Annotated in this window: 49 protein-coding genes and 1 tRNA gene (2 of these 50 only partly in view); 27 read left to right on the top strand and 23 right to left on the bottom strand. The window is 53.7% G+C overall.

Annotated elements, in window-relative coordinates:
• Positions 1 to 426, top strand: the 3' end of a protein-coding gene (gene pbpG / locus HV832_RS05100) for a D-alanyl-D-alanine endopeptidase (RefSeq protein ID WP_176802457.1). Its footprint begins 624 nt before the window's first position; 426 of the gene's 1,050 nt are visible here — the last part of the coding sequence; its start codon lies beyond the left edge, outside the window; the stop codon is at positions 424 to 426.
• 166 nt (positions 427 to 592) lie between these two features.
• Here pbpG and glnE read toward each other — a convergent pair whose 3' ends face one another.
• The gene (gene glnE, locus HV832_RS05095) at positions 593 to 3,310 is read right to left on the bottom strand and encodes a bifunctional [glutamate--ammonia ligase]-adenylyl-L-tyrosine phosphorylase/[glutamate--ammonia-ligase] adenylyltransferase (RefSeq protein WP_176802456.1); all 2,718 of its coding nucleotides are present in this window, start codon (positions 3,308 to 3,310) and stop codon (positions 593 to 595) included.
• A gap of 261 nt (positions 3,311 to 3,571) precedes the next feature.
• On the opposite strand from glnE, the gene HV832_RS05090 reads away from it, so the two are divergent.
• From HV832_RS05090 to aroG, 11 genes are all read left to right on the top strand, one after another.
• On the top strand, positions 3,572 to 7,765 hold the full coding sequence (locus HV832_RS05090; protein ID WP_176802455.1) for a YhdP family protein: 4,194 nt from the start codon (positions 3,572 to 3,574) through the stop codon (positions 7,763 to 7,765).
• On the top strand, positions 7,762 to 8,559 hold the full coding sequence (locus HV832_RS05085) for a carbon-nitrogen hydrolase family protein (RefSeq protein WP_176802454.1): 798 nt from the start codon (positions 7,762 to 7,764) through the stop codon (positions 8,557 to 8,559). The genes HV832_RS05090 and HV832_RS05085 overlap by 4 nt, the downstream gene beginning before the upstream one ends.
• Positions 8,560 to 8,661: 102 nt before the next feature.
• Positions 8,662 to 10,122 (top strand): metalloprotease TldD, encoded by a 1,461-nt coding sequence (gene tldD / locus HV832_RS05080; protein ID WP_176802453.1) that lies wholly within the window; start codon positions 8,662 to 8,664, stop codon positions 10,120 to 10,122.
• Positions 10,123 to 10,155: 33 nt separating this feature from the next.
• Complete coding sequence (gene bcsQ / locus HV832_RS05075) at positions 10,156 to 10,923, top strand: cellulose biosynthesis protein BcsQ (protein WP_176802452.1); 768 nt, start codon at positions 10,156 to 10,158, stop codon at positions 10,921 to 10,923.
• A 511-nt stretch (positions 10,924 to 11,434) separates the two neighbouring features.
• Positions 11,435 to 11,926, top strand: coding sequence for a cellulose biosynthesis protein BcsD (gene bcsD, locus HV832_RS05070; protein ID WP_176802451.1), 492 nt, complete (start codon positions 11,435 to 11,437; stop codon positions 11,924 to 11,926).
• Positions 11,898 to 12,506, top strand: coding sequence for a cellulose biosynthesis protein BcsP (gene bcsP, locus HV832_RS05065; RefSeq protein ID WP_176802450.1), 609 nt, complete (start codon positions 11,898 to 11,900; stop codon positions 12,504 to 12,506). The genes bcsD and bcsP overlap by 29 nt, the downstream gene beginning before the upstream one ends.
• Entirely contained in the window at positions 12,503 to 13,270 is a 768-nt protein-coding gene (gene bcsQ / locus HV832_RS05060; RefSeq protein ID WP_176802449.1) for a cellulose biosynthesis protein BcsQ, read from the top strand. The genes bcsP and bcsQ (HV832_RS05060) overlap by 4 nt, the downstream gene beginning before the upstream one ends.
• Positions 13,270 to 17,796, top strand: coding sequence for a UDP-forming cellulose synthase catalytic subunit (bcsA, locus tag HV832_RS17575; RefSeq protein ID WP_176802448.1), 4,527 nt, complete (start codon positions 13,270 to 13,272; stop codon positions 17,794 to 17,796). The genes bcsQ (HV832_RS05060) and bcsA overlap by 1 nt, the downstream gene beginning before the upstream one ends.
• A gap of 143 nt (positions 17,797 to 17,939) precedes the next feature.
• The gene (locus HV832_RS05050; protein ID WP_176802447.1) at positions 17,940 to 22,244 is read left to right on the top strand and encodes a cellulose biosynthesis protein BcsC; all 4,305 of its coding nucleotides are present in this window, start codon (positions 17,940 to 17,942) and stop codon (positions 22,242 to 22,244) included.
• 3 nt (positions 22,245 to 22,247) lie between these two features.
• Entirely contained in the window at positions 22,248 to 22,661 is a 414-nt protein-coding gene (locus tag HV832_RS05045; RefSeq protein ID WP_176802446.1) for a tetratricopeptide repeat protein, read from the top strand.
• Positions 22,662 to 23,034: 373 nt separating this feature from the next.
• The gene (gene aroG, locus HV832_RS05040; RefSeq protein WP_176802445.1) at positions 23,035 to 24,102 is read left to right on the top strand and encodes a 3-deoxy-7-phosphoheptulonate synthase AroG; all 1,068 of its coding nucleotides are present in this window, start codon (positions 23,035 to 23,037) and stop codon (positions 24,100 to 24,102) included.
• Between the two features lie 33 nt (positions 24,103 to 24,135).
• On the opposite strand, the gene HV832_RS05035 is transcribed toward aroG, so the two are convergent.
• Together HV832_RS05035 and HV832_RS05030 are read right to left on the bottom strand one after the other, a co-directional pair.
• Positions 24,136 to 24,786, bottom strand: a complete 651-nt coding sequence (locus HV832_RS05035) for a retropepsin-like aspartic protease family protein (protein WP_176802444.1) — start codon at positions 24,784 to 24,786, stop codon at positions 24,136 to 24,138.
• Positions 24,787 to 24,798: 12 nt separating this feature from the next.
• Positions 24,799 to 25,290, bottom strand: coding sequence for a YajQ family cyclic di-GMP-binding protein (locus HV832_RS05030; protein ID WP_176802443.1), 492 nt, complete (start codon positions 25,288 to 25,290; stop codon positions 24,799 to 24,801).
• Between the two features lie 84 nt (positions 25,291 to 25,374).
• Between HV832_RS05030 and murB the strand changes: the two genes are divergently transcribed.
• Positions 25,375 to 26,400, top strand: coding sequence for a UDP-N-acetylmuramate dehydrogenase (murB, locus tag HV832_RS05025; RefSeq protein ID WP_176802442.1), 1,026 nt, complete (start codon positions 25,375 to 25,377; stop codon positions 26,398 to 26,400).
• A 56-nt stretch (positions 26,401 to 26,456) separates the two neighbouring features.
• Here the strand turns inward: murB and HV832_RS05020 are convergent, their stop codons facing one another.
• From HV832_RS05020 to kynB, 10 genes are all read right to left on the bottom strand, one after another.
• The gene (locus HV832_RS05020) at positions 26,457 to 27,140 is read right to left on the bottom strand and encodes a DUF4124 domain-containing protein (protein WP_176802441.1); all 684 of its coding nucleotides are present in this window, start codon (positions 27,138 to 27,140) and stop codon (positions 26,457 to 26,459) included.
• Positions 27,141 to 27,183: 43 nt separating this feature from the next.
• Entirely contained in the window at positions 27,184 to 29,118 is a 1,935-nt protein-coding gene (locus tag HV832_RS05015) for an ATP-binding cassette domain-containing protein (RefSeq protein WP_176802440.1), read from the bottom strand.
• 122 nt (positions 29,119 to 29,240) lie between these two features.
• Positions 29,241 to 29,978, bottom strand: a complete 738-nt coding sequence (locus tag HV832_RS05010; RefSeq protein ID WP_176802439.1) for a substrate-binding periplasmic protein — start codon at positions 29,976 to 29,978, stop codon at positions 29,241 to 29,243.
• 246 nt (positions 29,979 to 30,224) lie between these two features.
• Positions 30,225 to 30,299: transfer RNA gene (locus tag HV832_RS05005), tRNA-Arg, on the bottom strand.
• A 119-nt stretch (positions 30,300 to 30,418) separates the two neighbouring features.
• A complete protein-coding gene (locus HV832_RS05000; RefSeq protein WP_176802438.1) occupies positions 30,419 to 30,610 on the bottom strand; it encodes a YgaP family membrane protein in 192 nt (63 codons plus the stop codon).
• 151 nt (positions 30,611 to 30,761) lie between these two features.
• A complete protein-coding gene (locus HV832_RS04995) occupies positions 30,762 to 31,391 on the bottom strand; it encodes a LysE family translocator (RefSeq protein WP_176802437.1) in 630 nt (209 codons plus the stop codon).
• Between the two features lie 105 nt (positions 31,392 to 31,496).
• Positions 31,497 to 31,718 carry a hypothetical protein gene (locus HV832_RS04990; protein ID WP_176802436.1) on the bottom strand — a complete coding sequence of 74 codons (222 nt, stop codon included), beginning with the start codon at positions 31,716 to 31,718 and terminating at the stop codon, positions 31,497 to 31,499.
• A 355-nt stretch (positions 31,719 to 32,073) separates the two neighbouring features.
• Complete coding sequence (gene kynA / locus HV832_RS04985; protein ID WP_176802531.1) at positions 32,074 to 32,925, bottom strand: tryptophan 2,3-dioxygenase; 852 nt, start codon at positions 32,923 to 32,925, stop codon at positions 32,074 to 32,076.
• A gap of 62 nt (positions 32,926 to 32,987) precedes the next feature.
• A complete protein-coding gene (kynU, locus tag HV832_RS04980; RefSeq protein WP_176802435.1) occupies positions 32,988 to 34,244 on the bottom strand; it encodes a kynureninase in 1,257 nt (418 codons plus the stop codon).
• A 60-nt stretch (positions 34,245 to 34,304) separates the two neighbouring features.
• Positions 34,305 to 34,964 carry an arylformamidase gene (kynB, locus tag HV832_RS04975; RefSeq protein ID WP_176802434.1) on the bottom strand — a complete coding sequence of 220 codons (660 nt, stop codon included), beginning with the start codon at positions 34,962 to 34,964 and terminating at the stop codon, positions 34,305 to 34,307.
• A 196-nt stretch (positions 34,965 to 35,160) separates the two neighbouring features.
• Between kynB and HV832_RS04970 the strand changes: the two genes are divergently transcribed.
• Positions 35,161 to 35,643, top strand: a complete 483-nt coding sequence (locus tag HV832_RS04970) for an Lrp/AsnC family transcriptional regulator (protein WP_176802433.1) — start codon at positions 35,161 to 35,163, stop codon at positions 35,641 to 35,643.
• Positions 35,644 to 35,786: 143 nt separating this feature from the next.
• Here the strand turns inward: HV832_RS04970 and HV832_RS04965 are convergent, their stop codons facing one another.
• The gene (locus HV832_RS04965) at positions 35,787 to 36,938 is read right to left on the bottom strand and encodes a serine hydrolase domain-containing protein (RefSeq protein ID WP_176802432.1); all 1,152 of its coding nucleotides are present in this window, start codon (positions 36,936 to 36,938) and stop codon (positions 35,787 to 35,789) included.
• A gap of 177 nt (positions 36,939 to 37,115) precedes the next feature.
• Between HV832_RS04965 and murJ the strand changes: the two genes are divergently transcribed.
• Positions 37,116 to 38,669, top strand: coding sequence for a murein biosynthesis integral membrane protein MurJ (murJ, locus tag HV832_RS04960; protein WP_176802431.1), 1,554 nt, complete (start codon positions 37,116 to 37,118; stop codon positions 38,667 to 38,669).
• A 142-nt stretch (positions 38,670 to 38,811) separates the two neighbouring features.
• Here murJ and ppnP read toward each other — a convergent pair whose 3' ends face one another.
• The 4 genes from ppnP to argF form a co-directional block, all read right to left on the bottom strand.
• Positions 38,812 to 39,129 (bottom strand): pyrimidine/purine nucleoside phosphorylase, encoded by a 318-nt coding sequence (gene ppnP, locus HV832_RS04955; RefSeq protein ID WP_176802430.1) that lies wholly within the window; start codon positions 39,127 to 39,129, stop codon positions 38,812 to 38,814.
• A gap of 79 nt (positions 39,130 to 39,208) precedes the next feature.
• Positions 39,209 to 40,441 (bottom strand): argininosuccinate synthase, encoded by a 1,233-nt coding sequence (locus HV832_RS04950; RefSeq protein ID WP_176802429.1) that lies wholly within the window; start codon positions 40,439 to 40,441, stop codon positions 39,209 to 39,211.
• Positions 40,442 to 40,513: 72 nt separating this feature from the next.
• Complete coding sequence (locus HV832_RS04945; RefSeq protein WP_176802428.1) at positions 40,514 to 40,912, bottom strand: VOC family protein; 399 nt, start codon at positions 40,910 to 40,912, stop codon at positions 40,514 to 40,516.
• A complete protein-coding gene (gene argF / locus HV832_RS04940; RefSeq protein WP_176802427.1) occupies positions 40,909 to 41,823 on the bottom strand; it encodes an ornithine carbamoyltransferase in 915 nt (304 codons plus the stop codon). The genes HV832_RS04945 and argF overlap by 4 nt, the downstream gene beginning before the upstream one ends.
• Before the next feature lie 402 nt (positions 41,824 to 42,225).
• Between argF and HV832_RS04935 the strand changes: the two genes are divergently transcribed.
• The 4 genes from HV832_RS04935 to HV832_RS04920 all read left to right on the top strand — a co-directional run bounded on the left by HV832_RS04935 (position 42,226) and on the right by HV832_RS04920 (position 46,212).
• Complete coding sequence (locus tag HV832_RS04935; RefSeq protein ID WP_176802426.1) at positions 42,226 to 42,885, top strand: SGNH/GDSL hydrolase family protein; 660 nt, start codon at positions 42,226 to 42,228, stop codon at positions 42,883 to 42,885.
• 97 nt (positions 42,886 to 42,982) lie between these two features.
• Positions 42,983 to 43,639 carry an alginate O-acetyltransferase AlgF gene (locus tag HV832_RS04930; protein ID WP_176802425.1) on the top strand — a complete coding sequence of 219 codons (657 nt, stop codon included), beginning with the start codon at positions 42,983 to 42,985 and terminating at the stop codon, positions 43,637 to 43,639.
• 20 nt (positions 43,640 to 43,659) lie between these two features.
• Positions 43,660 to 45,057 carry an MBOAT family O-acyltransferase gene (locus tag HV832_RS04925; RefSeq protein WP_176802424.1) on the top strand — a complete coding sequence of 466 codons (1,398 nt, stop codon included), beginning with the start codon at positions 43,660 to 43,662 and terminating at the stop codon, positions 45,055 to 45,057.
• A 9-nt stretch (positions 45,058 to 45,066) separates the two neighbouring features.
• Positions 45,067 to 46,212 (top strand): alginate O-acetyltransferase AlgX-related protein, encoded by a 1,146-nt coding sequence (locus HV832_RS04920; protein ID WP_176802423.1) that lies wholly within the window; start codon positions 45,067 to 45,069, stop codon positions 46,210 to 46,212.
• 17 nt (positions 46,213 to 46,229) lie between these two features.
• On the opposite strand, the gene rsgA is transcribed toward HV832_RS04920, so the two are convergent.
• From rsgA to HV832_RS04905, 3 genes are read right to left on the bottom strand one after another with little or no spacing between them, the layout of a single operon-like run.
• Entirely contained in the window at positions 46,230 to 47,135 is a 906-nt protein-coding gene (gene rsgA / locus HV832_RS04915) for a ribosome small subunit-dependent GTPase A (RefSeq protein WP_176802422.1), read from the bottom strand.
• Positions 47,135 to 47,485, bottom strand: a complete 351-nt coding sequence (locus HV832_RS04910) for a 4a-hydroxytetrahydrobiopterin dehydratase (protein ID WP_176802421.1) — start codon at positions 47,483 to 47,485, stop codon at positions 47,135 to 47,137. Before HV832_RS04910 ends, rsgA begins: the two co-directional genes overlap by 1 nt.
• Positions 47,486 to 47,509: 24 nt before the next feature.
• Complete coding sequence (locus tag HV832_RS04905) at positions 47,510 to 48,775, bottom strand: M48 family metallopeptidase (RefSeq protein WP_176802420.1); 1,266 nt, start codon at positions 48,773 to 48,775, stop codon at positions 47,510 to 47,512.
• A 39-nt stretch (positions 48,776 to 48,814) separates the two neighbouring features.
• On the opposite strand from HV832_RS04905, the gene orn reads away from it, so the two are divergent.
• On the top strand, positions 48,815 to 49,402 hold the full coding sequence (orn, locus tag HV832_RS04900) for an oligoribonuclease (protein ID WP_176802419.1): 588 nt from the start codon (positions 48,815 to 48,817) through the stop codon (positions 49,400 to 49,402).
• Positions 49,403 to 49,538: 136 nt separating this feature from the next.
• Here orn and HV832_RS04895 read toward each other — a convergent pair whose 3' ends face one another.
• The gene (locus tag HV832_RS04895; RefSeq protein ID WP_176802418.1) at positions 49,539 to 49,895 is read right to left on the bottom strand and encodes an FKBP-type peptidyl-prolyl cis-trans isomerase; all 357 of its coding nucleotides are present in this window, start codon (positions 49,893 to 49,895) and stop codon (positions 49,539 to 49,541) included.
• A 265-nt stretch (positions 49,896 to 50,160) separates the two neighbouring features.
• Between HV832_RS04895 and HV832_RS04890 the strand changes: the two genes are divergently transcribed.
• Genes HV832_RS04890 through HV832_RS04865 form a run of 6 tightly spaced genes read left to right on the top strand, consistent with a single transcriptional unit; the run spans position 50,161 to position 55,910 of the window.
• Complete coding sequence (locus HV832_RS04890) at positions 50,161 to 51,135, top strand: YVTN family beta-propeller repeat protein (protein ID WP_176802417.1); 975 nt, start codon at positions 50,161 to 50,163, stop codon at positions 51,133 to 51,135.
• Positions 51,098 to 51,919 (top strand): polysaccharide deacetylase family protein, encoded by an 822-nt coding sequence (locus HV832_RS04885; RefSeq protein WP_176802416.1) that lies wholly within the window; start codon positions 51,098 to 51,100, stop codon positions 51,917 to 51,919. Before HV832_RS04890 ends, HV832_RS04885 begins: the two co-directional genes overlap by 38 nt.
• Entirely contained in the window at positions 51,916 to 52,908 is a 993-nt protein-coding gene (locus tag HV832_RS04880; protein ID WP_176802415.1) for a sterol desaturase family protein, read from the top strand. Before HV832_RS04885 ends, HV832_RS04880 begins: the two co-directional genes overlap by 4 nt.
• Entirely contained in the window at positions 52,905 to 53,729 is an 825-nt protein-coding gene (locus HV832_RS04875) for an EI24 domain-containing protein (RefSeq protein ID WP_176802414.1), read from the top strand. The genes HV832_RS04880 and HV832_RS04875 overlap by 4 nt, the downstream gene beginning before the upstream one ends.
• Before the next feature lie 34 nt (positions 53,730 to 53,763).
• Complete coding sequence (locus HV832_RS04870; RefSeq protein ID WP_176802413.1) at positions 53,764 to 54,567, top strand: competence/damage-inducible protein A; 804 nt, start codon at positions 53,764 to 53,766, stop codon at positions 54,565 to 54,567.
• Positions 54,567 to 55,910: a TAXI family TRAP transporter solute-binding subunit gene (locus HV832_RS04865; protein WP_176802412.1), complete on the top strand. Its 1,344-nt coding sequence runs from the start codon at positions 54,567 to 54,569 to the stop codon at positions 55,908 to 55,910. The genes HV832_RS04870 and HV832_RS04865 overlap by 1 nt, the downstream gene beginning before the upstream one ends.
• Before the next feature lie 69 nt (positions 55,911 to 55,979).
• On the opposite strand, the gene HV832_RS04860 is transcribed toward HV832_RS04865, so the two are convergent.
• Positions 55,980 to 57,095, bottom strand: a complete 1,116-nt coding sequence (locus HV832_RS04860; RefSeq protein ID WP_244954593.1) for a threonine aldolase family protein — start codon at positions 57,093 to 57,095, stop codon at positions 55,980 to 55,982.
• Between the two features lie 74 nt (positions 57,096 to 57,169).
• On the opposite strand from HV832_RS04860, the gene HV832_RS04855 reads away from it, so the two are divergent.
• A protein-coding gene (locus tag HV832_RS04855; RefSeq protein WP_176802411.1) for a M14 family zinc carboxypeptidase crosses the window boundary here: on the top strand, positions 57,170 to 57,671 show its start. The gene runs 1,214 nt beyond the window's last position; 502 of the gene's 1,716 nt are visible here — the first part of the coding sequence; it begins with the start codon at positions 57,170 to 57,172; the stop codon falls past the right edge of the window.

The following is a 57,671-nucleotide window of genomic DNA, read 5'->3' as shown; positions in this document are numbered from 1 at the left end:
GCCAAGGCCAAACAGCTCGGTATGACGGAGACGCATTACGTTGATTCCAGTGGATTGTCCAGCCAGAACCGCGCCAGCGCTAAAGACCTGGTGCGGCTGGTGAATGCGGCTTATCAGCATCCCGTGATTCGTGAGTATTCGACTGATTCGCGGTATACGGTCAATACGGGTGGCCATCAGCTCGAATATGGAACATCGAATAAACTGGTCTCGAATCCAGCCTGGGAAATCGGCTTGCAGAAAACGGGTTACATTACTGAGGCGGGTCGTTGCCTGGTGATGCAGGCGATGATCGAGGGGCGTGCGATTGTCATGGTGTTCCTGGATTCAAAAGGCAAATATTCGCGGCTGGCCGATGCAGGTCGCATTAAGAAATGGCTGGAAACAACGACGACAGCAACGGCGAAAACGCCACCGCAAATTTAAGCATAATTATCAGTCTGTTGTGGGGGACGTGATTTCCTCTTTGCAAAACAAAAGCCGGATGATGAAATCCGGCTTTTGTTTTGGTACGCCCTTGTGCTGTCATGACTCATGTTGAAAATCCCGGTAGCTGTTGACCGGTCTTGATTGTCGTTGTTGGGCCAGCATGTCATCCAGATGGAAACAGACTGGCCCATAATTGCCGGGTTGCTCCGACCTCGTGTGTCACCCGGGTGGCAACTACCCGCGCACGGTCTGCTCCCTGTAGCCGGATGCCGTGCTGTAACTTGCGAAACCAGCGGTAAGCACGGGCAGTTTTTTCTGCCAGTTCCGGATCAATCAATTGTAGTTCGCCACATCGTTTCAGCAGAGCTATATTGCCAATATTGGCTGTCAGTTGCGGGTATTGATACGCATATTTGAGCACCAGATATTGCACGATGAATTCAATATCAATCATGCCGCCGGCATCATGTTTCAGATCGAATAAATCACTGCGGTTCAGATGAGCATCGTGCATTTTCTTCCGCATGCTGATGACTTCCTGCGTCAGCGTCGCCGGATCGCGCTGCTGGCACAATACATCGGTGCGGATTGCTTCAAATGCGGCGCCGATTGTGCTGTCTCCTGCGCAGAAACGTGCCCGGGTCAGCGCCTGATGCTCCCATAACCAGGCGGATTTTTCCTGATAGCGGGAAAAAGACTGAACCGACGACACCAGCAAACCGCTTGCACCGTCAGGCCGCAGTGCGATGTCGATATCAAACAGGATGCCCGCCGGCGTGTGACTGGTCATCCAGGTAATGAAGCGTTGCGCCAGTTTTGCGTAATTGGCCGGCGCTTCCTGATCGTCGTCGTCGTAGAGGAAAATAACATCCAGATCGGAGGCATAACCCAGCTCTTTGCCACCCAGTTTTCCATAGGCGATGACCGCAAAACGGGGCACGTCGCGGTGACGGCTGGCGATGGTTTGCCAGACAGCCTGGATGGTGGCGGCAACGATCAGATCCGCCAGCTGAGACAGACCGTCGGCCAGGTGTTCCACGGTCAGCTCGCCTTCCAGATCCTGCGCCAGTAAGCGGAATTGCATGGCATGGTGCATTTCGCGCAGGGTCTCCATTTGTCTTTCGGTATCGCCCTGATGATGTTGCAACTGGCGTTGCAGCTCCTGCTCGAAGTGGCGCCAGTCGGGGTGCTGATGCAGGACGGATTCATCCAGCAGTTCATCGAGCAGGATAGGGTGACGGGTCAGAAACTTGGCGGCCCAGTCGCTGGCTTCCATCATCCGGATCACCCGGGCCAGGGTATGCGGGTATTCCGTCAGCAGTGACAGGTAGGCGGAACGGCGTGCGATGGTTTCCATAAAGTCGAGCAGGCGATTCCAGCAGGTCAGCTGATTTTCCTGCAGTTTTCCGACCAGTCCGGATGCCTGATTCAGCAAGGCGACCAGCTTGTTGCGGTTACTTTCTGACAAGGCCTGTATGCGCGGTGACTGCCAGCTTGCCAGCAGGCGTCGGGCTGCATCTTGCGCTTCCTGGAAGCCGGCGCCGGCGAATTGCCCTGCCAGCGCATCGGCATTTTCTGCGGCATCCAGATGATTGCTGAGCAGGCCGGAAGTCTGATCGGCGGCAGAGCCGGATTTTTCTTTGAAAATGGCATCAAACTGTTCGGCCACAAACTGGCGGTGGCAGCCCAGTTCATCCAGCAGTTGCTGCACATTCTGATAGCGCATCATGACTGCAATGCGCTGCTGATCTTCCGCCGCAACCGGAAAAGTGTGGGTCTGGGCATCATCCAGATATTGCAGGCGGTGTTCCAGGTTGCGCAGAAAGGTATAGGAATTCAGCAGTCCCTGTACTATCTGTTTGTCCAGAATGCCTTTAGTGGCGAGGGTTTCCAGCGTGTGACGGGTTGAGCGGTCGCGCAGCTGCAGGTCGCGTCCGCCGCGGATCAACTGGAATACCTGCGCCAGAAACTCGATTTCACGGATGCCGCCACGCCCCAGTTTGACATTGTTGCTGCGTTCCGGATGGCGGGTTTCCTGGCGTACAACTTCGGCCCGGATTTGTGCATGCATGGAGCGCAATGCGTCGATCGCGCCGTAATCGAGATAACGCCGGTAGACGAAAGGCCGGATAATTTTTTCCAATGCTGTAATATCATCCGCCTTGCCGGTCATGGCGCGTGCCTTGATCCAGGCATAGCGCTCCCATTCACGCCCCTGAATCAGGAAATATTCTTCCACCATCGCAAAGCTGGCGACCAGCGGGCCGGACGCGCCGTTCGGACGCAAGGCCATGTCGACCCGGAAACTGAAGCCGTCTTCGGTGATTTCAGAAATAGCTGCAATCAGTTTCCTGCCAAGACGGCTAAAATATTCATGATTGGATAAACTGCGCTGGGAGTCATCGGTGGCGCGGGTTTCACCATCTTCGGCATAGCAGAAAATCAGGTCGATATCGGAAGAGACATTGAGTTCATAACCTCCCAGCTTGCCCATGCCCAGCACGACCAGTTCCTGTGCTGTACCGCTGTCCTGCCCGATCGGGATGCCGTACAGTGCCTGACACTCGGCATCGAGCGCCGCCAGATGCTGTTGCACGACAAAGTCGGCGAATTCGCTGATAGTCGTCACCACTTCATGGAAATTTACCGCTCCGGACAGATCGCGCCGTATCAGGGTGCAGATCACCAGATTGCGCAGCCGGCGCATGGCTTTGTTCAGACTGGCGCCACCGGAAATTTCTTTTTGTAAAATCTGAGCAAAAATCGCCGGGCTCAAGGATAATTCAGAGGCTGTGTGCAGTACCGATGGGCGTTCGTCCGAGGCTTGCAGCCAGCGTTGTAAAAAACGGGAAGTCAGAAAAATATCGGTGGTTGATGTCATGTCAGAGCAGGCCGGCAGTTGCAGAATAAGATGAAAACTGATTCTAAGGCATCTGCGCGTTGCCGGCAGGATTTTACCTTGGGTTTTCTGACGGAACGGTAAGATGAGTGAAATATACTCTAGGGGAGTATGTTTTTTGGTCCTTCATTGGTGCTGACAAGCGGCTGAAATTTTAAAAAATACAGGGGAGTATGTTGAAAGCAGTGGTTTACCCAGCAATGGCAGATGCCGGATTGTTGCTGTCTGATGTGCCGCGATAGCATGACAGAAGACGCATCTTCCCCGCATAGCGCAGAACAGGCCGCCCGCCCGCCGGTATGGCAGCGGGCAGGCACGCACCTGTGGTTTGCCTGCGGTGGCTGCCTGCGCTGGTTCTTGCGTCTGGCGCTGGTGTTGTATTTTTTATTTGTCGCGCTGATTCTGGTATCACGCTATGTTCTGCTCCCCCAGGTCGCAAATTACAAGCCGCAGGTAGAACAGCTGGTCAGCCGCAGCATTGGACGCGTCGTCACCATTCAGGCATTGCAGGCTTCCTGGCAGGGAATGAATCCGCAACTGGTGCTGGAAAACGTGGTGCTGCACGATCAGAACGGTCAGGCCGCGCTGGCCCTGCCGGAAATCCGGACGACCTTGTCCTGGTGGTCGCTGATGGTCGCCAACCTGCGATTCAATCGCATAGAGTTAAATCGACCTGTCCTGAACATGCAAAGGGATGCCGGCGGGCAGATTTACATCGGCGGTTTCCTGATCGATCCCCGGCAAAGCGGCGATGGCAAAGGACTGGACTGGGTGCTGGAGCAGCATCAGATCGTGATCCACGATGGCTTGTTGCGCTGGAACGACCAATACCGTCAGGCTCCTGAACTGCAACTGAGGCAAGTAAATCTGCTGTTGCAGAATCAGTGGCGGCATCATCGCTTTGCATTGCGTGCCACGCCGGCGGCGGGACTGTCTGCACCGCTGGACATCCGGGGGGATATGCTGCATCCGGCGTTTACCCGCAAAATTTCCGATTTTAATATCTGGGCCGGGGATCTGTATGTCGATCTGCATCAGACGGATCTGAATCAGCTGAGCGCGTATGTGGATTACCCGGTTCTGATCCAGCGCGGTTTTGGCTCGGTCCGTTCCTGGCTGCGCTGGGAACGCGGGCGGGTGGCTGATCTCACGGCAGATCTGAAACTCAGCAACGTGCAGGGAAAGCTGGGGCGCGATCTGCCCGAACTGGACATGAGCGAAATCAGTGGGCGGGTGATTGCCAGCGAAAAAATCGATCTTGGCAAAAAATACCTGCCGTCGATTTTCGGCAAGGCAGGCCACACCATTGCGCTGGAAAATTTTTCCATGAAAGGCCGTGACGGCATGACTATGCCCGCCACCACCATCAGGGAAAGTTTTACCCCCGGCAGCAATGGGCAGCCGGAACGGGTTGAGCTGTATGCTAAATTCCTTGATCTGGAGATGCTCGCCAATTTTGCAGAACACCTGCCGCTTCCTGCAGACCAGCGCCAGATGCTGGCGGACTTTGCACCGAAAGGCCAGTTAAAGGAGTTTTCCGCCAACTGGCAGGGAAGTTACCCGGAAATCGCTGCCTATAAAGTCAAGGGGGAATTTATCCAGCTCTCCATGGCGCCGCAGGCAGCACAGCTGGCCCGCCCTAAGACGGCGCGCAACCCGGCCAAGGCGGCGGTGCCCGCCATTCCCGGATTTGAAAATCTGTCCGGCACGATTGATGCCAATGATCAGGACGGGCATTTCGCACTGGATTCACGCGATCTGTCGCTGCGGCTGTCGAGCTATTTTGTTGACCCCCTGATGCCGTTTAACCGGCTGCAGATGCAGGCCAGCTGGAAATTTGACAAGGACGACAAACTGCTGTTCCAGATCGCAAAAATGGACATGGTACAAGACAGTATGCATGCCAGTCTGAGCGGCCGGCATGTGCTGCCGATGCGGCAGTCAGCGCAGCCGCAGCCAGGAGAGGTTGATCTGAATGTGCATATTCAGGGCTTCGATCTGAAACAACTGGATCGCTATATTCCGACGGTGGCCGAAGAGGATTTGCGGCACTGGCTGACCCGGGGCATTCTGGATGGCCGCGCCGATGATGTCAGTGTCAGGATTAAAGGCGATCTGGCCTATTTTCCGTTTTCTGCCAGCGATGCGCATGCCCGCGGCAAAGGTGAATTTCTGGTGAAGGGCAACCTCAGCGGTGGCAAACTCGATTTCACTGCCGGCGCGTTATCCGACAACGGAAAAACGGCGCTCTGGCCAGTGATTGACGATATCAATGGCAGTTTTATTTTCGATCGCGCCCGCATGGAAATTCATGGCGATACCGCGAAATCACAGGGCGTTGAATTGCGCAAGGTGAAGGCAGTAATTCCCGATCTGCTGACCAGCGGCTCGGTGCTGAATATTGAAGGCAATGTCGGCGGCAGCCTGCAGAACATGCTCGGATATGTGGCAGCCAGTCCGGTCAGCGGCTGGCTGGGGCATTTTCTGGATGAAACAAAAGCTGGTTCTGCCGCCGCGCTGAATCTGAAACTGCAATTACCTTTGCAGCATTTGATCGATGCCAAAGTCCAGGGGGCGTTGCAACTGATGAACAATGAAGTCGCGCTGCAGCCTGGCATTCCTGTGGTCAGCGCTGCCAGTGGCAGGCTGGAGTTTAATGAGCGCGGTGTGAATCTGGGAACGCTGAAGGGCTATGCGCTGGGCGGCCCGGTCGCGATCAGCGGCGGATCGCAAAAAGATAGCAGTATCCGCATCCGGCTTGATGGCAGCGCCACGGGTGAAGGCTTGTCGCAGTTCCTGCCTGCAACTTACCGCGAGCAGCTCAGTGGTCGGGTCAGCGGCACGACAAGGTATACCGCCAGTATCAATGTGAAAAAACAATTACCGGAAATCGTGATTGAATCCGGTTTGCAGGGACTGGCGCTGAATTTTCCTGCACCGTTAAAAAAGAACAGTGCCGAATTGCTGCCCTTGCGCATCGATATCCAGCCACAGGTTTCTGCAGACAGCACCATCTGGCAGGACGAGCTACGGGTGAATCTGGGGAACTTGCTGCATGCCCGTTACTGGCGGAAAAAGGCTGCCGACAAAGCTGCCACTTGGCAGGTGGTGCGTGGCGGGATCGGCGTGAATGCCGCGGCACCCGAACCGGCTGCCGGTCTGGTCGTGAATATTGACACGCCGGTTCTGCAGGCCGATGAATGGCGGGCGCTGACTGGTCTGTCGGCGGGCAGCAATTCCGCTGGTGACAACCGCAGTACCGGCGCTGTCAGTCTGGATATCCGTCCATACCTCGATGCCAGCGTGATGGCGGTGCGTACCGGGCAACTTCACATTCTGGGTAAACAGCTCGATCAGGTGGTACTCGGCGTCTCACATCTGAATGATACCTGGCAGGCCAACATTGATGCCCGGCAGGTTTCCGGCCACTTCAGCTGGACTGATAATCCGGCGCGGCCTGGTCCCGGCAATATTTCAGCCCGGCTCAGCAAACTGATCATTCCGCATTCTGCAGCATCGGAAGTCAGTGACCTGCTGGAAGGAAAAAACGCCGGAACGCAAATTCCCGGATTGGATATCGTAGCCGAACAGTTTGAATTGCTGGATAGGAAGCTGGGACGACTGGAGCTGCAGGCCGGCAATCAGACAAATGCCGGCGCCAGTGAATGGCTGTTGAACAAAGTCTGGCTGAAGAATCCCGATGCGGAATTACGCGCCAGCGGCAAATGGAGCAGCCGCAATGACGATGGCAATACCCAGCTTGATTATGTGCTCGATATTGCCAATAGTGGCCAGTTGCTGGAACGGTTGGGTTTCCCGCATGTACTGAGCGGTGGCCGCGGTCGTCTGGAAGGAGATATCCGCTGGGCCGGATTGCCATTCGAGATGGATATTCCCAGCATGAACGGCAAGGTGAAGCTGGATCTCTCGGCAGGGCAATTTTTGAAAGTCGACCCGGGTGCTGCCAAACTACTCGGCGTGCTCAGTATGCAGTCGTTGCCACGTCGTCTGACGCTCGACTTCAGGGACATTTTTTCAGAAGGGTTTGCTTTTGATGCCATCACTGGCACAGCCCGGATTCAGCAGGGAATTGCAAAAACGGATAATCTGAAGATGCGGGGTGTGAATGCCACCGTCGTGATGAGCGGGCAAGCCGATATTGTGCGCGAATCGCAGCAACTGCACGTAGTCGTGATTCCTGTCATTAATGCCGGTGCGGCTTCGGTAGTGTATGGGCTGGCAGTTAATCCGGTGATTGGACTCGGAACCTTTCTGGCACAGCTGTTTTTGCGCGAACCGCTGGCGAAAGCATTTACTTTCGAATATCTGATTAGCGGTCCGTGGAAGGATCCGGTGGTCAAAAAGCTGGAGCGGTTTGATAGTGGTGAGCTTGCCGCCACGCATGGGCAGCCGGCTATAAATAAGGGGGACGAATGAAAATTGCAGCGATCCAGATGATTTCCGGTGCCGATCTGGAGCACAACATCGCCACTGCCCGCTGCTTGTTGATTGAGGCAGCAGAAGACGGTGCGCAATTATTGCTGTTGCCGGAATACTGGCCATTAATGGGATTGCGTGACACCGATAAGCTCGATATTGCCGAACCTGCCGGAACGGGGCCCATGCAATCATTTCTGGCGGAGATGGCGCGAACTCTGAAGGTCTGGCTGATCGGTGGCACGATTCCCATGCAATCGCCGGAGCCGGGGAAAGTATTGAACACCACGCTGGTCTGGAATCCGGAAGGCACAGTCTGTGCCCGTTACGACAAAATGCATTTATTCGGTTTTACCAAAGGCGAAGAATCATACGAAGAGTCGCGCACCATTACCCCCGGCCATCAGGTCGCCGCATTTGATCTGGAGCTGGGACAAGTTGGATTATCCATTTGTTACGACCTGCGTTTTCCCGAGTTGTACCGCGCCATGCGGCCGTGTGCGCTGATCGTCGTTCCGGCTGCGTTTACCTATACCACCGGGCAGGCCCACTGGGAGATTCTGCTACGTGCCAGAGCCATCGAAAACCAGTGTTATGTACTGGCTTCCGGTCAGGGTGGGGTGCATCAGAACGGGCGCCGTACATGGGGGCATAGTATGCTGATCGATCCGTGGGGCAAGGTACTTGCGGTGTTGCCGGAAGGCGAAGGGTTTGTCAGCGGTGAGCTTGATACGGAAGTGATCCGGAATATCCGGCAGAGCCTGCCGGCGCTTAAACATCGTCAAATATGGTAAGGAACCATGTCCTGGATTGCAGGGTATTCCGTATCGACGGCCAGCGTTTTCCAAGTTGCTTTACAATACAAGTCTTGAATCATTTTGTGTGAACTATTGACTATGTTTTCCGTTGACCCCGCCCTGAATCATCTTGCCATCGCCAGAGAAATTTTATTGACGCCGTTTGGTCTGGATGAGAACCGGTTGTTGAAAGTATTTGGCTCCATGCTGACCCATCGTGTCGACTATGCAGACTTGTATTTTCAGTTTACCCGCAGCGAAGGCTGGAGTCTGGAAGAAGGCATCGTCAAGACCGGCAGTTTTTCTATTGATCAGGGCGTGGGGGTACGTGCTGTATCGAAGGACAAAACTGCATTTGCCTATTCAGACGAAATCTCTGAAAAAGCGTTGAACGATGCCGCCATGGCTACCAGAACGATTGCTGCACAGGGGGCAGGCAGAATCAAGGTGGCATCCTCCATACGCGATGTTCAGGGACATCAGCTCTATTTGCCGGATGATCCCTTGAACTCACTCGACGCCAATCAGAAAGTCCGCTTGCTGGAACGCATAGAAAAAATCGCCAGGGCCAAAGATCCCCGTATCGTGCAGGTGATGGCTGGACTGGCCGGAGAATATGATGTGGTGCTGGTCGCGCGCAGCGACGGTGTGATTGCGGCTGATATCCGCCCTCTGGTCCGGATCTCGCTGACGGTCATTGCTGAACAGAATGGCCGACGCGAAATGGGTTCCAGCGGTGGCGGCGGCCGTTACGATTATGCGTACTTCACCGATGTATTGCTGGAGCAGTATGCGGAAGAAGCCGTGAAGTCGGCGCTGGTCAATCTGGAAGCTCGTCCTGCGCCGGCAGGCCCGATGACTGTGGTGCTGGGGCCGGGCTGGCCGGGTGTTTTACTGCATGAAGCGGTCGGGCACGGACTGGAAGGCGACTTTAACCGCAAAGGTTCGAGCACGTTTTCCGGTCGTATCGGTGAACGTGTAGCCGCCAGAGGCGTGACGGTGGTGGATGATGGCACGATGAAGCAGCGCCGTGGCTCACTCAATATGGATGATGAGGGTAATCCGACCCAGTGCAATACCCTGATTGAAGACGGCATCCTGAAAGGCTATATGCAGGATACGATGAATGCCCGCCTGATGAAGATGGCGGTTACTGGCAATGCCCGGCGCGAATCGTTCGCGCATTTGCCGTTGCCGCGCATGACCAATACTTACATGCTGGCCGGTGACAAAGATCCGGAAGAAATTCTCGCTTCGGTCAAGAACGGTTTGTATGCGGTGAATTTTGGCGGTGGGCAGGTTGATATCACGAATGGAAAATTCGTTTTTTCTGCCAGTGAAGCATACATGATTGAAAACGGAAAAGTGACGTATCCGGTCAAGGGCGCGACACTGATCGGCAATGGTCCGGAGGTACTCAATCATGTGTCCATGATCGGTAACGATTTACGACTTGATGCCGGTATCGGTGTCTGCGGCAAGGAAGGACAGAGCCTGCCCGTGGGTGTCGGACAGCCAAGCTTACGAATTGACAGCCTGACTGTGGGCGGCACTGCCTGACCTGATGAAAACATTTATTCCGGAAAATTGTCCATGTTTGTAATCGCGGTCGTTTCCGCCAAAGGCGGCGTAGGTAAAACTACCTTATCTGCCAATCTCGGCGTGGGAATTGCCCAGCGTGGCTATCCCGTGCTGATTGTGGATCTCGACCCGCAAAATGCGATGCAATGGCATTTAGGTGGGCTGGATCAGAATGATTGTAAAGGAATCAGCGCACTGACCGGTTCGCGGACAAGGCTGGCGGGTGTCATGCATTCCAGCCCTTATCAGGTGAATTTTGTACCTTTTGGTCATGGCGGCGAAGCGCAGCGTTTACGGTTTGAAAATGCACTGGAAAGACAGGACGACTGGCTATATAACAAATTACTGAGTACAAATTTACCGGAAAATACGGTGGTGCTGCTGGATACTCCGCCGGGGCCATCAGTCTATCTAAGACAGGCGATCCGTGCTGCTGATTACCTGCTGGTCGTGTTGCTGGCTGATGCGGCATCGTATTCCACTTTGCCGGAAATGGAAGAGCTGATTGCTGCCTACGGCAGTCGCCCGTCCGGACAGGTCGGATCGGCTTATATCATTAACCAGACCGCAGAGCGCCAGCTGGCCCAGGATGTGCTGACATTGATTGCTGATCGCCTTGGGGCGCGGATGGTGCCTTATGTGGTTCAGGAAAATCAGGAAGTCGAAGAAGCGTTGGCCCATGAACGGCCGTTACTTTCTTACCGCCCGGAAAATCCAGCTGCGCAGACGATCCGCTCCATTGCCGACTGGATCGCATATCGTCTTCCGCCGTCGCGCTGAAATAGCTCAAGGTCTGGCAGCCGCTATACCCTTGCCCGGGTTGCCTGTTTAAATGGATTCAGCCCGTTCATGACGCAGAAATTTTGTAGCAGAATTGTATCTGCCTCATTTTTCGGGTGCTCGATCTGTCGCTGAATGCCTTGGCAGATAAGTCAGACCCAGTCATTGATAGTCTGTTTCTTGCTTTCCTCTCCGTTCATGCCGGATACGGGGATTTTCCATGATAAAACCCGCATTTCAGGTGTATATCAAAAAGAGGTGAGATTATTGAAATTTCCTCGTAGAAATATTAATGCTTATTTCCCGGATCAGGTTCACTGTTCCGATTCTGTCTACTGCGGCGCGATCGTTTGCGATCCCTGATTTTGCGTATAGATTGTTGACATTTGTCTATGACTGAGTGCTGGACTGTAAATAAGTCCAAGTGGTAAAGTTGTAACGAATTAAGCCGTTTATGTAACAAATACCCGCTGATAAAATATCAGTACAGTTACTTAGGGAAGTCTTCAGCATGTTCAAAAATAATGTCCAATATTACGAAGCGCAGCAATGTCCGCCGCAATGGAAGGCATTTTTGGCTGCTTTTTCAGCAGAATTTGCATCGAAAGGTGAGGTTCGGGATTTGCGGGCGCTGATGCATCAGCTGGGACGAATCATGGCAAAGCAATGGCAGGCATTGGATGGCAGCAGTCTGCAAGCGTTGGAAGACGGCATCAACGCTATCCTGTTTCAGATGAACTGGGGATGGATAGAAATGATGGAAGAACGCGAAAGCCTGATTGTGGCTCATCATGCTTCCCCGTTGAAAGCCGCTTTTGGCGCAGAGGCGCTGCCCTGGTCCCCGGCATTGCTGGAAGGAATCTATGCCCAGATTTTTGAGCAGCTCGGCATGGATCAGTCGCTGCGCCTGTGTCAGCGCGGCGAGCCGGCGGAAGACGGACAGCTGTTTGTGTATGAGCTCAAAAAACAGCAGGATGAATCCCATTATTTTGCGCGTCGCTGAAACGGTTGAAAAAATTATGGATGATGATGTAAAAAATCTTTTTCAGAAATTCGGCCATACCGGGTCCGGCTACCAGGAAATTAACCGTGAAACTGAAAGTGAGCAGGCCAGGCAGCGCTGGCCTTTGTTGCGTGACGTTCGCGTGTACACAATGCCTGATCATTTTTCTCATGCAGACACCAGCCAGACTGCGTTCCATGCGGCACACCCTGCGGTTAGCATGGAGAGCGACACATCTGTTCCCGCTGCGAACACCCGGGAATTACCTGTATTTTTGAAACGACAGGATACTGAAACTGAAGCCCCTTATGCGGACAAACCGCAAGCTGTGGCAGCTGCTGCTGAAACGCCACGCCGCAGTGAAACTGCTCCAAGCCCGTCTTTTATAGCTCAGGCATTGGGCAAGACAACAGAAACTATCAGCGCAAGTCGCCCCGAAAACATTGCGCCATCAGATGCAGCATATTCGAAAGAACACTCCGTTACCGAGGTATTTCAACGTCTTGCCAACAAGCCGGAACCAGCACGGGATGACCGCTCCACGGTGAATTCATTTTTCAAAAAAATATTTAAACCATGAGGATTGTTGCTGTTATTTCTCCGAAAGGCGGGGTAGGAAAAACGACAGTGACGGCAAACCTGGCGGCATCACTGGTGCGCTTTGGCGGCAAGGTGACGGTGCTGGATCTGGATCCGCAGAATGCCTTACGTTTGCATTTCGGGATGCCTTATGAAGATCCCGCCGGGATGTCGGACAATGATCTTTCCGGCGCCGGATGGCACGGGGCGCTTTGCCAAAGTCAGTATGGGGTAGATTTTTTGCCATACGGAAATATCGATGAAGGACAGCGCGCTATTCTGGAGGAGCGCATTAAGAATAGCCCGTTCTGGCTTAGTACTCATCTGCAAGAGCTGGCGCTGCCGGAAGAGCAGATTGTGCTGATCGATACGCCACCGGGGCCAAGTATTTATTTACAGCAGGTACTGAGCGTGGCACATGTCGGTTTAGTGGTGCTGCGCCCTGATGCGGCTTCTTATTCAACTGTGCCAGCGATTGAATCATTGGTAGAGTTCTACACGAAAAAACGTACCGATTTCCTGGGATGTTGCTATGTCCTGAATCAAATGGATGCCTCTAAGCAACTATGCCGGGATGTGTATGGCATGTTGCGTGCGACGTTTAAAGAACGTTTTGTCGCATCTGCCATACACCGCGATGAAGCGGTCAGCGAAGCGCTAGCTTGCCAGGCTCCGGTGTCTTATTATGCTCAACACAGCTCGGCAACGCATGACATACAGCAACTTGCAACGTGGCTGCAGAAAAATTTCGGATTGATTGATTAATGCGTTCCATACTTAACTCCAGATATTTATATGGCCGGCTCAACGAGATAAGCCGACTGCTGGTGAAATGGTCTGGATGGAATTTGCCATTGTCACGCATCATTGCGCTGGTCGTTGCCGCCTTCTTTTACTGGTTTGCCATCAGCATCCCGCTGGATTTACCGTTGCAGGCTTTTTTTTCCACGGCCGTATTTTTAACTGCCTTGTATTTGCGGCGATATACCGGAACGCTGATTTCACTGATCATGGTGATGTTTTCCGTCAGTGCCACCAGCCGCTATATTTACTGGCGCATTAATTACACCATCGATACCGAGAATCTGCTGGACCTGTTTTTCGCACTGGTGCTGATTGGCGCGGAGATTTACGCATGGCTGGTATTGTTGCTGGGATATCTGCAGACAGCCTGGCCGCTGAAACGCAAACCGGTGATTCTCCCCACCGATACGTCTACCTGGCCGGTGGTGGATTTGTTTATACCAAGCTACAACGAAGATCTGAGCGTCGTCGCGCCGACCGTGATGGCAGCCTTGGGTATTGATTGGCCCAAAGATAAGCTCAATGTGATTATTCTGGACGATGGACGTCGACCTGAATTTGCCGAGTTTGCTGCAAAAGTGGGTGTCCAGTGTTTCACCCGGCCGGATAATAATCATGCCAAGGCCGGTAATATTAACGCTGCGCTCAAGAGAACATCGGGGGAATTCGTCGCCATTTTTGATTGCGATCACATGCCGACCAGATCGTTCCTGCAGTACACCATGGGCTGGTTTCTGGTCGACCCTAAACTCGCCATGGTTCAGACGCCTCACCATTTTTTATCTCCTGATCCATTTGAGCGAAACCTGCATACTTTCCGTAATGTTCCCAATGAAGGTGAACTGTTTTATGGTCTGATTCAGGATGGCAATGATTTGTGGAATGCAACCTTTTTTTGCGGATCCTGTGCCATTTTGCGCAGACATTGCCTCGAGGAAATTGGTGGAATCGCCGTTGAAACCGTGACTGAAGATGCGCATACCGCACTCAAAATGCAGCGCCGCGGCTATAACACGGCTTATCTGGCGTTGCCGCAGGCTGCCGGTCTGGCAACGGAAAGTCTGTCCGCCCATGTGGGGCAGCGTATTCGCTGGGCACGGGGAATGGCGCAGATTTTCAGGGTGGATAATCCTTTGCTCGGAAAAGGGCTCACCTTTGGTCAGCGGCTGTGTTATAGCAATGCGATGCTGCATTTCTTTTATGGCTTGCCGCGTATGGTTTTTTTGCTGGCGCCAATTTCCTATCTGTTCTTTGAAGTACATATCATCAAGGCGTCGGCCCTGACGATTGCGGCTTACTCTTTGCCACATCTGCTGCATGCCAATCTGACTAACTCGCGTATCCAGGGCGCTCACCGACACTCTTTCTGGGCTGAGGTGTATGAGGCAACGCTGGCCTGGTATATTTTCCGTCCAACGCTGGTGGCGCTGATTAATCCCAAGCTCGGTAAATTCAACGTGACGGCCAAGGGTGGTCTGGTTGAGCAGGAACACTTTGACTGGGTGATTTCAAAACCTTATCTGGTTATGCTGGGGTTGAATATACTGGGCTTTCTGATCGGTATCGGCCGGGCACTCTGGTGGAACACCTATGAAATGGACACCGTGATTCTGAATTTGCTGTGGACGGTGTACAACCTCGTTATTCTGGGAGCCACGCTGGCCGTGGCAACGGAGTCCAGGCAGGTCCGCCGTTCACACCGGGTTCGTGCAACTCTGAGTGCCATTTTGCGTTTGCCGAATGGTCATTCGATTGTCTGTGAAACGGAAGATTTTTCCATGGGCGGCATGTCATTGAGGGTGCCGGAAGGTGTCACCGCAGCAAAGGGTGACGATGTGATGATCTCTTTGTATGGAACAAATGGCGAATGTCCGTTTCCGGCAAAGGTGGTGTTTTCCAAAGAGCGCCTGCTGAGTATGCAGTTCGGTGAGCTGAATATGGAACAGCAGATGAGTTTAATCAATTGCACGATTGGTCGCGCTGATGTCTGGCTGAATTGGTCGGATGATCGCAGTATCGATCATCCGTTGAATGGGTTGAAGGAAATTGCACACCACAGCATGCGTGGATTTGCACGATTTGGGTCAGGAATAATGCAGTACTTGAAGAATAGCGCCGGGCATATGAATACAACTAACAAAACTGATACCGTGAAAAAAATAATCGCCAAATTACCTTGGAAGCGTGCCGCGAAATCAACGCTGGGACTGGCAATGATCGCCGCATTGAGTCTGGCCGGGCATGGGAGTGTGCAGGCGAAATCGAAGCGGAATAAAGCCGATGCAGCGACGGAGGAAGTGATCAGTCCGGTACAGTCAGACTCAGCTGCGAACAGCAGTCCTTCCGGACAAAAAACCTATAACGTCAGTCTGAAGCAGATGGGGCAGATCGGCAGCGTTGAGCTGCGCGGTGTCGAGGGGGAGCGGTCTTTTCCTTTTACCGTTCGCAGCGATGAAATCATTACTGCTGCCAAACTTCATTATGGTATTGCTTACTCGCCATCGCTGATTCCTGAGCTGTCTCATATCAAGGTACTGGTGAACAACGAGCTGGCAAGCGTTGTGCCTTTGCCCAAAGAAAATACGAAAGGTATTGTCAGGGACGATGCGATTGATCCGCGTTTTTTTGCTGATTTCAACCAGCTCAGTTTCCGGTTTATCGGCCATTACACCCGTGATTGTGAAGACCCTTACCATTCCAGTCTGTGGTCCCGTATCAGCGATACAACCTATCTTGAACTGACCGTTAACCAGATTGATCTGGCTAATGATCTGTCATTACTGCCCGCTCCTTTCTTTGATCGCCGTGATTCCAGACTGCTGGAGCTGCCATTTGTCCTGCCGCAATCTCCGTCGCTGGATGTGTTGCGCAATGCCGGTGTCGTCGCTTCCTGGTTTGGTCATCTGGCGTCTTATCGCGGCGCCCGCTTCCCTGTGGCGGATCAGTTACCCAAAACGCATGCGATTGTTTTTGCCACCAGCAAGGAAGCGCCTGCCGGCATTTCGCTGCCAGTCATTAATGGCCCTACCCTGACGGTGATTAACAATCCTCAAAATCCAAAAACTAAATTATTGCTGGTACTGGGTCGTGATCAGGCAGAATTGAAAATCGCCGTTAGCGCGCTGACGCTCGGACAAACCGTGTTTGCCGGACCAAGTGCCCTGATTCGCGATTTCAAGGAACCTGCTGCCCGCAAATCGTATGACGCACCGAACTGGATACCGACATCTCGCCCTGTGAAACTGGGTGAGCTGGTCAGTATGGATAGCCTGCAGGTCAAGGGTCTGACTCCCGATCTGATCCGCATCAATATGCGTATGGCACCGGATTTATTTACCTGGCAGCACGACAGTATTCCGCTGGATTTACGTTACCGTTACACTCCGCGCCCGACTCTCGACAAGTCCACGCTGAACATCTCCGTCAATGACGGTTTTGTGCGTGCACTGTCTTTATCGGGGATGGATGCTGAGAAAAATAAAATCAAGGAATCCGTTCTGCAGTTTTTCAAGGACAAACATCGTTTTGCCCAGGAAGAAATCCAGATTCCGGCCTTCAGGATCGGTGCCGAGAACCAGTTGCAACTCCACTTCTTTTACGATTATCCGAAGCAGGGCGCCTGCAAGGATGTCTATCTGGATAATGTGCGTTCCGCGATTGATCCTGACTCCACGATCGATTTTTCGCAGATTCCGCATTACGCGACCTATCCGAATCTGGCATATACCGCAAACGCCGGTTTTCCCTTCACCAAATACGCCGATCTTTCTGAAACCGCGATTGTGATGCCGGATCGTGCCAATAATCAGGAAATCAGTACTTATCTGAACCTGATGGGACGCATGGGTGAGTCAACTGGTTATCCGGCGGTGAATCTGAATGTGATTCACGGTGGTGATACCGGAAAATTCAGCGATAAGGATCTGATCGTGATCGCCAGTTCCGGTAATCAGCCGCTGTTGCAGACATGGGAAAAATACATGCCTTTTGTCATGAACGAAAAAGGCAACCGTCTCCAGTTGCCAACTGGTTTCCTGCGCTTTCTTGCACGATGGGAAGGCAAAGATCTCGATAATCTGGAACGTCGTTCCGGCGAAATGCTGGCGGCAACCGGTAAGGCATTTGGTGTGATGATGCAATTTGAATCTCCTTTATCGTCCAGTCGCAATGTGGTGGTGCTGACTGCCGGCACACCGTCTGCCTTGCTGGATATTACCGATGGCCTGACCAAGCCGGATACCCGCAGTAAATATCAGGGTGATCTGGTGCTGGTGAAGGGGGACAAGGTATTGAATGCACTGATTGGTGACACTTATTATTCCGGCAGTCTGCCATTGTGGACTGCGATTAAATGGAATCTGTCGAGTCGTCCGGTGATTCTGGTTATATTTCTGATGCTGGCTTCGCTGATCGCTGCAACTTTGTTATTCCGCTTCCTGAAACGGAAAGCAGCCCAGCGTTTGCAAATCGGCGAAGGGCACGAATAAAAACCGGTGGCCGTGAGAAGGCTGTTCAGAGTGCACGGGTTCCGTGCCCCAGTCGCTGCACGTCAATATGACCTTGTTTTTGCAGCGTACGGACTATTCATGTAAAACACATATCGTTACAGCGTTCAACAGGGGATATAGCAATGGAGTTAAAGAAAAAAGCGGTTGTGCTGGCGCTTTTTGCGATGTTTGCGGAGAGCGGCGCCGCTTTTGCCAATTCCCCCCTGGAGCAGAAGTTGATCGATCAGGCGCATTTCTGGGAGCAGCGCGGCCGCAGTGATAATGCAGCCGATGCCTGGAGCAAAGTCCTGAAAGTGGCGCCAACGAATATTGATGCACTGATTGCGTTGGGAATCTACGAAGCGCGCAGCGGAAATGCCGAAATGGCGAAAATCCATCTGGCGAAGTTGCGCGAGATGCGTGCCAGCGGAGCGCAGACGAGACCCGTCGAGGAAGCAATACGGCGTGGCCCCGGCGGCGCTGCCTCACCGCTGGATGATGCTAGGCGGCTGGCGCAGCAGGGAGATCCGGAGGCTGCCGCGCAGACCTATCGGCTGGCGGTCGATCCTGCCAATCTCAGAGGCGATGCCGCGTTTGAATATTATCAGGTCCTGGTCGGCACCAAGACCGGTTACGCAGAAGGTAAGCGCGGCCTGGAAAAACTCACTAAAGAGAGTCCGGACAATCCACGTTATGCACTGGCTTATGCGCTGGCGCTGACCTATCGCGAAGCAAGCCGGACGGATGGAATTACTACGTTGGAGCGCCTGAGTTCGCGACAGGAAATCGCGAAACAAGCCAATGAAGGCTGGCGTCAGGCCCTGAGCTGGATGGGCGCGCAGCCCGCTAATATCCGGTATTTTCAGCGTTATCTGGAAAAACATCCGGATGACAAAACCATCCAGGATAAATTAACCAGCCTGAACCGTCCTGTGAATCCGGATGTGAAGGAAGAAAGAAAGACAGTTACCAGGCCAAGACCAGAAAATCCTTTGATCAAGGGGCAGACGGCAGGTTTTAAAGCTCTGGACGACAATGATGTTCCAACGGCAGAAAAGGAATTCCAGGCGCTGATCAAATCCCATCCTAAAGACCCGGTCGGCTACGGTGGCATGGGACTGGTCAAAATGCGACAAGAGGAATTTGTCGAAGCCCACAAGCTATTGCAAAAGGCGATGGATCTCTCTCCCGCAAAAGGCAAAGCCAGCTGGAAACAGGCTTTTGAGGGCGCGCATTACTGGGCCCTGATCGAAGAAGCCAGAACGGCATTTGAAGACGCAGACAGCCCGAAAGGCATTGGTTTGCTGCATCAGGCCATCGCGTTGAACGACAAGGAACCGTCCGGTATTTTGCAGCTTGCAGAAGCGCTGCAGGCCGATAATGACATGGCGGGCGCAGAGGGAAACTATAAAAAAGTCTTTAATGCAGATAAAACCAATTTGCGTGCTATTGACGGCCTGATCGGTATCTACGTGCTGCAAAAGCGCTTGCCGGACATGGAGGCGCTGGAGCCGTATATGCTGCCGCGCCATCTGGCGATTCTGGCGAATATGAAAGCAGAAGCGCTGGCTGCCAAAGCGAAAACCCAGGAAGCTGCGGGCGATATCGCCGACGCACAGCGCAGCCTGGAAGATGCGATTTTCATCAAGCCGGAAGACGCCTGGCTCAGAATGTCGCTGGCTAAGTTGTATCTGAAGCAGAATATGGCAGGGCAGGCGCAGGCTTTGCTGGATGCGCTGACGAATGTGGAAAAACCGGATTCGGAAGCTTTGTACGTCAGTGCCTTGCTAAGCCAGATGCAGCAACTCTGGTGGGAGGGGCTGGCAACACTGGAACGAGTACCGGCCAACGCGCGCAAACAGGAAATGTATGCGCTGCAAAAGCAGTTATGGATACGGGTGCAGCTGGACCGGATAGATATTCTGAACCGGCGGGGGCAGAGCGATCAGGTCAGGTCGATTCTGGACAGCATTGAAGCAGCGGCTGGCAGCGATCCTGAATTTGTCGGCACCGTCGCCGCGCTGTATATCAAACTGGGTGATACCGAGCGCGGTTTCAACATGATCCGGCAGGCTGTGCAGAATACCAAGCAGCCGTCTGCCAGTCTGTTGCTGCAATACGCCAGCACCCTGATGCAGATGAATCAGGAAGCCGAACTGGAAGCCGTCATGCGCCGGGTTGCCGCCATGCCGAAGCTGGAAGAAGACGAAATTAAATCCTTCAAGCAGTTGCAGAAAGCGCTGGCGATGCGCTATTGCGAGCGCTTCCGTGAGGCGGGTGACTATGCCCGTGCCTATACCTACATTCAGCCGATGCTGATCGAAACACCGGAAGATAACCTGCTGTTGCTGGCACTGGCTCGTATTTACGCATCGGCGGGCGATACCGACGCCGCCCGCGAACTGTATAACAAAGTACTGGAAACAGACCCGGATAATCCGGAAGTCTTGCAGGGACTGACTTTCGCGGCGATGCAGATCAAGGATTTTGCCGGTGCCCAGACTTACCTTGACAAACTGATGCGTCTTCAGCCGGATAATCCGCGTTTCATCGCATTGGCAGGAAATGTGGCACGGGCTCAGGGACATAACAGCACTGCACTGGGATATTTCAAAAAAGCACTGGCACTGGAACAGGCACAACGGCCGCTGGCCGGCGCAGGCGCTAACGGCCTGCGTCTGGTAACGCCCGCTCCGGTCAATGCAGCCAATGATTTCAGTGTGAATCCGTTTGCTGCCCGCAAGACAGATACTGTCAGCCGTAGTATTCCTGCCCCGGCGCTCAAAGAAGTGCCACAGCTGGGGCCGCAGCACGTACTGCCGGCATTACCCGGCAGTATCAGCAAACCGGCAGTCAACCCGGTGTCTTCCGCCGCGCCTGCTAATACTGCCGTGACTACGATAATTGCGCCATCATCGGCGGCACCGGTCGTCCCATCGTTACCATCGGCTATCACCAATAGCAGCAGTACTCCTATCCCGGCACAGACTCCGGCCAGCCACCCTGTGCTGACGACTTCCGGTGGAGGTGCTGCTTATAGTACCGGCACGGTGGCGCAGGTACTGAGTGCGTCAGCAGCAGCTCCTGTTGCACAGAGGGGCGTGACGCTGGCGGCAGATACCCGCAGTCTGACAACAACGACAGCCAGCGGTAAAAAGGCAGCAGGCAATGCCGCCGCAAATCCGGTCGTCAGTGCGGAAGAGGCGGCATTGATGAAAGAAATTGATGATCTGAACGCGTTGAACCGCTCCGAAGTCACCATTGGCGCCACTGCCAGAGCGCGCAGCGGGCAAAGCGGTTTATCGCAGTTGAAAGATATCGAAACCCCGATTGAAGCGCATATCACTACTCTCGGAATGGGCCAGTTCGGGCTAAAAATCATTCCGGTGATGATCGATGCCGGCACCCTGCAGTTGAATGATACCAATGTGGCAGGACAATTCGGACGCAATACCATTCTTAACGAACGCGCCAAATACGCAAAAACCACGCTTCCACAAGTTGCCCGTGGACGCGGCCTGTCTGATCTGGCTGCGCTGGATCAGATTGCCAAAGGTGTGGCGTTGAACCTGAGCTACGAACTGGCAGGCTTCAAACTCGACGCTGGTTCCAGTCCTATGAGTTTCCCGATTCAGAACGTGGTCGGAGGGCTGCGCTGGAGTACCCAGACAGACGGCATCAGTTTCAGTGCTGAACTGGCGCGCCGTTCGGTGACCGACAGCTATCTGTCGTATGCCGGTGCCAAAGATACGCTGTATGGACTCAGCTGGGGCGGCGTCACCAAAAACGGATTGCGCCTGGACGCCTCTTATGATGGCGACGAGGGTGGCATCTATGGTGGATTCGGTGTGTACGGACTGACTGGTAAAAACGTCGTCCGCAATACCTCGGTTGATGCCGGTGCCGGTGTTTACTGGCGTGCTTATCGCACCAAAGACATGCTGGTCACGACCGGACTGGGACTTAATTCCATGTTCTTCAAAAAGAACCTGCGTTATTTCACCTACGGTCATGGCGGCTATTTCAGCCCGCAATCTTATACCGCAGTGAACCTGCCGCTGGAAGTGGCCGGACGTTACGGTAAGTTGTCTTATCAGGTTGGCGCATCGGTCGGTGTGCAGCATTTCCGCGAAGATGCAACGCCGTATTACCCTTTCCTCAGCAGCGATCAGGCAGAACTGGAGTTGTTTGCCGCTGCGAATCCGTCTATCAATATTTCGACCAGTTACCCGGGGCAAACCCACACCGGCTTGCAATACAAGATTGGCGGTGTGCTGGAATATCTGCTGACGCCGAATTTCTCCATCGGTGGCAAATTTTCTGCGGATAATTCAGGCGACTTTACCGATGCTTCCGGCATGGTTTACCTGCGCTATACGTTCGAGCCGAGAAGAGGGCAGGTATCATTCCCGCCCGTTACGCCCAAACCATATTATTCGGGAAATTAATCCATGAAATTATGTTCTCATTTTCTGCTGACGTTGTGCCTGTTGGGCTCTGGCGCGGTCGGGGCCGCTGATCTGCAGAGCGAAGGCAGGGCGCTGATGTCCGAAGGAGAGGCAGGCGCTGCCAGTAAAAAATTTGCCGAGGCGGCCAGAATGAATCCGTTTGACGCTTCGGCGCTGAATAATCAGGCTGTTGCATATGCTGCTCAGGGCGAAAATGAAAAAGCGCTGAATCTGCTGGAACGGGCCGTGAAACTGGCACCCAACCGGAATGATATCGCTGCCAATCTGACCGAAATGCGCAACTGGGTTGCCCGCTATGCGCCGCAAATCAAACTTAAAGAGCCATCACAGCCGGTGATTAATGTGTATCCGCAGGCAGATATTCCGCCGGAGCCACCGGCCTTATGGAAAAAATAAAAGAAATCTTGATCTGCAGGGCTTGCCAAGTGCTGAAATTTGATGCAATATGAACCCCGTACTTTATCCCTTTTTTCTGAATAAAATATACTGATATAGCGTAGATACCCAATTTTTATGAAATTCACGCACTTCTTTTTCTTTTTTTATTTTAGCCATTCCAAGCCACAGGCGGTCGGAAGAAGGTAAGCGCACAAAGAAAAAGAGCTGAACCAGAATTCAAAAAAACCGCCAGATGTGGCGGTTTTTTTTTAGCCGGAGTTTTTAAATGCTGGGCACGAACACCGGATACGCGAAAAACATTGAGTCCTTATTGATATTTACATCTGATATTTATATTTAATATTCACATCTGAACCACACAGGAGAGAACATGCAACGTACCGACGATTTACGCATCCGCGAAATGAAAGAGCTGGTTCCACCCTCACATCTGATCCGTGAGTTTGCCTGCTCCGATAAAGCTTCAGAAACCGCTGCCAGTGCGCGTCAAGCGCTGCATCGCATTCTGCATGGGCAGGACGACCGTCTGATGGTGGTCATCGGGCCATGCTCCATCCATGACACCACAGCCGCGATGGAATATGCGCATCGTCTGGCGGCAGAACGTCAGCGTTTTGCCGGCGAACTTGAAATCGTGATGCGTGTCTATTTTGAAAAGCCGCGCACCACGGTAGGCTGGAAAGGCCTGATCAATGACCCGTATATGGACAACAGCTTCCGCATCAATGACGGACTGCGCATCGCCCGTGAATTGCTGTTGAATATCAATGAACTGGGCCTGCCTGCCGGTACGGAATATCTTGATGTGATCAGCCCTCAGTATATTGCCGACCTGATCAGCTGGGGAGCGATCGGCGCGCGCACTACCGAATCTCAGGTGCATCGAGAACTGGCTTCCGGCCTGTCCTGCCCGGTGGGATTTAAAAACGGCACTGACGGCAATGTCAAAATTGCGGTGGATGCGATCAAGGCATCGTCCCAGCCGCACCATTTCCTGTCGGTGACCAAAGGCGGCCATTCCGCGATTGTCTCGACCAACGGCAACGAGGATTGCCATATCATTCTGCGTGGTGGCAAGACGCCGAATTATGATGCGGCCAGCGTCGATGCAGCCTGCAAAGACATTGCCAATGCCGGACTGGCATCGCGCCTGATGATTGACGCCTCACATGCCAACAGTTCAAAAAATCCGGCCAACCAGATTCCGGTTTGCGCCAATATCGCCGAGCAGGTTGCGGCAGGCGATACCCGGATTGTCGGTGTGATGATTGAATCGCATCTGGTGGCAGGGCGTCAGGATCTGGTACCGGGTAAAGAACTGGTGTACGGCCAGTCGATTACCGATGGCTGCATCAACTGGGAGTCCAGTGTGCAGGTGCTGGAAAATCTGGCGGCCGCAGTCCGTCAACGTCGCGTGCATCAGTCCAAGGCAGCGTGAGCTTGCGCTGATCCGGAGAAAAAAGCTGACGATTCAGAAACGTTTCGTCAGCGTCATCTGATCTCCTGAACGGCGCATTTCCATGCGGTTCAGGAAAGACATGCCGAGCAGAGGGATATTGAGCCCGCTTTCAATGACCGAGGCATCAACCTGATGCAGTTCAATCTCGCCGATTTTGACCGTGTCGAGCTTGATGAGGTAAGTGGTGACTATCCCGCCGGCGGTGTTGGCACGACCTGGCCGGCCAGATTTGTAATTCAGGCCGAGGCGGATGGCGTCGCTGGCGGGCAGGGCGATCAGACTGGCGCCGGTATCGACCATCATCCGGATGCTGACGCCGTTGATCATTGCCGGAGCGATGAAGTGGCCGCCTTCGCCAGCCGTCAGCACTACATTGTTGTTGCTGCCAGCAGGCGCTGAACGGCGTGCGCTTTCACCCATTGCCAGTACGTAGCGTTTTCCATTGGTGATGATGGTCGCGCCATCGCGGTCGGCATCGACCAGCCTGGTATCCTCGCTGATCATGCTGCCGACGGCATAGGCTCTGGGCGGTGCTCCATCGACCACCAGAATCGCCTTACCGGGAAACAAACCGACCACCCCGACATCGGTGGCAGCAGCGTTACCACCAGCAAAAAAAGCCGGTAACAGCAGGCAGGACGTCAATCGTGATAGCAGGTGCATGACAGTGCCGGATCAGTCGCGGAAATTGTTAAATTCCAGTGGCAGATCCTTGATTTCCTTGCGCAGCAAGACCATCGCTGCCTGCAGGTCGTCGCGTTTGGCGCCCTGCACGCGGACGGCATCGCCCTGAATGCTGGCCTGCAGCTTCATCTTGCTCTCTTTGATCGCCTTGACAATTTTCTTGGCATCTTCAGTCTCAATGCCGTTTTTGACTTTGATGACTTGCTTGACTTTGTCGCCGCCGATTTTTTCAACCTTGCCCATATCGAGAAAGCGTACATCCACCTTCCGTTTTCCCATGGTCTGGGTTACCTCGATGATGATCTGTTCCAGATGAAATTCTGAGTCACCATAGATAATGATTTCGCGCTCTTTGTCTTTTAGTTCGACTTTGGCGCTGGTACCCTTGAGGTCGAAACGGTTGGTGATGACCTTGTTGGACTGAACCACGGCATTTTTCACTTCTTCCATGTTCGCTTCAGAGACGGTGTCGAATGAGGGCATGGCACTTCCTTGCAAAAAAATGAGATACGCCATTTTAGCAAATGCACAGCCGCCACCGGGCGCGGCAGTTATAATTTGCGGCTTATGACAACGAATCTTCCTCTCTCTGCCCATGCTTCACTACAGAAGCTCAATACGTTCGGCATCGCAGCACAGGCGCGCTGGCTGCTGATACTCACTGAAAACGCGCAATTACAGACATTGCGGCAGGATGCCGCGCTCAGCGCCTTACCACGCCTGATCCTGGGCGGCGGCAGCAATCTGGTGCTGTCCGATCAACTCGATGCGCTGGTGATTCATGTCTGCCTGACAGGCCGGAAGCTGCTGGCGGAAGACGACAATTTTTTTTACGTACAAGCGGCAGCCGGCGAAAACTGGCATGCGTTTGTGCAATGGACGCTGGCGCATGGTTGGGGCGGATTGGAAAACCTGTCGCTGATTCCCGGCACGGTGGGCGCTGCACCGATACAGAATATCGGCGCCTATGGTGCCGAAATGCAGGATTATTTCCATTCCCTGCAGGCCTTTGATTTTGAGACCGGCAATATCGTCACGCTGGATAAAGCGGACTGTCAGTTCGCCTACCGCGACAGCGTATTCAAGCATGCTTACCGCGACCGTATGCTGATTCTGAAAGTGAGCTTTGCCTTACCCCGGCAATGGCAGCCCAAACTGGATTATGCGGATCTGGCAGCCCGATTGCAGCAGCAAGGGATCGTGCCGACACCGCAAGCAGTCAGCACCGCAGTGATCGCGATACGTCAGTCCAAATTGCCCGATCCGGCAGAAATCGGCAATGCTGGCAGTTTTTTCAAAAACCCTGTGGTCAGCGCAGCGCAGCGTGCGGTTCTATTGCAAACCTACCCGAGGCTGGTCAGCTATGCCCAGCCTTCCGGAGGGTTCAAACTGGCGGCCGGCTGGCTGATTGAACAATGCGGTTGGAAAGGACGTAGTCTGGGACGGGCCGGCGTATACGAGAAGCAGGCGCTGGTGCTGGTGAACCGTGGCGGTGCCACAGGCGCCGAGGTGCGGACGCTGGCGCAGGCCGTACAGGCCGATGTGCTGCAGAAATTCGGTGTGCAACTCGATATCGAACCGGTTTTTTTCTGATTTGGTAAAACCCTCCGCTGTTCTGGATCTGTTGCCTGTTGCGGGTATCTGATGGTTCAGCGGGCGTTGGTGCAGCCGAGGTTTTTTATTTCTTTTTCAGTATCGCGGCGCATCGTTTTCATGTTGTCCATTTCTTCCGCATTACCACCGCTGCGTTCGCCGTTTTGCATGTGACTCAGCACTTCTCGCAATTGTTTGCACAGTCCCTGAATGCGTGTCGCATCGCTGTTGCGGGTATTGGCGCTGGCGGCGGCCGATGCACTGGCTGTGTCGCCGGTGGTGTCCGGTTTTGTTGCGGAATTGTTGCCGGCACTGGATTTCAGCGGCGGGCGGCTGCGGTTTTTTTCTTCCATGCAGTCTTTTTCAACCGCTGCCCGTACATCTGCTGAGTTGCCGCGCTGTGCATAGATGTCACCGATCAGCTTGCGCCGTTCTTCGCTGCCTCCATCTGCCAGCAGGCGCTCCTGTGTGGCGCCGACTTCGCGCATCCAGATAATCTTTTTCGCCTCTTCGCCCCGTTGACGGCAACTGGCGTCGATATTAGCGGCAGGATTTTCCGGTGGCGCATGCAAGACACTGATAACCCGTTCTTGCTGGCCTTTGCCACATGGCTGATCCTGATAGGTATTGCCGCAGCGGTACAGGGTCTGCGCCGGTACAGCAAATGGCCAGAGTATTGTCGCCACACAGCCGAGCAACGCCAGTTGCCAGTAATTGATTACCCTGCGTGTTGTCGGCATCTGGCCCTCATTTCTTACGGTGTGCGGTTTGTGTTGTGGCGGCTCAGGCTTTCGCTCTGGCTTCCAACTGTTCCCATTTGCCCAGAGCTTCCAGCAACATTTCATCGATTTCGGCAAAACGTGCATTCAGCAGGTTGGCTTCGTCCGGGCCGTTTTTATACAGGTCGGTATCTGCCAGTCTGGTTGTGATCGACGTCTGCTCTTGCTCCAGTGTGGCGATCAACGCTGGCAATTCTTCCAGTTCGCGTTGTTCTTTATAGCTGAGTCTTTTTCCTTTAACAGGCGCGTTACTAGCGGCGCTGCTGACCGTTGCCGTTGCTTTGGTGTTCGTTTTGGATTCGGCGCGGGATTCCGCTTTTGCCGAGGCTTTATTGGTGCTGACGGTACCGCAGTAACGCTCCCAGTCAGTGTAGCCGCCGATGAATTCGCGCCACTGACCTGCACCTTCCGCGACGATCACCTGCGTGACGACATTGTCGAGGAAAGTGCGGTCGTGGCTGACCAGAAATACGGTGCCGGTGTATTCCTCCAGCAATTCCTCCAGCAGTTCCAGCGTATCGATATCCAGATCATTGGTGGGTTCATCCAGCACCAGTACGTTGGCCGGTTTGGCGAACAGGCGTGCCAGCAGCAGCCGGTTGCGTTCGCCGCCGGACAGTGATTTCACCGGTGAGCGCGCACGTTCCGGCGCGAACAGGAAATCTCCCAGATAGGACATCACATGCTTACGCTGGCCATTGACTTCCACCCATTCGCTGCCGGGGGAAATCGTGTCGGCCAGGCTGGTGTCTTCATTCAGCTGGGCGCGCATCTGGTCAAAATAGGCAACCTGCAGTTTGCTGCCTTGCTTGATGGTGCCGCTGTCCGGCGCATCTTCGCCGAGGATCAGCTTCAGCAATGTGGTCTTGCCCGCGCCATTCTGGCCAATGAGGCCGACTTTGTCGCCGCGCAGAATGATGCTGGAGAAATCTTTGACGATGACTTTTTCGCCAAACGACTTGCAGACGTTTTCCAGTTCTGCCACGATTTTTCCGGAACGTTCGCCGGTGGTGATGTCGAGTTTCACCTGACCTTGCTGTTCGCGGCGGGCGCTGCGCTGCAGGCGCAATTGTTCCAGTCGCTTGACCCGGCCTTCGTCGCGCACCCGGCGTGCTTTCACGCCCTTGCGTATCCAGACTTCTTCCTGCGCTAGGAATTTATCAAACTTGGCGTTTTCCACTTCTTCAATTTCGAGCTGCTCTGCTTTGCGGGTCTGGTAGGTGGAAAAATTGCCGGGATAAGAGGTCAGCTTGCCACGATCCAGTTCGACGATACGGGTCGCCACATTGTCGAGAAAACTGCGGTCATGCGTGATGAACAGCACGCTGCCTTTAAAGTCTTTCAGCAAGTCTTCCAGCCATTGAATGGATGAAAAATCCAGATGGTTGGTTGGTTCGTCCAGTAGCAGCACATCGGGGCCGCTGACCAGCGCGCAGGCCAGTGCCACTCGTTTTTTCATACCGCCGGATAGCGTTCCCATCAGCGCGTCTTTTGCCAGATTCAGCTTGTCCAGCGTGGTCTCGACCTTGTTGGTCAGACTCCAGGCATCGGCAGCATCCAGTTTGGTCTGAATCTCGTGCATGCGCTCCATCAGCGCCTCATCATTGTCGCCGCCGAATTGCCCGGTCAGGTTTTCATATTCCTGCAGCAAAGCGGGTAATTCACCCAGGCCGGATGCGACAGCATCAAACACGCTGATATCTTGTGCAAACTGCGGTTCCTGTTCCACATAGGCGATGTTCAGGCCCTGCTGCATGACCAGCAGCCCATCGTCGATTCTGGAGGTGCGGGCGATGATCTTGAGTAAAGAAGATTTGCCGGTACCATTACGTCCGATCAGACCGACGCGCTCGCCGTTTTCGAGAGAAAATTCTGCGTGATCCAGCAGCGCAACGTGACCGAATGCGAGCTGTGCATCGCTTAAAGAGATAACTGCCATAAATTCCTGAGCTGTCTGCGGCCGGAATGGCCGGACAAAAATGAAGAAAACCCGTATTGTACGCGAGAGCACTGCGCCGACGATGGTGGATTACTTAACCGTGCTGAAATCCGGCAATGAGCTTAGCGGTACTTTCTTTCAATCGCGGCATTGGTGCCGTCTTTTTCCATAGCCTTCAGAATCAGATTCCATTTGTCGATCTTTTCCTGTGCCATCGTCAGATTGCAGGCCAGATACAGATCGACCTGATTGAACGAAAACAGGGGGACGATCATTTTGTTTAATCCCTGTTGCTTCAGTATATCCATGCCCAGCAATTCTCCGCTTGCCCAGAAATCGAACCGTCCGGCCAGTAATTTGCGTGGGTTGTCTGAATCCGTGTTGGCGAGGTCGGTGACGTAGCCTTTCAGAGAGAAGAACTCGGAAACCGCATCGTTGCGGTAACCGCCGATGACATAGGTGCGCAGGTCTTCGAGCGACTGCGGATGACGGGTATCGTCGGCACGGGCAAAAATCACCCAGTTATTCCGGACCAGCGGTCCCACCCATTTATAGAGCAATTCGCGCCCCGGCGTTCTGGAGGTGGAAAAAACGCAGGTATCAGGGTTATTTTGCGCCATCTGGATGGCGCGCGACCACGGAAAAACGCTGATTTTGTATTTTTCGCCAGCGCGGTGCATCAGCTCTTGCACTTTCTCAGTGGAAATGCCAGTGACTTCTCCGTTTTTGGGATTCATCATATTGAAAGGCGGATAGTCTTCTGTGACCAGTGTCTGCACCTTGCCTGATTCGGCCGCATGAACCATGCCGGCTGTCAGCAATGTCACGGAAATAGCGAGCAGGCGTTGCAGGATAGTCATCACTGTCTCCTGTGAGCATCAAGGCGTGTGGTGGCACGAACCCTGAATTTTTTCTTTCAGGATAGGATAATTCCAGCTTTCTTCAATCCAAAGCGTTTCGGGGCCGCGATGTTGCAATGTGGCTGCAAAGTCAGTTTGACGAGGGACATGGGGAAAAGTGGAGCCACAAGTGAAAACAGGCAACCGGAGCTACCTGTTTTATCTGATGCTACAAACGATTATCGCCATACTGCGGCGATGGTTGCTTGGTGTCCCCACCGGGAATCGAACCCAGATCTGATTCTTAGGAGGAACCTGTTCTATCCATTGAACTACAGGGACGGCAAGCCCGCTACTATAGCATCAGAACAAGCGGCTATACAACACAAGAACAGTGGGAAGTCGCGAGCGCAGCAGATCGCCTGACGACGGTCTGCTGACGGACGAGACGACCGGCGGTGTTATTTATTTTTCAGGCCGCAGGTATTCAGGCCCAGAATCGAGTACAGCGGGCAAATGCCAACCAGGCTGGTTGCCAACGGTACAATGCCTATCCATGCCCACAGCGGGCCGCCGGCCAGCGCCCAGCCGATCAGGGCAAGACCCACGATGATTCTCACAATACGGTCAATGCTGCCAACATTCACTTTCATGACGGACTCCTTGAGTGGATGAATCGGATAAGTATTACAGCACGTCTGCAACGCTTTGTCTGTGATCTGTATCGAACTCTGAGCGACAACTGCAGACTGATTGCAACTGGAATCGGCGTGCCGGCGGCGCAGGTTGTACTAAAGGCGTATTTCAGCGCTGAGACAACGCCAGACGCACTGCCAGCGCAGCAAACACCGCTGAGGCGCTACGGTTCATCCAGCGTTGGGCAGTGGCCGAATGGCGCAGTCGCTGCCCGGCGGTGGCGGCAAAATAACTGATGCTGCCAAATGCCAGCAAGGTGGCCAGAATAAAAATGCCGCCCAGTTGGAAAAACTGTAAGGCAACTGCTCCTTTTTCCGGCGACACAAACTGCGGCAGGAAAGCGAGGAAAAACAATACCACTTTCGGATTCGTCAGATTCATCACGATGCCGCGCAGATACAGTTTCCGTGCCTGCAGTCTGACTGCGCTCTGGCTGTCATCAGCGTTGCTGACAGGGGCCCGGAACGCCTGATAGGCGAGGTATAACAGATAGGTCGCGCCGATGAATTTCATCACAATGAACGCGGTGGCTGATGCGGCAAACACGGCGGCCAGCCCCATTGCAATGGCGGTCGTGTGGACGATAAGGCCGCTGCAAAGGCCGAGCACCACCAGCATGCCAGCCTTGCGGCCCTGTATTGCCGATTGCATGAGGACAAACAGATTGTCTGGCCCGGGAGATAATCCGAGCAGAATGGAAACGCCGAAAAAGCTCAGTGCAGTTTGAAAATCCAGCATGATGTCCTCGCAGAAAAAACTGCATTATCGGCGATCTGGCGGCGAATGCCAGCCCTGCAACGGTGTTGATGCTTCAGGTTGAACTATCAGGCTAGCGTGAGGTATTCAGGCTGAATTGCGTCGTTTACCGGGGCGGCTCAGTACCCGCTGGATGACGCTGGGGGCAACGTCATGTGATTGCAGATATTCCAGCGCGCAGGTGGTGCCGTGGGAAGATTGCAGACGGATGCCGGTATCGATGTAGGCCGCAATGATGTCTTCACTGCGTCGCTGTGCCGCCAGGTCTGTGGTAGCTGCAGGGGCGATACTGAGATTACTCGGAACCATGTCAAACTCCATTCCAGACCTGGCAGCCATTGTAATGCGGCGTAATTGAATTGCCGCGCTTGTCCCGGTCACTTGTGATGAGATAAAAATGTCTCCTTGCTTCACTCCTGATTATAAGCCGGGAAGAGTGGGGAAACTTGTCCGGCCTCAATAAATTTCATGGATAGGGGAGATAAGAAAAAATAATTTAATGTTTTGGCATATTTAAAAAGTATTAATTTGTGATTGTGGCATGACAAAAATGAATGGCTTGACATATGAGCGCTGAATCTGGAAGCCGCTTAAGCGCCACTGATGCATTGAATGACCGGATCCGCATCTGCTGTGCTGAGGCACCCGGCCGGTTTTGGCGGGATCAGAGTTCGGTGCGCAGGGCGAACAGCTCGGGAAACAACACCACGTCCAGCATTTTGCGCAGATAGCTCACGCCTGCGGTGCCGCCGGTGCCTGTTTTAAAACCGATGATGCGTTCAACAGTAGTCACATGACGGAAGCGCCAGATGCGGAACGCGGTTTCCATATCGACCAGTTTTTCTGCCAGCTCATACAGCGACCAGTGTTGCTCAGGAGCCTGATATACCTGCAGCCATGCTGCCTTCACTGATTCATTCATGGCGACCGGCTGGGTCCAGTCACGCTGCAGGCGGGCAGCGTCAATCGCAAAGCCCTGACGCGCCATCAGCATAATGGCTTCATCGTAAATCGATGGCGTGCGCAGCGTGGCCTGCAGGCTGGCGTGGATTTCCGGTTTGCTTTCGTGGACGGCTAGCATGGCGGCATTTTTATTGCCCAGCAGGTATTCCAGTTCGCGGTACTGATGCGACTGAAAGCCGGAAGACGCTCCCAGGTACGGACGGATGGCGGTGTATTCGCTCGGCGTCATGGTGGCCAGCACATCCCAGGCATGGACCAATTGATCCATGATGCGTGCCACGCGGGACAGCATCTTGAATGCCGGCGGCAGATCATTCAGGTGAATCTGGCGTCGCACCGCATGCAGTTCATGCAGCATCAGTTTGATCCATAATTCGCTGGTCTGATGCTGGATGATGAACAGCATTTCATTGTGATTCGGCGACAGCGGATGCTGCGCGCTCAGAATCTGGTCCAGCCCCAGATAGTCGCTATAGCTCATGGATTCTGAAAAATCCATCTGGGCACCATGCCATGACATCGGGCATTTGCCGGGTTCCTGCGGATTGCTCATCATTATTCCTTTGTTTTTTCTGACGTGTTTTTTTGGTTCTGGGTGGTGCAGTGCTGCTTGTTTCAGGTTACCGCATGGCGCTGTTCATTGGCGTCGTAATCCTGACTGTCTAAAATGTCGCGCATGGCTTCTGCTGCGTCCCAGACGTCGGTAAAGCCGATATACAGCGGCGTGAAGCCGAAGCGCATGATGGCGGGCTCGCGGTAATCGCCGATCACGCCGCGCCGGATCAGTGCCTGAATCACGGCATAGGCATGCGGATGACGCAGGCTGACCTGACTGCCGCGTTGCGCATGAGCGCGCGGAGTGACCAGCTCCAGCGCGTGCTGCTGACAGCGCTGTTCGACCAGCCGGATGAACAGATCGGTCAGCGCCAGTGATTTGCTGCGGATGGCGTGCATGTCGGTTTTGCCGAACACTTCCAGCCCGCAGCCAACCAGCGCCAGCGATACGATCGGCTGCGTGCCGCACAGCGCGCGGCGCACACCGGCAACCGGCTCAAAGCCGGGCTGCATCGCAAACGGATTTGCATGACCCCACCAGCCGGACAGCGGGTGCTGGAAAATCGCCTGATGCCGTTGCGGAACCCAGATAAACGCCGGGGCGCCCGGACCGCCATTCAGATATTTGTAGGTGCAGCCGACTGCAAAATCCGCTTCCGCCGCATTCAGCGCCACCGGCACCGCGCCTGCCGAATGGGCCAGATCCCACAGCATCAGCGCACCGTGGCGGTGAGCCAGCGCAGTGACGGCGGCCATGTCGTGCAGATAGCCGGTGCGGTAATTCACATGCGTCAGCATTACCAGCGCCGTTTGCGCATTGACTGCTACGGGCAGATCTTCCGGAGAATCAATCAGGTGTATCCGGTAGCCACGATCCAGCCAGCGCGTGATGCCTTCCGCCATGTAAATATCGGTCGGAAAATTGCTGCGCTCGGTGATGATGGTGTTGCGCTCCGGACTGGCGGACTGGATATGCAACGCGGCGGCAATCGCTTTAAACAGGTTCACCGAAGTGGTGTCGGTGACCACGATTTCACCTGCGTCAGCACCGACCAGCGGCGCCAGCTGATCACCCAGCGTTGATGGCATCTGAAACCAGCCTGCCTTGTTCCAGCTGGTGATCAGATCTTGCCCCCATTCCTGGCTGATGACTTCCTGCGCACGTTGCAGGGAGGATTTGGGGCGCGCGCCGAGGGAATTACCGTCGAGATAAATCACGCCGGACGGCAGCAGAAATTCGTTACGCAGCGCGGCCAGCGGATCTTGCACGTCCAGCACTGCGCAGTGTTCGCGGGTTAGTGGGGGGAGTGTGGTCATGGTTGGTCTCCGGAGTGTGTCGGTGCAGGTATTCAATGTCAGTATTCGGTGATCGGCGCATCAGCCGGCAAATGGCGTATCGCAGGACGGCAACGCTCTGAGGATGGCACGTACCGGGCTGGCATCAAGCCCGGCGAACTTCAGCGGCAGGCAGATCAGCTCATAATCACCGGGGGCGACATCATCCAGCACAATGCCTTCCAGAATCGCCATGTCGTGTTTTTTCATGCAGAGATGCGCATCCAGGGTTTTCGATTCCTGCGGGTCCAGCGAAGGGCTGTCAATCCCGATCAGTTGCACGCCATGCTGCGCCAGCAGTTCTATGGTCGCGCTGGCAATGCTGGGGAAATCCTCATCCCACGCCATTTGTGGCGCCTGCCGGTAAGTGCGGAACAGCACACGCGACGGCACCGACTGCAAAAAAGCCTGCACATGCTCCGGCAGTACCTGGCGGACGCCGGTGCAGTGAATCACGCGGCATGGGCCGAGGTAGGTGGACAGCGCCACTTCGTCGATCGCCCTGCCTGACGGATCGTAATGCGAGGGCGCATCGCAATGCGCGCCGGTGTGGGTGGACATGGTGATCTTACTGACTTTGACCGGGCAGCCATCGGCGATCTGCCAGGTGGTTTCGGCGCTGTATGCGCTGTCGCCGGGCCAGACCGGAATCCCGGGGCGGATAGTGGGCGTGATATCCCAGAGTTGCGGTTTGGCGTACATGCTGGCTCCTGTGATGAGAATGCGGGCGCGTGTGGTGAATGCAGAGATTTTATGCCGGAATGGCTGGTTTTTTCTTGCAAAGTGATTCGGTAAATGATTAGTAAATAGAATTTACTGTGATAATGTTGATTAAATTTGAAATAATCTGCAATCAGATGTTTGTGCATTGCAGCTATCTGTCACAATGGAGTCATTCATGCAACTCGATCCGGTCGATTTTAAAATTCTGCAGCAATTGCAAAGCGATGGGCGCATCAGCAATCAGGAGCTGGCAGACAAGGTGTTTCTTTCGCCGTCGTCTTGCCTGCGGCGGGTGCGCATGCTGGAGGAGGCGGGCATCATCCACCATTACTGCGCCGTGGTGGATGCTGAAAAAGTCGGCCTGGAAGTGGATGCGTTTGTGCAGGTCACGATGCGGCGCGATGTCGAACAATGGCATGAAAATTTTTCGCAAGCTCTGCAACAGTGGCCGGAAGTCATTGGCTCTTACATCATCACCGGCGACGCTAACTACCTGCTGCGGGTGCGCGCCCGTAATCTCAAACATTACTCCAGCTTCGTACTGGAAAGCTTATATAAAACTCCTGGCGTGCTGGATATCCGTTCCAATATCGTGCTCCAGACCCTGAAAGACACCCGTCAGATTGCGACTGAATTGATGACGGATCAGCAGCGCTGATTTTTATTTTGAGGGGAGTATCCTGCTTTTTCGGCCTGACGCCCAGATAGTCAAAGGTGTTTCAAATATACTCTGGGGAGTATATTTGGGGCGGAAATGCCCTGACAACACCCGGAAGGTTTTTACCGTCTGTGGCGGCAGTATTATCTGGTTTCGATCAGCGCCTTCAGCAGCGGTGCGGCTGGTCCCTGATTGGCCCAGGTCTGGGTCAGATCGAGGTCGCCGTTGGTGCTGACCAGAATCAGGATATTTTCTGTCTGCAGATCGACCAGGTTCAGAATGCGTACTCCGGCGATCCAGCCCTGGCGTTCGACAATCACGGTCGGGTTGGTCTCGCTGGCACCTTTGAACGGATAAACCCAGACGCCGAGTGCGCCGCCGGTGGCATTGGGGCGAGTCATTTCAGCGCGCGAAGCAGTCGACAGCAGCTTGCCGCGGATCAATGCGCGGTCAAATGCCAGCAGGTCACCCAGCATGCCGTAAGTGGAGCCTGCCGCGCCGTAGCTGGCGAGATTGACTTCCGGTTCCGGCTGACCGCCCAGCGTGCCGTGCAGATGCGCCGGATTATCCGGCATGGCTGCCTGGTATAGGCCGGCGGAATTCATACCCGCCGGTTTAAAGATGCGTTGCTCCAGCAATTGTACAAACGGCTGGCGGGTGATTTTTTCGAGCAGGGCACCGAGCACCAGATAATCACAGTTGTTGTAATCAAAGCGGCTGCCGGGCGCACTATTCATCGGTCCGGCGCAGATGCCGCTGGCAAATGCCTGCATGTTGTCGCCATTGTTGGCATTGAGCATGTGGAAGGTTGGTGCTGCGTTTTCATTGAACAGGCCGGAATAATGCATCAGCAACTGGCGCAGGGTCGCCTTACGCGCCGCCGGATTCGGATAATCGGGCCAGTAATTAGCCAGTGGTGCATCGAGCTGCAGGCGACCAGCCTCGACTTCCTGCATCACCAGAATCGCGGTCATCTGCTTGGTGACCGAGGCGAAGCGGAAAGGGCGTTTCAGGTTGCCAGCGGTTCCCAGACTTTTTTGCAAATACACATGGTCGCCGCGTGCTGCCAGCACCATGCCGCGGAATCCGGATTGCTCCAGCTGGCTGGCGGCAGTCTCCAGTGCACTGTTTTCCTTTGCCTGCAATGGCTGGAACGGGATGCTGCATAACATCAGCAGCCAGGCCAGCAGCATCGGAGAACGGCCCGTGCTGCGCCACAGCCGTTGCTGTAGTGTTTGCCGCAGCAATGACACAGATGAAAAAACAGTCATGGAAAAATCTGTCATTGGCAGCATCAGCGGACTCCTGGCAACATTCGGACGGTGTGAGGATAACCTTGCAGGTTGTGATGCGCAGTGTAGCAAAGGATGATGCCGGGCGCTGCATCGACGTTCCCTGTCGCAGTATTTTCCTGTTGCTGTCCCGGCGGCCGGCTGAGTTAACCGCGGTGTGTCGGGCTATAATGCCGCACCATGAATTTATTAAAAACCCTTGCCTCCATCAGCGGCATGACCATGCTGTCACGTATTACCGGTCTGGCCCGCGATATTCTGATCAATTCGCAGTTTGGGGCCAATGCCCTGTCCGATGCCTTCAATATCGCTTTCCGCATTCCCAATCTGTTGCGGCGCTTATTTGCCGAAGGCGCTTTTGCCCAGGCGTTCGTGCCGATTCTGGCCGAATATAAAACCCAGAAAGGGGAAGGCGCTACCAAAGACCTGGTCGATCACGTCGGTACTCTGCTGACCTGGGCGTTGCTGCTGACCTGCGCGCTCGGTATCGTCGGCGCGCCGGTGATTCTGTATGTGGCGGCCAACGGCTTGCTGGACCGGCCAGCCGTGTTTCATGCCAGCGTGGTGATGACGCGCATCATGTTTCCTTACATCGGCTTTATGTCCATGGTGGCGCTGGCTGGCGGCATCCTGAATACCTGGCGCGAATTTAAAATTCCGGCGTTTACTCCGGTTGTTTATAACCTGAGTTCGATTGCGGGTTCGCTTTGGTTGTCGCGTTATCTGGAGCAGCCGATTTACGCGCTGGCGATTGCAGTGTTTGTCGGCGGCGTGTTGCAGATGGCGATTCAGGTGCCGGCGCTGATCAGGATAGGTATGTTGCCACGCATTGGCTGGCGGCCCGGCACGGCCTGGCAGGATGAAGGCGTACGGCGGATTGTGCGCAACATGCTGCCTGCCATTCTGGCGGTGTCGGCATCGCAGATCAGTATTCTGATCAATACCAGTCTGGCCTCCAAAATGGTCGAGGGCAGCACCAGCTGGCTCGCAAGTGCCGACCGTCTGATGGAGTTTCCGACGGCATTACTGGGTGTTGCGCTGGGCACGATCCTGTTGCCGGGTTTGTCGAAGGCGAATGCCGATGGCGATACGGAAGAATATTCGGCCTTACTGGACTGGGGTCTGCGCCTGACCTTTTTACTGGCGATGCCGGCTGCGGTGGCGTTGGCAACGATTCCCGAAGCGCTGACTGCAACCCTGTTCCATCATCAGAAATTTGACGCTCATGCAGTACAAATGACGTCCAAAGCCCTGGTTTCCTACGGTATCGGGCTGATTGGCCTGATTGTGGTGAAAATTCTTGCGCCGGGCTTCTATGCACGGCAGGATATCCGTACACCGGTCAAAATCGCCGTCAGCGTCATGATTGCAACGCAGCTCATGAATCTGGTGTTTGTACCGTGGATTGCCCACGCCGGGCTGGCACTATCAGTCGGGCTGGGTGCTTGCGTGAATGCCTTGCTGCTGTTCATTGGTCTGCGCCGCCGCGGTATTTTTCATCCACAAAAAGGCTGGGGCATGTTCCTGTTGAAGCTGACGGCGGCGTTGCTGCTGATGGCAGCGGTATCATCCTGGATCTCGGACCAGTTTCACTGGCTGGAGATGAAACATACGCCCATACTGCGTGCCGGTGCACTTGCGTTGCTGATTCTGGCGTCTGCCGCGGCCTATTTTGCCGCATTGGGCGTGATGGGATTCCGTCCGCGTGATTTCAAAAAAACGACCAAAGTCTGAGCTGCCCGTCTCTCTGTCTGTTTGCCGGTCTGACTCTGAGCGCTTTGCTGTGCCGTATTAAAAAAGGGATGCATCACATCCCTTTTTTTATTAGTTGATGGCAGTCGTTATGCCGTTGCTGCGCCTGTTTTCTGGATTGTCTTTATGCGACGAAGTGGCATACATAGTCCAGCGTTTCCAGCGTTTCAATCTCAAAGCTGGAATTGGCCGGCACACTGAATTGCTGCCCGCCTTCATAGCTGTCCCAAGTGTCGCCGCCTTTGAGGCGGATGCGGCATTTGCCTGCATTCAGTTCCATGATTTCTGCGGCTGCCGTATTGAATACCAGGCTGGATGGAAAAATCACGCCTATCGTTTTTTTGCTGCCGTCGGCCAGCAACACGGTATGGGAAACGCATTTGCCATCAAAATAGATATTGGCTTTTTTGACGACGCTGACCTGATCGAATTGAGTACTCATAAAATATCCTGAAATATCCTGAAAAAACGGCCCGCAGATAATCTGGCAGGCCGTATCGGTGTGATGCTGAACGGGAGGATTACTGACCGCGTTTTGCGCGGGCGTTTGCTGCAATGCGCATCCGTAAGGCATTCAGCTTGATGAAGCCACCGGCATCCGCCTGGTTATACGCACCGCCATCTTCATCGAAAGTTGCAATGTTCATGTCGAACAGGGAATCTGTTTTGGAGTCACGGGCGACGGTGATCACATTGCCTTTGTAGAGCTTCACGCGCACCCAGCCATTCACAGTCTGCTGGGTATGATCGATCAGTGTCTGCAACGCGACACGCTCTGGCGCCCACCAGTAGCCGTTATAAATCATGCTGGCGTAACGCGGCATCAGGTCATCTTTCAGGTGCGCGACTTCACGGTCCAGCGTGATCGATTCGATCGCACGGTGTGCTCGCAGCATGATGGTGCCGCCCGGGGTTTCGTAGCAGCCGCGGGATTTCATGCCGACATAGCGGTTTTCTACCAGATCCAGACGGCCAATGCCATGCTTGCCGCCGAGGCGGTTCAGCTCGGTCAGGACAGCGGCTGGAGACAGGCGTTTGCCATTCAGAGCAACGATGTCGCCGCGTTCAAATTCGATGTCCAGATATTCCGGTGCGTCTGGTGCCTGTTCCGGGCTGACGGTCCAGCGCCACATGCTTTCCTCGGCCTCGGCGCTCGGGTTTTCCAGATGACGACCTTCAAAGCTGATGTGCAACAGGTTGGCATCCATTGAGTAAGGTGCGCCGCCGTTTTTGTGTTTCATGTCGATGTCGATACCGGCATCCTCTGCATATTTCAGCAGTTTTTCGCGTGACAGCAGATCCCATTCGCGCCATGGGGCGATGATTTTGACATTCGGCATCAGGGCATAGGCACCGAGTTCAAAACGCACCTGATCATTGCCTTTGCCTGTCGCACCGTGAGAGATCGCATCGGCACCGGTTTCTTTTGCGATGTCGATCAGACGTTTGGCGATCAGCGGACGGGCGATCGAGGTGCCGAGCAGATATTCACCTTCGTAAATGGTGTTGGCACGGAACATCGGAAACACGAAATCGCGCACGAATTCTTCACGCACATCGTCGATGTAAATATTTTCCGGCTTAATGCCGAATTTGATGGCTTTGGCGCGTGCCGGTTCCAGCTCTTCACCCTGACCGAGGTCGGCCGTGAAGGTCACGATCTCGCATTGATAATTGTCTTGCAGCCACTTCAGGATTACCGAGGTATCCAGGCCGCCGGAATAGGCGAGGACGACTTTCTTAATATCGCTCATGATGTTCTTTCAGAAATTGCAGTGGGACTAGTATGAAATCAGTATCGGATGCTTCAATAAAAGGTAGTGAGATTATCGCGGTGCGTGACAGACCGCTTCGATGTTATGTCCATCCGGATCCAGCACAAAAGCGCCATAGTAATCCGGATGATAATGAGGTCGCAGTCCTGGGGCGCCATTGTCGCGACCGCCAGCTGCCAGAGCGGCATGATAAAACGCATCGACCTGAGCGCGGCTGCCGGCGCGAAATGCAAAATGCACCGGCTGCTGATGCGCGGGTTTTTGCGGGGTGGCTCTGGACAGCCAGAAATCGGGTTTCGGCGCTTCACCAAAACCGGCGACATCCGTGGTGCCGGTTACCGCTGCCGGTACCTCAACCAGCAACTGGTAACCAAGTGCATTCAGCGCCTGAGTATAAAACGATTTGCTGCGCGGATAATCGCTGACGGTAATACCGCTGTGATCAATCATCGTATTTCCCCTACCACAAGATATTCCAGCAATGCTTTTTGTACGTGCAGCCGGTTTTCTGCTTCATCCCAGACTACAGATTGCGGACCGTCGATGACGCCAGCGGATACTTCCTCGCCGCGATGGGCGGGCAGGCAATGCATGAATAACGCATCGGGATTGGCGCGTGCCATTTTTGCCTCATCCACGATCCAGCCATCGAAAGCTTTCAGACGCGCCTGATTCTCTGCTTCGTAACCCATGCTGGTCCAGACGTCGGTATTGACCAGGTCAACACCTTCGCAGGCATCGGATGGATGGGCGAACAGGGTGTAATGGCGGTTATCTGCAGCCACCAGCGACATATCCATGTCATAACCCTTCGGGGTAGAGACATGCAGATGAAAATTGAATACCTGGGCTGCCTGCAGCCAGGAATACAGCATGTTGTTGGCATCGCCGACCCAGGCTACTTTCTTGCCGGTAATCGAACCGCGGTGCTCTATATACGTAAAGACATCGGCCAGTACCTGGCAGGGATGATGCTGATTGGTCAGGCCGTTAATCACAGGCACGCGGGAATTTGCCGCAAAACGTTCAATCATTTCCTGCTCAAACGTGCGGATCATGATGATGTCGCACATGCGGGACATAACCTGACCTGCATCTTCCACCGGTTCGCCCCGCCCCAGCTGGCTGTCGCGGGTATTGAGGTAGATCGCTGCACCGCCGAGCTGGTGCATGCCTGCTTCGAACGACAGGCGGGTGCGGGTGGAATTTTTTTCAAATACCATGACCAGTGTCCGATCCAGCAGGGGATGATAGGTCTGGTAAGCTTTGAAACGTTGCTTGATGACGCGAGCACGCTGCATCAGATACTCGTATTCAGACAGCGTGAAATCAGAAAATTGCAGATAATGTTTGATGGCCATAAATAAAACGGGCAGCAAGATAGCTTGCCGCCGCCTGTCATAACTGCTTCATTATAAGGGATTACGACTGCTCCCCCATATTAAATTCAGGGGAAGTACTCTTTGTACAGGATATTACGATGTTTTTCAAAAAAAGATCGGAGAAAAAGAGCGGAAAAATGGTTTTTGGGAAACGGGCGAGTTTCGGCTTGTTCAGACTTGTTAATTTTTGTGAATTTGTAAAAAAAAGTAATTCAACTTGAAAAAGTTGCTCTTCTGTCAGTATCAAAAACACGCTTCCTACTTATAATGCAAGCTTGAAACAATTACTTGCTGGACAAAAAAGTGTTCCGTTAGCCAATCTGGCATCTGCTCTGTGGCTGACGGAATGAGTACAAACCCCATTATCCGAGTTTATCTACCATGAGCGCACTTTTAGCCGGACTGACCGTACTGATCATTGGCGACAGCCATATGTCAACACCCGATTATCTGATCACCACCCTGCATGATGACCTGATGAATAAGGGCGCTGTGGTGTATTCGTTTGGAGCCTGCGGTGTTGCCGCCGGTGAGTGGATGGTGAAGACGCAGTCTTCCTGTGGCGGAGCGGTACGTCTCAAAGACGGTCCGGTGGAGGTGAAGACCGGTCAGGATGCCATGACCCGGCCATTCAATGAACTGATCAAGACCTACAAGCCGAATCTGGTGGTGGTGGTGAATGGCGATACGATGGCTTCCTACAGTCAGCCGGAATTACCAAAGACATGGATCTGGCAGCAGGTAAGCCGTCTGACCAAAGGTGTGAAAAATAACGGTGTTGCCTGTGCCTGGGTTGGCCCTGCATGGGGAACCGAGGGCGGTAAATTCAATAAGACTTTTGCGCGTGCCAAAGAAATGTCCGGCTACCTGTCTGAAATCGTTGCACCGTGCACTTATGTCGACTCCCTGACGCTCTCGAAGCCGGGTGAATGGGGAACGATTGATGGTCAGCACTTTGACAATGCCGGTTACAAAGCATGGGGCGCTGCTATTGGCAATGCCATCAGTTCCCCGGCAGTTCTGAATACGGTCAAGCGATAAACAGTCATACTGGCTGCAAGGATACAGGCTGCGTCCATGACATAGCCTGTATCTGAAAAATGTGACACATCTGAACCTGCAACTACCGACAATAAAAATGAAAAAGCTCATCCTGACTGCTCTTGTTTCTGCATTTTCTGTGACTGCCTACGCCGACAATCCATTGTATGAAACCGGCCCGGGGCAGGATTCGTCCTTCGTACGTTTTCTCAATGCCAGCCAGGACAAAGTGACGGTCGTCAATGGCAATGCTAGAGTCAGTCTGGATATCAAAAATGATGGTCGCGCTTCCCGTTTTTATCCGGTGAAGGCGGGCGACAAACTGCACGCGACTGTTCAGTCAGGCAACAGCAAAAATTCGGTCGAGCTGGTAGCCAAGCCCGGTGAATTTATTACCGTCGCGGTTGTCAGCAAGTCCAACGGCCTTGATAGTCTGCTGGTTCGGGAAACTCCGACGGATTTTAACGCGATGCGTTCTTCCATTTCCCTGATGAATCTGGATGATAGCTGTGCGGCTGCTTCGCTGACTGGTGGCGCCAAAGGCGCCATGATTTTTGAAAACGTGAAACCCGCCGCATTGCAGCGCCGTCTGGTTAATCCGGTAGCGCTGACCGTGCAGGCGCATTGCGGTGCAGATCCGGCAGGTGCTGCCGTGGACATGTCGCAATTGCAGGCCGGGGAACGTTACAGCGTGATCGTGATTCCAGCGAAAAAGGGCAGACAGGCATTTTTTGTCCGCGATACTACTTCCTGATTTGAGTCAGAGCTGTTGCCATGGTATTTGCCTCGTTAGAATTTCTGACTTTATTCCTGCCGCTGTTTTTTGCGCTGTATCTGATAACGCCCCAGCATTACCGCAATCACACCCTTCTGGTCGGCAGTTGGCTGTTTTATGCCTGGTGGACGCCTAAATTTCTGTTGCTGATCATTGCGCTGACCATCCTTGCCTGGGGGGCTGCGATACTGATTGACCGCGCAGGCGACGAGAAAATCAAAACCCGCCTGATGGCGGCAACGATCGTGCTGAATCTGGTGTCGCTGGTCTGGTACAAATACACCAATATGGTCGTGGCCTCACTTAACACGATTCTGACGGGCAGGCAAATGCCGGTCATTCCGTGGGAAAACCTGATGCTGCCGATCGGCCTGTCATTCACGGTGTTGCACGCGATTTCCTATATTGTCGATGTACGGCGCAAAACAGTACCGGCGCAGTATAGTTTCATTTCTTTCAGCGCTTATATGGCAATGTTTCCGCATCTGATTGCGGGGCCGATCGTCCGTTATAAAGTCATTGACCGTGAATTACGGGAGCGGGTATTTTCTTTCGATCAGTTCACGTTGGGTGCGCGGCGCTTCATGATCGGTTTTTCCATGAAAGTGCTGATTGCCGATACGCTGTCTCCGGTGGTGGCGCTGGTATTCGGATTGAAGCATCCCGGCTTTTACGACGCATGGGTTGGATGTCTTGCGTACACGCTGCAGCTCTACTTCGATTTCGCTGGTTACAGCGCCATGGCGATCGGGCTTGGCCTGATGCTCGGTTTTCGTTTTGAAGAGAATTTCAATCATCCCTATCTGGCGGTATCGATACAGGATTTCTGGCGCCGCTGGCACATGACATTATCTTCCTGGCTGCGCGATTACCTGTATATCAGCCTTGGCGGCAACCGTCACGGACAGATGCGCACTTACGTGAATCTGATGCTGACCATGGCGATCGGCGGCTTATGGCACGGTGGCGATAATTGGAATTATCTGATCTGGGGCTTCATCCACGGCGCGGCACTCTGTTGTGACCGGGCGTTTACCCAGCGCGGCTGGTCCATGCCGGATTTTGCATCACGCACACTGACCCTGCTTGCGGTGATGTTTGCCTGGACGATTTTTCGCGCCGCAGGGTTTGATAATGCGCTGACGATGTGGTCAGGGCAGTTGGGGCTCAATGGCATGGCGATCGGGGATGAGGTGATTCTCGCACTGCGTCCCAGCATCCTGCTGACCTTTGCACTGGGACTGGTCTGCGTACTGTATCCCGCCACCCGAATCGCAAAACGTGGTGGTCTGGGTATCATGAGCTGGAGCATGATCTGGCCGGTGATGACCTTTACCTATGCCGTGATCGTGCTGGTCGGACAAAAGGCGATTCCATTTTTATATTTTCAGTTCTGAGAGGAAAATATGAGCGAATCTTTTTCCTTTGATGCAAAAAGTGCCGGTATCTGGCGCTTCATCCCTGCCTGTGCTTTTGCGCTGATCCTGATCACCGGCCTGTGTGTCACCGTACTGTCTCTGCGGGAGGTTCCTGCCGCCAAATGGGCGGAGATGGCGTATCTGAAACCGGTTCTTCAGGGAGAATCCACACGCCGCTTCACCAGTCAGCTGAATGAGCATTTTTTGTGGAGCAAGCCGTTCGCCCGGATAGAGCGTGCCGTAAACTGGAAGATCGCCGGAGATACCGGTCCATCCGTTCGTACCGGATGTGAAGGATGGTTTTTCCTGTCGGAAGAATTGACAACCTTTGATGGCGGATCACAAAATGCCAATGCCCGCGCCTATATGGTCGGACAGGTTGCCCAGTTGCTGGAGAAAAAAAATATCCGGCTGGTGGTTGCCGTTACACCCGATAAATCCCGGATCGAGCAGCAGCATTTATGCAGCCTGCACCGGCCAGCAGGCTTCACCCAGCGAGCGCAGGACTGGATGAGTACTATCCGTTCTAGGCAGGTGGAGGTCATTGATCTGAGCGTGCCACTGACGGCATTTCATGGTGAGCGTTATTACCGGACCGATTCTCACTGGAATGAGGCTGGTGCCAATGCGGCAGCAGCAGCGATTGCTGCGCACCTGGTGCAGTTACAACTGGTTGACAAGCCTGCTCACGGCATACCGGCGGATGCGGTCAAAACCAGCATCGCAGAGCGCATGGGAGATTTGTTCCGGGTGTCTAATCTGGAAGGTCTGCCGGAATGGTGGCGGCCTGCCATTGAAAAAACGGCGACCAGCGTGGTCGCACCTGTGGTCAGCAAGAGTGATGATCTGTTTGGCGATACCGGTTTGCCGGCTGTTGCACTGATCGGCACATCATTCAGCCTGCGCGGCAATTTTGTTCCTATGCTGAGTCAGCATCTTGGTGCGCCGATTGCCAATCTGGCCAAGGATGGCGGTGATTTTGACGGCTCGGCTACCGCATATTTGCATGGCAAGATTTTTCAGCAGGAGCCGCCCAAGGTCGTGGTATGGGAAATTCCGGAACGCATGCTGCAAAAGCCGTTCAAACCGTCCGAGCGGGTCTGGCTGGAAGACCTGAAGCAGGGCCGCCTGTAACAACGCCCCTGCTGACCTCAATAGCCGATGGTTTGGGCGGATTCATGCACCAGCTGTTTAAATAGCTGGTGCCGCATTACCGTAATCTGGCCGTTGCTGACTGCCGCCAGTACGGCGCAGCCGGGCTCGGCATGATGGTGGCAATTGTAGAATTTACAGTGTCCCAGGTGAGGTATAAATTCCGGAAATGCCCGTTCCAGCATACCTTCCGTCAGATGATGCAATCCGAATTCCTGAAAGCCCGGTGAATCGATCACCAGTGAATCCTGATCCATCTGATACAGACGGGTAAATGTCGTGGTGTGTTTGCCGGTATCGAGCGCGGCGGAGATTTCCCGTGTCGCTATTTCTGCATCCGGTATCAGCAAATTGATCAGCGATGATTTCCCCATGCCTGACTGACCGATCAGGATGGTGCTCTGATGCTGCGTCAGTTGTATCAGCAAGGCGCGCGTCGCTTCAGACTCAACTCTGACCGAGACTTCGTGTACCGGATAGCCCAGGCTGGCATACAGGGCGACCCGTTCACGCGCCTTAGGCAGGGCGGCGCTGACGTCGGTTTTGTTCAGAATCAGATGTGGTTGTATGCCCGCAGATTCGGCAGCGACCAGCGCCCGTGATACCAGATCATCGCTGAAACTGGGTTCGGTGGCGACGATAATCAGCAGCCGGGTCAGGTTTGCCGCCAGCATTTTGGATTTGTATTGATCCGAGCGGTACAGCAATGTGCGGCGCGGCTGAATGGCTTCAATGACACCCTGGTCTTTTGAGGTCAGGGCAAAATCCACCAGATCACCGACTGACACATCACTTTTTTTGCCGCGGGTGACACAGTGTAGTTTGCAGGAAGCGCCATTGATTTCGGCCTGTACCAGATAATGCCGTCCGTGAGCCGCAATCACCAGACCATGTTGCAATTCCATCAGGAAAAATTCTGCTCAAACACGGCATCAACCTTGGCGGCGCAGATAAAATCATTTTCTGAAATGCCACCTTTGCCATCATTCACCGTGTGAGTGTCAAAACGGATTACGCAGCGATTGTAAGTGACAGTCAGTTCCGGGTGATGATCTTCTGCATGAATGACATAAGCGATGGCGTTGATGAATGCCAGCGTTTCGTAATAATTCTTGAACTGATAGGTTTTCACAATGCGCGGGCCATCCTGCGTCCAGCCCGGTGTGGCCGCAAAATAGTCAGCGAGAAGCGATTCCGCTAATGCCGTTTCGGTGTGTTGTGATTTACGGGACAGCAGATCATTCGTTTTGATCATGATTATTCCTTGCATGGTTACCATTTACGTTGCACGGGCGGGCAGCAGATGCTGAATCCTGACGGATGCAGGTGGGTGTGAATCATAAAATGCAGAATGCAGCGGGTCTGGGGTCAGTGTTGAGGCATTGTCTTCGTACAGCTTGACCAGTGCGCTGATCAGATCGCCGGCATTGGTATATTTCGCCGCGAACGCATCGGCTTCAAATTCATGTTTGCGCGAGCTGAGTGAACTCAGGGGCGAGAACAGAAAGGTGAATACCGGCAAGGTCAGCATAAACAGAATCAGCGCCATCGCATCATTCTTCGCCAGCAACAGAGGATCCACTCCCAGGCCGGTATAGAACCAGACTTGCTGTTTTAGATAGCCGAGCAGCGCCAGAAACGCCAGCGACAGGATAAAAATCACGGCCATCCGTTTCATGATGTGGCGCAATTTGAAATGCCCCAGTTCATGCGCCAGCACAGCTTCTACCTCTTGCGGTGCCAGGCGTGCGATCAGCGTATCGAAAAAAACAATACGCTTGGCTGCGCCAAAGCCGGAAAAATACGCATTGCCATGCGCGCTGCGCTTTGAGCCATCCATGACAAACAGTCCTTTGGATGCAAACGCGGTTCTTTTCATCAGGCCTTCAATCCGGACGCGCAGACTGTCGTCTTCCAGCGGTGTGAATTTATTGAAAAGCGGTGCAATCACACTGGGGTAAATCAGCATCATCAGGAGCTGAAAACCAGTCCAGACCAGCCATGCATAAAACCACCAGAGTTCACCCGCTTTGTCCATCAGGGTCAGCACAACCCAGATCAGCGGCAGACCGATCAGTGTGCCCAGCAATGTGCTTTTCAGCAGATCGGTAAAAAACAGTGCCGGAGTCATTTTATTGAATCCGAATTTCTGCTCTAGGACAAATTGAGAATAATAAGAAAACGGCAGCTCCAGCGCGCTGCTGATCACAGCAAAACTGACCAGTAGTGCCAACTGGTAAATCATGCCGGGACCGGTGAGTGCCAGAACATTCGCCGACAGCCATAGTAAGCCGCCAAACAGAGTGAAGCCGGTCAGTATCAGCGCATTGAAGATCAGCAGTACCAGAGACAATTTGGTTTTGGCGATCGTGTAATCGGCTGCTTTCTGATGTGCTGCCAGCGGAATACTGGCAGCAAACTGGGCGGGAACTTCTGCACGGTGTTGCAGGATATGGCGGATATGACGGGAGGCGAGCCAGAACTGTACCAGCAGCGTCAGTAGCAGAACGGTGATGAAGAAAACCGAAAAGACGTGGGAATTCATGGGAAAATGTGACATTCGTAAAAAAGCTAAGGAAGAATTATGTCACAAGCGACCGACCTGCAAACAAACAGCACTCCGCCAGCACGTCCAAACGAGATGAATCTGATCTGGGTTGATCTGGAAATGACCGGGCTGGACCCTGATAATGACCGGATTATCGAGATTGCCGTGGTGGTCACCGATTCGCAACTGAATATCCTGGCTGAAGGACCGGTCTTTGCGATCCATCAGTCCGATGAGACGCTTGATAAAATGGATGCCTGGAATAAGGGAACGCACGGACGTTCCGGTCTGATCGACAAGGTCAAGGCATCGACGATCAGTGAGGGGGATGCCGAGCTGGCCTTGATTGCTTTCCTGAAGCCGTATGTACCCGCAGGAAAATCGCCGATGTGCGGTAATTCTATTTGTCAGGATCGTCGATTTATGGCGCGCGGCATGCCGAAGCTGGAAGCATTTTTCCATTACCGGAACCTGGATGTCTCGACTCTGAAAGAATTGTGTCGCCGCTGGAAACCCGCGATCTCAACCGGCTTTAAAAAGCATCAGAAACATACCGCGCTGGCCGATATTGTCGAATCGATTGAAGAGCTGAAGTACTATCGTCAGCATTTCATTCAAGAATAATTCCCTGAAATTTTCTGAAACTCTCTGAAATATGGGGCGCAATAAAAAACGGCAGATTCTGCCGTTTTTTTATTTATGCTGCCATGAACTGGCTGTACTGCGATTCACGTTTGCAAGCTTGCCTGTTTGGAATGACTTACACGCCCAGCAGCTCGACTTCAAAAATCAGGGTTGCATTCGGCGGAATCACGCCGCCAGCGCCGCGCGGACCATAGCCCAGGCTGGAGGGAATGGTTAGGATGCGGGTGCCGCCGATTTTCATACCCTGCACGCCTTCATCCCAGCCTTTGATGACGTGACCGGCACCGAGTGGGAAGGAAAACGGGTCGTTACGGTCTTTGCTGGAATCAAATTTTTTGCCTGCCCTGCCATCCGGATTTTGCAGCCAGCCGGTGTAATGAACGACGACGTGATGGCCTGCCTGCGCTTCCGCGCCTTCGCCAACAACTTTATCTTCATATTGCAGGCCGCTGACGGTCGTGATTGTGCTCATGAAATTTCCTTTCAAATATTCAAATAAATCTTACAAAGTGGCGCAATTGTAAAACATAAGTGCCATTACAGCGGATTTTGACTGAAACTGCGATCCGCCACCACCACCTGCATCGGATGCAAAGGGATTGCTGTCACAGCGTACCGGCACCTTGATTTTTCTCAATGCCGGTAGAAATCCGGAAAAACAGTACAGCGAAACAAAGCCGGTCCTGAAGAGGCACGGTAGAATGCAGTCTTGATTTATTTATTGGCGGTTTTCTTTCATGCGTAGTCGTTTCCTGGTGGCATCTTTATTGTTGGGTTTTATTTTTCCGGCGTTCTCGGCAATGACGCAGGGCAATGTCGTGGTGGTACTGAATTCGCGGGATGCGACGGTGAGCCTGCTGGATCAGCAGACCTACAAAGAGATCAGTACTTTTCCGGTCGGTAAAGAACCGCATCACCTGATGGCGACACCGGATAATAAATCGCTGATCGTGGCAAATGCCGTTGGTGACGAACTGGTGTTCCTCGATCCTAGAACCGGACAGATCCAGCGCCGGGTCAAGGATGTGGCAGACCCTTATCAGATCGGTTTTTCTCCTGACCAAAAATGGTTTGTTTCCAATTCGCTGCGGCTGGACCGGGTTGATTTTTACCGTTTTGATGGTACTGACCTGAAAATTGTGAATCGTGTTCCCCTGGCGAAATTACCCAGTCACATGGCATTTGATGCGGCCAGCACAACGGTTTTTATTACCCAGCAGGGCAGCGATCAGGTCTCGGCAATTGATTTAGCCACGCAAAAAATCAAATGGACACTTCCGGTTGGCAAGTTGCCGGCCGGGATTGCCATGACTCCGGATGATAAATATCTGCTGGTCGGCATCATGGGCAAGGATTATGTGGAAGTGATCGACTGGCGGGCGCAGAAAACCGTCAAACGTATCAAGGCAGGCGTTGGTACACATAATTTCCGCGCTTTGGGTGACAGGCGACATATTTTCGTGTCTAACCGCACCTCCAATGAAATCAATATTCTGGATCAGCAGACACTGGAAATGGTGGGCAACATTGCCGTGCCCGGCGGTCCGGATTGTATGGAGGTCAGTGCTGACGGCAAGACTTTGTGGGCGACTCTGCGCTGGATTAAAAAAGTCGCCGTTGTCGATATTCCTTCCCGCAAAGTGATCAGACTGATTCCTGTCGGCCGTTCCCCGCATGGCGTGTTCTTTGCAAATCGTGCGCCGAATATGTAAAAAGGCGGTCGCTGCGTTATGGCTGGCCAGTGCCATCTGGCCAGTGCAACAGAGCGCGGCGGTACCGGCAACGGCTACTTCTGGCTGTCAGGGAACGGTGTACCTGACCTTTGATACCGGCAGCCAGTCACAGGCAGCTTTTATCGCGTCTGTATTACGCCGGCATCATATCCGTGCCACCTTTTTTCTCGCAAATGAAAAAACAGTGAATCAGGATTATTCGCTTGATCCCACCTGGGCTGCCTACTGGAAAAGTCTGGTGCAGGACGGGCATGCTTTTGGCACGCATACGTTTGATCATGTGTATGTAATCCGTGACCTGCCGGACGGGCGGATTCTGGTGAGGCCGCAATTCGGCGCCCACGCTGGTCAGACTCAGAGCTGGACCGCGCAGCAGTATTGCGAGGAATTACGCCGCGTCGATGAACGTTTCAGTACGCTTACCGGTCACAGGCTCGATCTCTTGTGGCGCGCACCCGGTGGCAAGTTGACGCCGGAACTGCTCAAAGCGGGTGAGGCCTGCGGTTATCGTCATGTCGGCTGGTCTCCTGCCGGATTTTCCGGCGATGAATTGTCCAGTGAAAAATTTCCCAATCCGATGTTATTAAAAAAACTGCTCGACCATCTTTCGGACGGTGATATTTTCATGGCGCATCTGGGCATCTGGTCGCGCAGGCAAGCCTGGATGCCAGAAAATCTGGAGCCGCTGATTACCGGACTGGAACAGAAAAATTTTTGTTTTGCCACATTACGTGAGCATCCTTCTTATAAGCTGAAGCAATGATGAATTTACCCGATCTACTGGCGAATCTGCAGGCATGGATTTTTGAAATGATCGTCCAGCCAGCCATGTTTTATCTCGGACTGGGCGAGTATGTGGAGGACTCATTTGAGGGCGTGGAATGGTTTGTACTGGGTGTGCTGCAATTGATCATTCTGTTGATTGTCCTGCGTCCGCTGGAGGCCTGGATTCCGGTGCATCCTGTCACGGATCGCAATGCGCGATGGAATGATTTTCTTTACACGGCGCTGCACCGGCTGGGTGGATTTGCACTGGCAGCCTTTTTTATCCTGACACCGGTGTTCGATGCAGTGACCGGCTTTCTGCATCTCGAAGGTCTGAAACCATTTAATCTGGAAGATTTATGGCCAGGTTTCCTGATGCATCCCGCGCTGCTGTTTCTGGCATATCTGATCGTGCTGGATTTTTTTGATTACTGGTATCACCGGGCGGAACATCAGTTTAACTGGTGGTGGGGTCTGCACAGCCTGCATCACAGTCAGCGTAATCTGAATCTGTGGAGCGATAACCGTAATCATTTGCTGGATGATTTGCTGCGCGGCATTTACATGGGCGTGATCGCTCTGGTGATCGGCATTGAGCCAGGACAGTATGTGCTGCTGGTCATGGCAACGCAGATGTTGCAGAGCCTGCAGCATGCCAATGTCCGCATCCACTTCGGACGCCTGGGGGAATACCTGCTGGTGTCGCCGCGCTATCATCGCCTGCATCATGCAATCGGATTGGGACATGAAGCGCATGGCAAAGGCACGCTGGGCGGACATAATTTTGCGGTCTTGTTTCCGGTCTGGGATGTCTTGTTCGGCACAGCGCTGTTCAGCAAGGAATTTGTCATGACCGGTATTCGTGATCAGTTGCCTGTACCCGAGGGTACCGCGCGCGACTATGGCAAGGGGTTCTGGTCGCAGCAGTGGCTGGGCTTACAGCGTATGCTGGGACTGGATGAGTCGGTTGCTAAGGGGGCGGAATGAATATTGCTGCAGTAGGAATCGCATGGGGGCGTGCGGTGGCGGCACAATTGCACATCCGCATGCTGCTACTGACATTCGCCCCATTTCTGGCAGCATTGCTGATCTGGAGCGTTGCCATGTGGTTTGGCCTGCAGGCGATGATCGACTATATCCAGCAGTGGTTTGCCGTGCATAACAGCTTTCAGACTGCCGGCGATGTGCTGGCGATGCTGGGCTTGTTTGCGTTCAAGGCGATGGTGGCACCGTTGGTGGCGATGTGGTTGCTGTTGCCGCTGATGGTGTTTACTGCGTTATTGTGTATTGGCTTGTTTGCGATGCCTGCGATCAGCCGGCATGTCGGTATCCGGCATTATCCGCAGCTGGAGCAGCGTCAGGGGGGTTCTTTAATAGGCAGCCTGGGGTATTCGCTGATGTCATTCATCATTTTTGCCGTGCTGTGGCTACTGACGCTGCCGCTGACCCTGTTCCCAATAGCAAGCCTGGTGATTCAGCCTTTGTTATGGGGCTGGCTGACCTATCGGGTGATGGCTTATGATGCGCTGTCGGCACATGCCGACAGGGAAGAGCGTATTGCGCTGATCCGGCAGCATCGCGGCGCTTTGCTACTGATGGGAACGATTGCCGGGCTCTTTGGCGCAGCGCCTGGCTTATTATGGCTGGGCGGTGTGTTGTCTGTGATGTTTTTACCGGTACTGGCAGGATTGGCGATCTGGCTGTATGTTCTGGTATTTGTGTTTACCGGCTTGTGGTTTCAGCATTATTGTCTGGCAGCGCTGGCTAAGATGCGGGTTCGGACCGAACCAGTGCCGCAAGCCGCCTGACGATGTACAAGCTATCTGACTCTGGAGAATGTGGATGGGAATCGGTTTAATCATTATCGGTGACGAGATATTGTCCGGAAAACGACAGGACAAGCATTTGCCGCAGGTGATCGCTACTTTGCATGAGCGTGGATTGCAGCTGGACTGGGCCGAGTATGTCGGCGATGACCGGGATCGCATCACGGCGGTGTTGAAACGCAGCTTTGCCAGTAGCGATATCGTGTTTTCGACCGGCGGCATTGGTGCCACGCCGGATGACCATACCCGGCAGTGTGCGGCGACTGCGCTGAATTTGCCATTACAGTTGCATCCTGAAGCGAAGCTGCTGATACAGCAGCGTATTCTGGATATGGCTGCCGAAGCCGGCAAGACGACTGATCTGAACAGTGAGGATAACCGGCAGCGTCTGAAAATGGGTGAGTTTCCGCTGGGGGCCGAGCTGATTCCGAATCCCTATAACAAAATTCCGGGTTTTGCCATTTCCAGTCATTATTTTGTCCCCGGATTTCCGGTCATGGCCTGGCCCATGATCGCCTGGGTACTGGACACGCATTATGCTCATCTGTTTCATCAGCAACAGCGTGCCGAAAAATCGGTGCTGGTTTATGAAGGTATTGAGTCTGTTCTGACACCGCTGATGGAAGCGCTGGAAGCGGAATTTCCACTGATTAAAGTATTCAGCCTGCCGAGTGTCGGCAGCGCCACGCAACGGCGTCATATCGAGCTGGGTGTCAAAGGAGAACCGGCACAGATCGAGGCAGCCTTTGTCAAAATGTGTGCAGGGCTGGATCAGCTGGGTTCAGAATATGTTCCGGTTAGCTTGCCGGCAGCGGACTGATGCAGAAGATTAAATTCACGTTGTTTTCCCTGCGTGACCTGATCGTGGCGTTTGGCCCGGTGACGCTGATGGTGCTGATCGTTGGCGGCCTCGGTCTCTGGCTGGTTGATCCGGCGCCATCGCGTGTGGTTGATATGTCTACCGGGCCGGAGAACAGCGGCTACGAACGTCTGGCAAAACGCTATGCCGAAGAGCTGGCAAAAAATCAGATTACCCTGCGCTTTCATACTTCTCAGGGGTCGAGTCAGAATCTGGAGCGCATCAGCGATCCGGATTCGGAAATTGAAGTCGGATTTGTACGCAGCGGTTCAACTGATCCGGTACAGGCGTCAGATAAAGGGCTGGTTTCTCTGGGTAGTTTGTTTTACGAACCGATCTGGATTTTTTATCGTGATAAAAAAGAGCTGACGACCATCAGCCAGTTTCGCGGAAAACGCATCAATATCGGTGCCGAAGGCACCGGCGTGCGGCGTATCTTTGAACAGATACTCTCTGTTAACAGCATGAGTCCGGAAGACGTCAGCCTGCAGCGACTCGAAGATACGCCGGCAACGATGGCGTTTCTGGATGGGAAAATGGATGTGCTGGTGTTCAGTACGGCCAGCGATGCGCCGCTGGTGCAGATGCTGTTGCAGACACCGGGAGTCCGGCTGTTTGATTTTGTCCAGGCTGAAGCATATACCCGGCGCTTCCCTTACCTGTCACAGGTGGTGCTGCCACGCGGGATTGTCGATATCGGACTGGATATTCCTTCGCGCGACTATCACCTGATTTCACCCACTGCCACGCTGGTGGCGCATGAAAGCCTGCACCCGGCACTGATGGGACAATTACTGCAGGCAGCGCAGCGAATTCACAGCAAAGCAGACTGGCTGAGTCGGCAGGGAGAATTTCCTTCCGATCGCTATACCGAAATTCCGGTGGCTGCGGAAGCTGAAAAATTTTATAAAAACGGCCCACCGGTATTGCAGCGTTATCTCTCGTTCTGGATGGCGAATTTTGTAGAGCGTATGTGGGTGGTGCTGGTGGCGCTGGGCGCTTTATTGCTGCCGTTGTCAAAAATTATTCCACCGCTGTATGTCTGGCGTATCCGTTCCCGTATTTATCGCTGGTATGGCCAGCTCAGAACGGTCGAACAAGTGATTGATCATCTGAATCCGGAAGACAAGATCCCTGTGCTGGAAAGGCAATTGCGCCGACTGGACGAGATTGAAAACAAGGTCAATCACATCAGCGTACCCTTGTCTTATGCTGAGGAATTATACGGCTTGCGCAGCCATATCCACTTTGTACGCAACCGGGTGCAGAGTCTGCTTGTCCAGCAGGGTGTGCAGAACCCGTGAGGTATTCTGCGGACCAGCAGAATACTACCGGTTCCTGTGCGTGATGTACCCGCGTTACCGACTCCGGTATCAGAAATTACGTTGCTGCATGCCTGACCGCAACTGGTCCAGCCCTTGCCGGATCACTGTATCGCTCAGGTGCAATAACTGATCTCCGACATACCATTCAAACATACTGCGATTGGGCAGGCTTGCGTGCACTGCCTGATTGAACAACCAGATACCTTGTTCCGCCGCAATCTGATTGCGCAAATGGATTGCCGTATCTTTATCCATCGGGAGATGCAGATGAAACATGTTCACCTGTGGTGTAGCCGGGTTGGTTTGGAACTCTGGATAGTTCTGCAAAATTCTGAATACATCCCTGGTTCTGGCAAGGTAGGCGGGCATTTGTGCCAGTTGCTGATCAAACTGCATTGCCGCAGCGACGACATAAGGGGTGCGCCGGAACACATTTCCTCCTTGCCGGTGCATCCAGACTCTGGCTTTGGCGATCAGGTTTTTATTCCCCAGCAGCATGGCACCGCCCATACCACCTATTCCTTTGTAAAACGACACATAAACGCTGTCAAAACCGGCGGCAATCTCCTGCAGACTCTTGTTCAGGCCGGCACTGGCTTCCCATAACCGGGCGCCATCCATGTGCAGATGAATATTCTGTGTATGGCAATAGGATTTGATGGCTTCCAGGCTGTCCCAGTCCGGAAGTTGTCCGCCGATTTCGCGCATGGGCAATTCATATTGGGCAGCAGCGATTTTTTCAGGTTGTTTCTGTAAATCTGCAACATCCCACGGACGGTGCGGGTTGCCAATTTGCAGTGCGGTGAAATGGTCAAGTGCCTGAAAATTACTGCGTTCATGCAGCAAGATATGCGAGGTCGGATGCAAGGCGACCAGCGGGCTGCCACGTTCGGTACAGGCCAACCTTAAAGCAGTTACCTGTGCCAGCGTACCGGTCATACAGAACACCGCAGCCTCCATTCCCAGCAGTGAGGCGATCTTCGCTTCAAATTTCTGAACGAATTCACCTTCCCCATACACATCGTGCTGAATTTGCTGTTGCTCGCACCATTGCGCCATTCTGGAAAAACTGTCTGCCGGACTGAGCAGCGCATGGCCGGAGAAAATACTGTGGCAGGATTGTTTTAATTGCAGTAATTCGACATCCGTCATGTCGCGCTCCATAAATCATTATCCCGTGCAGTATGCCATGGGATATCAGCTAAAATCTCTACTTCTTTATTCCATGCGATATTCTCATGATCACTCCGACTTCTCATCCGTCGCTGCTCACACCGTATGAATCCGGCAACCAGAATCAGACCACGACCTGGGTTGAGTGCATTGATTTTTACCAGAGACTCGCTGAGCAGTTTCCCCGGATACTGCACTTCGCCGTGATCGGCCATACGGATGCCGGCAGACCGTTGCATGCCGGTATCGTGACCGCAGATGGCGTGTTTGACCGTGAGCAAATACTACGGGAAGGGCGTCCGGTATTTTTTAATAATAACGGCATTCATCCAGGCGAACCGGAGGGTGTCGACGCCTGTATGGCGCTGGTGCGCGATTTTTGCACGCAGCCAGAACGGCTGGCAGCTCTGGGAAAAACAGTCTTTCTGTTTATTCCGCTGTATAACGTCGATGGTAGCCTGAATCGCCAGAATACTTCCCGCGTGAATCAGGACGGCCCTGAATCTTTTGGCTTTCGCGGCAACAGCCTGCATCTGGATCTGAACCGGGATTTCATCAAATGCGATA

Source organism: Cognatundibacterium oligocarboniphilum, from assembly GCF_013377855.1.
GTDB classification, from domain to species: Bacteria; Pseudomonadota; Gammaproteobacteria; order Burkholderiales; family Burkholderiaceae_D; genus Undibacterium; species Undibacterium oligocarboniphilum.
The sequence above is the reverse complement of the archived record's forward strand: the minus strand, read 5'-3'. Positions and strand labels throughout refer to the sequence as shown.

Coding starts and splice junctions, on each gene's coding strand:
- HV832_RS05090 (WP_176802455.1), top strand. CDS start 3,572: ATGACAGAAGACGCATCTTCCCCGCATAGCGCAGAACAGGCCGCCCGC.
- murB (WP_176802442.1), top strand. CDS start 25,375: ATGACAACGAATCTTCCTCTCTCTGCCCATGCTTCACTACAGAAGCTC.
- argF (WP_176802427.1), bottom strand. CDS start 41,823: ATGGCCATCAAACATTATCTGCAATTTTCTGATTTCACGCTGTCTGAA.
- kynB (WP_176802434.1), bottom strand. CDS start 34,964: ATGTACGCCAAACCGCAACTCTGGGATATCACGCCCACTATCCGCCCC.
- HV832_RS04865 (WP_176802412.1), top strand. CDS start 54,567: ATGCAGAAGATTAAATTCACGTTGTTTTCCCTGCGTGACCTGATCGTG.
- HV832_RS04965 (WP_176802432.1), bottom strand. CDS start 36,938: ATGCTGCCAATGACAGATTTTTCCATGACTGTTTTTTCATCTGTGTCA.
- HV832_RS04950 (WP_176802429.1), bottom strand. CDS start 40,441: ATGAGCGATATTAAGAAAGTCGTCCTCGCCTATTCCGGCGGCCTGGAT.
- ppnP (WP_176802430.1), bottom strand. CDS start 39,129: ATGAGTACTCAATTCGATCAGGTCAGCGTCGTCAAAAAAGCCAATATC.
- HV832_RS05045 (WP_176802446.1), top strand. CDS start 22,248: ATGAAATTATGTTCTCATTTTCTGCTGACGTTGTGCCTGTTGGGCTCT.
- HV832_RS04870 (WP_176802413.1), top strand. CDS start 53,764: ATGGGAATCGGTTTAATCATTATCGGTGACGAGATATTGTCCGGAAAA.
- HV832_RS05085 (WP_176802454.1), top strand. CDS start 7,762: ATGAAAATTGCAGCGATCCAGATGATTTCCGGTGCCGATCTGGAGCAC.
- aroG (WP_176802445.1), top strand. CDS start 23,035: ATGCAACGTACCGACGATTTACGCATCCGCGAAATGAAAGAGCTGGTT.
- HV832_RS04995 (WP_176802437.1), bottom strand. CDS start 31,391: ATGCTGGATTTTCAAACTGCACTGAGCTTTTTCGGCGTTTCCATTCTG.
- orn (WP_176802419.1), top strand. CDS start 48,815: ATGTCACAAGCGACCGACCTGCAAACAAACAGCACTCCGCCAGCACGT.
- HV832_RS04910 (WP_176802421.1), bottom strand. CDS start 47,485: ATGATCAAAACGAATGATCTGCTGTCCCGTAAATCACAACACACCGAA.
- murJ (WP_176802431.1), top strand. CDS start 37,116: ATGAATTTATTAAAAACCCTTGCCTCCATCAGCGGCATGACCATGCTG.
- HV832_RS04925 (WP_176802424.1), top strand. CDS start 43,660: ATGGTATTTGCCTCGTTAGAATTTCTGACTTTATTCCTGCCGCTGTTT.
- HV832_RS04945 (WP_176802428.1), bottom strand. CDS start 40,912: ATGATTGATCACAGCGGTATTACCGTCAGCGATTATCCGCGCAGCAAA.
- HV832_RS04935 (WP_176802426.1), top strand. CDS start 42,226: ATGAGCGCACTTTTAGCCGGACTGACCGTACTGATCATTGGCGACAGC.
- HV832_RS05015 (WP_176802440.1), bottom strand. CDS start 29,118: ATGGCAGTTATCTCTTTAAGCGATGCACAGCTCGCATTCGGTCACGTT.
- HV832_RS04905 (WP_176802420.1), bottom strand. CDS start 48,775: ATGAATTCCCACGTCTTTTCGGTTTTCTTCATCACCGTTCTGCTACTG.
- HV832_RS04875 (WP_176802414.1), top strand. CDS start 52,905: ATGAATATTGCTGCAGTAGGAATCGCATGGGGGCGTGCGGTGGCGGCA.
- HV832_RS04970 (WP_176802433.1), top strand. CDS start 35,161: ATGCAACTCGATCCGGTCGATTTTAAAATTCTGCAGCAATTGCAAAGC.
- bcsP (WP_176802450.1), top strand. CDS start 11,898: ATGAATCCCATTATTTTGCGCGTCGCTGAAACGGTTGAAAAAATTATG.
- HV832_RS04885 (WP_176802416.1), top strand. CDS start 51,098: ATGGCGTGTTCTTTGCAAATCGTGCGCCGAATATGTAAAAAGGCGGTC.
- kynA (WP_176802531.1), bottom strand. CDS start 32,925: ATGAGCAATCCGCAGGAACCCGGCAAATGCCCGATGTCATGGCATGGT.
- tldD (WP_176802453.1), top strand. CDS start 8,662: ATGTTTTCCGTTGACCCCGCCCTGAATCATCTTGCCATCGCCAGAGAA.
- HV832_RS05035 (WP_176802444.1), bottom strand. CDS start 24,786: ATGCACCTGCTATCACGATTGACGTCCTGCCTGCTGTTACCGGCTTTT.
- bcsA (WP_176802448.1), top strand. CDS start 13,270: ATGCGTTCCATACTTAACTCCAGATATTTATATGGCCGGCTCAACGAG.
- HV832_RS04930 (WP_176802425.1), top strand. CDS start 42,983: ATGAAAAAGCTCATCCTGACTGCTCTTGTTTCTGCATTTTCTGTGACT.
- bcsD (WP_176802451.1), top strand. CDS start 11,435: ATGTTCAAAAATAATGTCCAATATTACGAAGCGCAGCAATGTCCGCCG.
- HV832_RS04890 (WP_176802417.1), top strand. CDS start 50,161: ATGCGTAGTCGTTTCCTGGTGGCATCTTTATTGTTGGGTTTTATTTTT.
- HV832_RS04895 (WP_176802418.1), bottom strand. CDS start 49,895: ATGAGCACAATCACGACCGTCAGCGGCCTGCAATATGAAGATAAAGTT.
- HV832_RS04860 (WP_244954593.1), bottom strand. CDS start 57,095: ATGGAGCGCGACATGACGGATGTCGAATTACTGCAATTAAAACAATCC.
- glnE (WP_176802456.1), bottom strand. CDS start 3,310: ATGACATCAACCACCGATATTTTTCTGACTTCCCGTTTTTTACAACGC.
- HV832_RS04880 (WP_176802415.1), top strand. CDS start 51,916: ATGATGAATTTACCCGATCTACTGGCGAATCTGCAGGCATGGATTTTT.
- HV832_RS05030 (WP_176802443.1), bottom strand. CDS start 25,290: ATGCCCTCATTCGACACCGTCTCTGAAGCGAACATGGAAGAAGTGAAA.
- HV832_RS05000 (WP_176802438.1), bottom strand. CDS start 30,610: ATGAAAGTGAATGTTGGCAGCATTGACCGTATTGTGAGAATCATCGTG.
- bcsQ (WP_176802449.1), top strand. CDS start 12,503: ATGAGGATTGTTGCTGTTATTTCTCCGAAAGGCGGGGTAGGAAAAACG.
- bcsQ (WP_176802452.1), top strand. CDS start 10,156: ATGTTTGTAATCGCGGTCGTTTCCGCCAAAGGCGGCGTAGGTAAAACT.
- kynU (WP_176802435.1), bottom strand. CDS start 34,244: ATGACCACACTCCCCCCACTAACCCGCGAACACTGCGCAGTGCTGGAC.
- HV832_RS04920 (WP_176802423.1), top strand. CDS start 45,067: ATGAGCGAATCTTTTTCCTTTGATGCAAAAAGTGCCGGTATCTGGCGC.
- HV832_RS04990 (WP_176802436.1), bottom strand. CDS start 31,718: ATGGTTCCGAGTAATCTCAGTATCGCCCCTGCAGCTACCACAGACCTG.
- rsgA (WP_176802422.1), bottom strand. CDS start 47,135: ATGGAATTGCAACATGGTCTGGTGATTGCGGCTCACGGACGGCATTAT.
- HV832_RS05050 (WP_176802447.1), top strand. CDS start 17,940: ATGGAGTTAAAGAAAAAAGCGGTTGTGCTGGCGCTTTTTGCGATGTTT.
- HV832_RS05020 (WP_176802441.1), bottom strand. CDS start 27,140: ATGCCGACAACACGCAGGGTAATCAATTACTGGCAACTGGCGTTGCTC.
- HV832_RS05010 (WP_176802439.1), bottom strand. CDS start 29,978: ATGACTATCCTGCAACGCCTGCTCGCTATTTCCGTGACATTGCTGACA.